Source organism: Marinitoga arctica (assembly GCF_054657315.1).
The window spans coordinates 1-57,671 of record NZ_BAAHYY010000003.1; the positions used below are offsets into that span (position 1 = coordinate 1).

Consider the following 57,671-nt stretch of genomic DNA (forward strand, 5'->3'; position numbering starts at 1 on the left):
TATATTTATTTAAAATTAAAGACTTCATAATTTAGTGAAAATGTGTTAAAATATTAATTAGTTATGGAGGTGATAATATGTTTGATAACTTTACTGATAGAGCGGCAAAAGTCTTCATCGAAGCACAAAATGAAGCTAGATTTATGGGACATCCATACGTTGGCACAGAACATCTATTATTAGGACTTTTAAAGGTTAATGGAAAATACTTATCTCAAATATTTTCATATTATAATTTAACATATGGCAAAATAAAATCTGAAATAACAAATATAGTTGGTGTTAATGCATCTCATAACATTGTAGGTTCTTCTCCTCAACCTACTCCAAGAGCAAAACGAATTATTGAGCTTGCATATGATGAATCGGAGATTCTTGGCACTTCTCAAATAGATGCTGAACATCTTTTATTAGGTATATGTAGAGAAGGTGAGGGAATTGCTGCACACGTATTAAGAAGATTAGGTATTAATCTTGTTGACATGAGAAAAAAACTTGCCGATTTAATGTTAAACAAAAGTGAATCAATGAAAGGTGATGTTTCTTCTTTCGAAGAAGAAGACGAAGAAAGGTTGAGACAAAGGCAAAATGCTCTTAAACAACTAGAAGGTTATGGTGTCGATTTAACTGAGAAAGCCGCTAAACAGGAATTAGATCCTGTTATAGGCAGGGAAGTTGAAATTAGAAGATTAATGGAAATTCTAGCCAGAAGAAAGAAGAACAATCCAGTATTAATCGGTGAAGCTGGCGTTGGGAAAAGTGCAATTGTAGAGGGTTTAGCTGAGAAAATTGTAAAAGGTGATGTGCCTGAAGTTCTAAAAAATAAATGTATTTTTTCTCTTGATTTAACCTCATTAGTTGCGGGAACTAAATATCGTGGCGAATTTGAAAAAAGAATGAAAAAATTAATGCAAATTCTAGAAAAAAATAAAGATATTATATTATTTATAGATGAATTGCATATGATAGTTGAAGCTGGTGCCGCCGAAGGTTCTTCTATGGATGCTGCAAATGTTTTAAAACCCGCTTTAGCTAGTGGGAATATAACTGTAATAGGTGCTACAACCCCTTCTGAATATAGAAAATTTATAGAGAAAGATCCTGCATTAGAAAGGCGTTTCCAGAAGATCTATGTTAATGAACCAAATTACGAAGAGGCTTTAGCTATTTTAAAAGGTATAAAATCAAAATATGAAGAGCATCATAAAGTAAAATATACAAACGATGCTTTAGAGGCAGCCGTTAATCTATCATTAAGATATATAACTGATAGATTTTTACCTGATAAAGCTGTAGATTTAATAGACGAAGCTGGTGCAAGAATAAGATTAAATGCTTTAACTTTACCAAAAAGCTTAAAAAATATGTTAAATAAAATAACAGAAATGGAAAATAAAAAAGATTATTTGATGCAACAGGATAAATATGAAGAAATAGAAGAATTAAAAGATGAAATATCTAAATTAAAGAAAAAATATACAAAAAAATATACCGAATGGAGAAAAAAAGCTGAAAAAGAAATTATAGAAATTACAGATGAACATATTTCTGAAGTTGTATCAGATTGGACTGGAGTTCCACTAAAGAAATTGGAGATGTCTGAAATGGAAAGATTGCTCAATCTCGAATCGGTATTACACGAAAGAGTTATTGGACAACATGAAGCTATAAATGCGGTCTCAAAAGCCATTAGACGTGCAAGAAGTGGGATAAAAGATCCAAAAAGACCAACCGGAGTATTTTTGTTCTTGGGTCCTACAGGTGTTGGTAAAACCGAATTGGCAAAAACCATTGCTGAATACTTATTTGGTGACGAAAAGGCTTTAGTCAGAATAGACATGTCTGAATATATGGAAAAATTCAATGTTTCTAGATTAGTTGGAGCTCCTCCGGGTTATGTAGGTTATGAAGAAGGTGGACAATTAACCGAAGCAGTTAGAAGAAGGCCTTATTCTGTTATTCTTCTTGATGAAATCGAAAAAGCACATCCAGATGTCTATAATATATTACTACAAATAATGGATGATGGAAGATTAACAGATTCCCAAGGTAGGGTTGTTGATTTTAGAAATTCTATCATAATTATGACAAGTAATTTAGGAAGTTCGGTAATTAATAGAACAAAAAGATCAATGGGTTTTGTTGATGAGGAATCTGAAGAGAAGAAATATAATGAAATAAAATTATCAGTAATGGAAGAAGTTAGAAAAGCTTTCAAACCAGAGTTTTTAAACAGATTAGATGAAACTGTTGTTTTCCATCCTCTTACAAAAGAAGATATGAAGGAAATAATAAAAATTCAATTGAAAGATTTAGAAAATAGATTGAAAGAAAAAGATTTACATTTAAAGTTCAAAGAAGAAGCTATTAACCTATTAATAGAAAAAGGGTTTGATCCGATATTTGGCGCCAGACCTTTAAAAAGATCTATTCAAAAGTACCTTGAAGACCCCCTCTCTGAAGAAATATTAAAAGGTAGATTTCAAGAAGGCGATAAAGTAATAATTGATGTAAAAAATAACAATATTCATTTCAAAAAAGGAAGAAAAAGAAATCCTAAGCAGAAGGTGCTATAATGTCAAAAAAGAAACAAAATTATTTTGTCTGTTCAGAATGTGGTTATGAAAGCACTAAATGGTTTGCAAAATGCCCTTCATGTAATGAATGGAATACCGCGGTGGAATTCACCGCGGATGTTTTTGATGATACAGTAAAGACTTCCCCTTCAGAAATATTATTTTTAACTGATAATATAAAAGAACCTGTTAAGATCAAAACTGGATTTAAAGAATTAGATGATATTTTATATGGTGGATTTGTAGAAAGTGCTGTTTACCTATTAGCAGGGGAACCTGGAATTGGAAAAAGTACTTTATTAACCCAAATTTCGTCTAATATAGGAAAAGAAAAAAATGTAATTTATGTTTCTGGAGAAGAATCAGCAGAACAAGTTTTTCAAAGATTTAAAAGACTTAATGAAAATATAAATAAAAATAAGATTGGTTTAGTATTCGAAAATTCTCTCGAAAAATTTATATCTTTAATAGAAAATCTTGAGGAAAAGCCAGACTTACTAATTATAGACTCTATTCAAACTATAAAATCTGATAAATTTTCTTCTTATGCTGGCAGTGTTTTGCAAGTAAAAGAAGCAACCCGATATCTTTCAGAATATTGTAAAAAAAATGGTATAACTTTAATTATTGTAGGACATGTTACAAAAGGCGGTATTATTGCAGGGCCAAAAATTTTAGAACATATGGTTGATGCTGTATTACAATTTGAGCTTGAAAAAACCTCCGGATTGCGCATGCTAAGAATTCTAAAAAATAGATATGGTCCAACAGATGAAATTTTGATGTTCGAGATGACTCAAACAGGACTAAAAGCTATTTCTGAATACACGCATTATTTTTTAAAAGATTATAAAAATGCTTCCGGTAATGTTTTAACTATTGTAAAAGAGGGAAGTAAATTAATTCCAATTGAAATACAGGCTTTAGTAAGTAAACCTGTATACGGTAATCCCAGAAGAGTTACCTCTGGTGCCCCTTTAGATAGATTATTAATGATAATAGCTGTATTAAGCAAACGCTTAAGATTACCTTTTGAATCAAAAGATATATTTTTAAGTACATCTGGAGGTTTTAAAATCTCTGATACTTCAAGTGATTTAGCTATAGCATATGCTTTACTGTCTTCATTATTCGATATTTCAACCTCTAATTCTATAATTGTATTAGGGGAGATAGGATTAGATGGAAACATAAGGAATATAAGGAACTTAGACAAAAGAATCGATTTTGCAAAAAAATTAGGTATAGAAAATATAGTTATTCCAAGTTCAAAAGAAAATTATGAAAAAACATTAAAAATTAAAAATCTAACGGATTTAGTAAAACGATTTTTTGGATAGAGGTGATTAAAATGAAAGATTTTTTTTCAGATATCCTTAATTTTCTCGCTCCAGGTAAAAAATTAAGAACTGGTATTGATCTAATAATTTCCGCTAACTTGGGTGCATTAATATTTTTAACCGATAATGCAGAGGGACATTTAGAAAATGGATTAATACAATTAGGATTTATTATAGATACCGATTTTGAACCAGAAAGATTATATGAATTAGCAAAAATGGATGGTGCCATTGTCTTAAATAAAGACGCAACAAAAATTTTATATGCTAATGCCCAATTAAATCCTTCAAGTAATATTCCAAGTTATCAGACAGGCATGAGACATAGAACTGCTGAAAGAATGGCTAAACAAACAAATGAAATTCTTATTGCTGTCTCCAAAAGACGAAATCAGGTATCTATTTATCAAGGGAATCATAGTAGAATTTTATATCCTGAAATTATTATATTACCAAGATTAAATCAGGAAATTGCGGTTGCTCAAAGATATAAGCAGGGATTTTTTGATTTGTTGTCAGAAATAAACATTTCTGAAATGGAAAATAGAGTTATATTATCAAATGTAGTTGAAGCAATATCTAAGGGATTTATGACATTAAAAGTTGCTGAAAAAGCTGAAAAATATTTAATGGAATTAGGAGAAGCTGCTGAGAGCTCTAGGCTTGAAATAAATGAAATTTATAGAATCACCCCCCGATATTTAGGTGCTTTAATCATGGATTATTCAAAAAATTTATTGGATTTTCAATACCCTCAAGATTCCTTAACATTATTCGATGGATTAAAAACTGAAGATTTTTTAAATATGAAAATAATTGCTAAAAAATTAGGCTATGATATTGAAACAGAAGACGACTTAGAAGAATTTTTTGTTGCACCTAGAGGATTTAGATTATTGTATTCTACACGAATACCTTCAATTATTGTAAGAAATGTTGTAGAAACATTTAAAAATTTAGATACTTTAATGAAAGCTAATATGGATGAATTAATTAATGTCCCAGGAATTGGTAAAAAAAGAGCTGAAAGAATAAATAGAGCTATAAAGAGAAAAAGTGAATTTTCTGAAAAACTTTCTTCTGAAACGGAGGATAAAGAATGAAAATTATAACGAATAATAAACACGCTACATATCAATACCATATATTAGAAAAATATGAAGCTGGCATTGAATTACTTGGATCAGAGGTAAAATCTTTAAGAGATGGTCGTGTAAACTTAAAAGATGCTTTTTGTAAAATTGAAAATGGTGAAATTTTTTTATATAATGCTCATATCAGTCAATACAAAAATGCCTCTGTTTTTAATCATGATCCAGAAAGACCTAGAAAATTATTAATGCATAAATATGAAATTTTGAAATTAGATCAAAAAGTAAAAGAAAAGGGATTAACTATTATTCCTTTGAAAATGTATTTCAATGAAAAAGGATTAATAAAAGTAGAAATCGCCCTTGTAAAAGGTAAAAAATTATATGATAAAAGAGAAGATATTGCAAAAAGAGATTTGGAAAGAAGAATTAAAAAAAGTATTAAATATGATATGTGAGGTGCATTATGATCAAAGCTATTGAAATGAAGAATGTTACTAGAAAATTTGGAAATGTTATTGCATTAGATAATATTAATTTCGAGATAGGCGAAAGCAAAATTGTAGGACTACTGGGTCCTAATGGAGCAGGAAAATCTACTTTAATGAAAATAGTATCAACTCTAATTTTACCTTCATCAGGGGAAATAAATGCTTTTGGCATTAATGTAATAAAAGAAAAAAATAAAGTTAGAAAAATTATAAGTCTAGTTTCTGATTATACTGTTTTAGAAGATGATTTAACTCCTTATGAAAATCTTATCTTATTTGGAAAAATAAGTAATGTCAGAGAAAATTTACGTACAAAAGCTTTAAATTTGCTCGAAGACTTTGGGCTTTCTCAATATAAAAACAGATTGACTAAAAATCTTTCATCAGGAAATAAACAAAAACTAAATATTGCTAGATCATTGATAAAAAATCCTAAACTTCTTTTGTTGGATGAACCTACTATTGCAATTGATGTAGAAACATCAAGATTTATTAGAGAATATATTTTGGATGAAAATTTAAAAAACAAAAAAACCATATTAATATCATCACATTATATGTGGGAAGTAGAACAAATAGCTTCTGAAATTGCTATTTTATTAGATGGGAAAATCATTGCACATGATAAAATGATAAATATTATGAAAAAATTTGAAAATGATATTTCTATTATAGAAGTTGAATTAGAAAATTCTGAATATTTGTCTTCACTTGAAAATATTAAAAATAACGAAAATATTTTTGGTTTAAAAATTTTATCTTCTACTACCGCTATAATAGAAACACCTTTAAAATCTAAACAATTTGAAGAACTTTTAAAAAAATATAATATAAAATGTTCTTACAGGAGTATGAAAATTTCATTAGAAGATGTATATTCGTATATAACAAAAGGAAGAAAAAAATGGAAAGATTAGATAAGTTTTTAGCAAATGCTAAGATAGGTTCTAGAAAAGGCGTAAAACAATTAATTAGAAAAGGATTAATTAGTGTTAATGGAAAAGTAATTAAGAAGTTTGATTTTAAGGTTAGTGAAGATGATACTATCGAATATAATGGTAAAAAAATTGAACATCATAAATATATATATATTATACTTAATAAACCAGTTGGATATTTATCTTCAACTTATGATAATAAGGACAAGTATGCTTTACAGTTAATAAACCATAAATATAAAAACGAATTACGAATTGCTGGAAGGTTAGATAAAGATGCTCATGGATTATTATTTTTAACAAATAATGGTAATTTAATTCATAAAATAATATCTCCTAAAAAGAATATATTTAAAACATATATAGTTAAAGTAAAAGGATTAATTACAAGAGATAAAATAAAAAAATTAGAAATGGGTATTCAGTTAAAAGATTTTAAAACAAAACCCGCTATTATAGATAAGATTGAAAATAACATCATAACAATTAAAATTTCTGAAGGAAAATTTCATCAAATAAAAAGAATGATGAAAGCTATTAGCTTAGAAGTGATTGATCTAAAAAGGATAGCAATAGGTAATCTTTTTCTCCCAAATACTTTAAAAGAAGGAGAATGGGTGGAAATAGATCATCCAAATATTTTCGGCAATAGTTCCCCAGAATAAATAATATCCGAGGGGAACCTTTTTTTTTCTTTCAAAAATTAATCCTATTAATGCTGAAAACATCATTATATAAAAAACATTAATTCCATAAATTAATGACAATACAAATATCAACTTTAGATCTCCATAACCTAATTTATCTTTTTTAGCATAATTAAGTAATAAGAATATTAATAAAACACCTATAAAAATATTTAATATATTCGTATCAAAAATTCCAAATATTATAACAAAAAATAATAATATATCTGAAATATAGAAAGTATTATAATCAATAAAAGCTATCAACCCTAGTAACAATATTATAATATTAATTTTTCCTAATAATATATATGCAAAAATAACTCCCGAAAAAATCGGGAGTAAAATTAATTTATTTTTTAAAAAAGCTTTTATAATTATATTTACATCTTCATTAATCCACAAGAATATCTTTTTCATCTTCTTTAAGAACATCTTCTAATATATTTTTCATACCGTAATAATACCATGGAAACTTTTCTTTAATCTCTCTAATAACTAATTTTGCTTCTTCCTTTTTCCCATTTTTCAAAAGCGGAATCGATAGTAAGATTCTAAAATGTTCATATTCATTATTTTTATTTAAAAATTTAATTATAAATTTTTCTACCTTGTCATATTTCCCATTTTGGAACATTATTTTAGCCCATATTTCAACATCACTTACATATTCTGGTTGAGACTTTGCAATTTCTTCTTTTAATTCTTCAGCTTCAATATTCCTTCCAAGTTTTTTGTATATTTCCATAAGTTCATATTTTGCTAAAATACTCTTAGGATACTTATTTAAGAACTTTTCCAATATTCTTGCAGCTTTTTTAAAATTTCCACATTGACTATAAGCATCTGCTATTAGAAAATACGTAACCGTATTTTCTGGCATTAACTCCACTTCTTTTAACCAAATTTCCGCCGCTTTTTCATATTCTCCTAAATTGAAATATGTTTCTCCTAACTCTGATAACGCTGCATAATTCCACGGATCTTGTTTTACTGCTAATTCAAGATATTTTTTTCCATCTTCTAAATTACCCTCTTCTACTAAAACTGACCCCAAAACTTCGTAAGCTGGTGTATAATTAGGATCTATTTCTATCATAAATTTTATTATTTCTTTTAATTCTTTAAAATTATGATGATCAGCATAATCTAGGATAATATCATATAACTCATTTAAAGTTGCATGGTTAAAGTCAGAAGGTCTTAATTCAAATTCATTTAAATAAGATAAAAACTCCGAAAAAATAAAAGGTTTTGTAACAAAATTAGAAATTATTCCAGGAATATGGTCAGAAAGCTTTCTTATTTTATTTGCTTCAGTCATAAGTTTCTTCTTACTCTTCAAATCTGCCATCATTAAATCCAAATCTCCTTCATACATTACATCTGCTAATATAACTGGAAAAACTGTGTTTGTATTTAATTCAATCTTTTCACCTTTTAAATTTAATATTGTCACTGTTTCCATCTCTGTCCCCCCCTTAATTTTTTAATATATTCGTAATTTTATTTTATCATTTTTAACATAGAATAATAAACGTTATAATTACTTAAATATTTTAATATCAATGAATAAGATATAAATATTTATAATTATTTAAGAAAATCTAAATATACATTAAGGATGGAAAAGTATGAAATATTTACGTTTAGCTATATTAATAATATTTATGACCATAATTTATGCTTTTTTTATAGAACCTTTTTCTATTCAAAAAAATTATTTAGAGATTAATATTCCCGAATTAAATAAAAATATAAAAATAGCCCATATTAGTGATCTTCACATATATAAATATATTTTTTTTCATAATAAAATTATAAAAAAATTAAAAGATGAAAAACCTGACTTAATACTTTATACAGGAGATTCTATAATTAAAAACACAGATAAAAATAGTCTTAACCTCTTCTTTGAAAAATTAAGCAAAATAGCGCCTGTTTATACAATTTACGGAAATTGGGACTACTATAATTTAAATATGGTAAATGATGTATATAATAAAAACAACATACATGTAATAAACGATAATACAATAAATATATATTTTAATGATTTCTCATTAAATTTAATCGGATTACCTATATACAAAAAAATTAGCTTTATTGACACATCACCAGCAAGTTATACTATTGTATTAGAGCATATCCCTGATACTATTTTTTATAATAAAGAAATCTTTGATCAAGCCAACTTAATATTAGCAGGACATACGCATGGTGGGCAAATATATATTCCATTAATTACAAAATTTTTTCTAAAAAAATATGCTTTCTATTTAAAAGGACGAAAAGATTTTTCAAAAAATAAAATAATGTATATCAATAAAGGATTAGGTTCATGGTTTAATTTAAGATTATTTTCTTCACCTGAAATCTTAATTATAAAACTATCTCATAATTAAATTTTAATATAATTGTTTATTAAAATATAAATTCATCCTTGACTAAGAAAAGAGAATATGTTATAATTTGTCAGACAAAAAATATTATAATATAGAGGTGAAGAACATGAAAAAAGGAATACACCCCGAAATGAAGCTCATTACTGTAAAATGCGCATGTGGTGCTGAACATCATCTTTATAGTACCGAAGAAAACTTCCGTGTTGATGTATGTTCAAAATGTCACCCATTTTATTTAGGTGAAACAAGTTCTCAAATTATCGATACAGAAGGTAGAGTTCAAAAATTCAAAAACAAATATGCAAAATTTCTCAACTCATAAGTGGGAGGATAACCTCCCATATTGTTATATATAAATTATTTTATGGAGGTAGTATTTGTGGCTAAAAGTATGGCATTTGGAGAAACTGTGAAAGTAACGGTGAAAGACATTAAAAAATTCGGAGCTTTTGTTACATTAGAATCAGGTGAAGAAGGTTTTATTCACATTTCAAAGATTTCAAATGACTATGTAAAAAACATCTCAGACTTTTTAAAAGTTGGTCAAGAACTCGAAGGAAAAATTATAGGAAAAACAAAAGATGGTAAAGTTGAACTTTCCTTAAAAACTGAGGATGTTCAAGAAGAAAAAAAAGACGATGAATTCGAAAAGAAGCTTACAAGATTTTTGAGAGACAGTGACAGAAAATTATCAGAGTACTCCAGAAGACTTGATAAGAAAAGAGGTGGCAAGGGGAAAAGATAATTATTTATAATCCAGGGGGATAATAGGCGGCAGTTGCCGCCTATTTTTTTTCACTTGTTGTATTACTTGAATTTTTAGAATCATTTATATAAAAACCATTTCCTTTAAAAGAGATACCTACTTTACCTATTCCTTTCTTCGCAACATTACCGCATTTTTCACATAATATTTCTGGCGTTTCACTCATTCCATGCATAACTGTAAATTCATAACCACAGCTATCACAAACATATCTATATATAGGCATGCAAACACCTCCTATCTTTTTTTCTAATAAATTTTAACAATATTATGTTTAAAAACCTTTTCATACAAATTAATTTCACAAAACGATAATCTCAAAATTATATTTGAATTTAATTTTACTTGAATTCTTGTGACTTTTAGTGTATAATATTTTTGAGAAAAAAGAACATATTATACAAAGGAGGAAGATGAAGTGTCTATTTTAACAATATTAGCTGTCATTGTTCACGTAATTCTCTCTATCGCTTTAATTTATTTTGCATTACAAAGAATGCAAAAAAATGCTGAGTTAGGTGGAGCTTTTGGTTCTGGTGCATCACATACAATGTTTGGTAGAGAAAAAGGTTTTGACCCTGCTGCAAAAATGGCATTATGGACTGGAGTTTTATTCATGATTTCTTGTTTTGTAACAGCTGCACTTCTTGCGAGGTGAATAAATAGTGGATTTTGAAAAACACTTTGAAATAATAAAAAGAAATGCTGTCGATTTAATAACCGAAGAAGATTTAAAAGAACGTTTAAAATCCAAAAAGCACTTAAGAGTAAAATTAGGCGTTGATCCTTCAAGGCCTGACCTTCATTTAGGTCATGCTGTAGTTTTAAAAAAGCTAAGAGAATTTCAAGATTTAGGTCACCAGGTGGTTTTAATCATTGGAGATTTTACTGCTAGAATTGGTGACCCTTCAGGTCGTTCTAAAACAAGACCTATGCTAACTAAGGAAGAAGTTGAACAAAATGCTGAATCATATAAAAAACAAGCTTTTAAAATTTTAGATTCTGAAAAAACTGAAATTCGTTTTAATAGTGAATGGTTAGACAAACTTACATTTTATGATGTTATAAAGCTTTCATCTAATTATACAGTTGCAAGAATGCTCGAAAGAGATGATTTTGCAAAACGTTTATCAAACAATGAACCTATTAGTGTTTCTGAATTCATGTACCCATTGGCTCAGGCTTTCGATTCAGTAATGGTGGAAGCAGATGTTGAAATAGGTGGAACTGATCAACTATTTAATTTGCTTGTTGGAAGAAAAATTCAAGAGGCATATGGTCAAGAACCACAAATTGTCTTAACTATGCCAATAATTGAAGGAACAGATGGAAATTTAAAAATGAGCAAATCTTATGATAATTATATTGCTTTTGAAGATGAACCTTTTGATATGTATGGAAAAGTAATGTCTATACCAGATACATTAATAATAAAATATATGAGATTGGCTACAGATGTTCCAGAAGAAACTATTAAAGATTATGAAGAAAAAATAAAGAATAATTCTATTAATCCTAGAGATATAAAAATGATATTAGCTTATGAAATCGTTAAATTTTTCCATAATGAAGAAAAAGCAAAATATGCACAAAATGAATTTATAAAAGTTTTTCAAAAAAAAGATATACCTGATGAAATGGAAGAAATTGTTGTAGAAAGTCCTATAACAGCTATTAATCTATTAATGAAAACCAAATCTATTTCGAGCAAGAGCGAAGCTAAAAGGCTTATAAATCAAGGGGCCGTTAAGTTGAATAGCTCCAAAATTAATGATCCTTTCCAATTATTAGAAATTAAAGATGATGAAATACTAAGAATTGGAAAAAGAAGATTTTTTAAACTAAAAACTCATTGACAAATTCTTATCTTTTTATAGTATAATATATAGTGTGTTTTAATAACAAAAAAAAATTCAAAATTTAAAAGAGGGGGTAGAGTGTATGCGTAAAACATTGTTAGTATTGGCATTAGTTCTTTTCGGAGTATTATCATTTGCATTTAAAGATGTTCCTGAGGATCATTGGGCATATGAGTATGTTATGGATTTAGCAAATAGAGGCATTCTTCCTATGGAAGATAATTTTAATCCAGATGTTGTTTTAACAAAAGCTGAAATTGCAGTATTATTATCAGACACATTAACATATGTTGAAAATGATCCAGTTTTAGCAAAAGCTGAAGATATTAAAAGAGTAGAAACTGTATTAAAAATGTTAGATAAAAAATTAGCAGATTTAAACATGGTTACAGATGAAAAATTTAATGCATTCGGAGTAAAATTAGGTGCAGTTGAATCTGCAGTAACAGCTAATCAAAATGTATTAATCAATTTAACAAAAAAAGTTACTATGTTAGAAAAGGATTTAGATGCATTAAAAAGCAACTCTTCAAGAAGCTATTTAGAATTAAAATATACTGTTCTTGATCTATCAGATAGATTAAATGTTTTACCAAAATTAAGTGATGATGTTGCTGTAAATATTGAAAACATTGATGGTTTATGGGAAGAATTAGATACAGTAAAATCTGATTTAGATTATGTAGCTGGTATGAATTCAAAAGAACATCAAGAATTAAAAGATATGCTTTCAATGAAAGCTGATATGGAGACTGTAGATAAATTATCTAAAGATTTAGAAAAAACAAGTAATAAACTTGAAGAAGTTACAAAAGTTGCTTATAGAGCATTTAATAATGCAGATATGGTTGTTGAAGATATGTTAGACCTTCAAGATCAAGTAGATGAATTATCTGATAAAATATCAACTGTTGATGGAAAAATTTCTGCTAATGAAGACGTTGCAAAGAAAGCAAATATGTTAGCAATTGCTGGAATAGCATTAGCTGGAGTTGCAATTGTTATTCCTTTTGTGATGAAATAATATATTGCGTGATTAATTAATTTAACGTTAAAAACTCTTGACTTTTATTTACAAATGTGATAAAATAATTGCAGTTTATATCAAATTAAATTAAATTATATTTAAGGAGGTTGTTTAAATGAAGAAGATTCTTGTTTTAGTCATGGCATTAGCATTTATCGTATCTGCATTTGCGGCTACAGAAGTGCCTGCAACATTATCAGTTACAAATCCTGTATTTGAAGGAACTGTAAGTTTTGAAGTAGGTTTTGATGAAAATGGATTAGATTTGAAATTGGATAATGGATTATCAATTAAAACTGCATTTAGTGCAACATATTCAGCCCCACTTGAAGGAAAAACAGATGGTATGTTAACAGTTTCTTTATCAGGAGATTTAGTTACTGGTGCTCCAAGCTTAGATAGTATTACATATGAAGACGCAATGTTAAAAGCATTGTTTAACAACGGTGGTATGTTGGATTACTCAACATATATTTTATATAACACATATGATGCTGATGGAAATGCACAATTACCTGCAATAGGTGACAGATATGCTTTAGTTACATTAAAAGATTTTGATGCAGAATTTTTATATGTTGATTTAACATCAGGTTATGATGTTAATGCAGATGCAACATCATCAGATAATCCTGTAATGTTAAATGGTGATTTATTAGCTGGTAAAAAAGATTTATCAATTTCAATGTTTGATGCTAATTTAACTGCAGCTGTATGGGCTTCTGAAGCAACAAGATTAGCAATTGCTGGTCCAGCTACAAAAACAGGGTTTGCATTTTCTGCAGAATTAGCAGGTAATGATGCTTTAGATGGATTAACAACTGATGTATTCTTTGGTTCTCATGATGGATCATCATCATATTTTGTTTCTTCAAGTTTTTCAAAAGATTATGGAACAGGAATGTTTACAGTAACACCTCATATGACATTTGATTATGCAAAGTCTGCTACATTGCCAGCATTCATTAAACCTGTTACAGATGCAACAGAAGTTACGTTTGGAGCAGATGTATTATCAGATTTTGGTGTTGCTGGAAGTTTAACCTTAACAGATACAGTTACATTACCATTACCAGGCGATATGACATATACATATGCTGTTGAATATGCAAACAAAATTCATGATTTATTCAACATTGAAAGTGTTAAAGTTTCTAAAGCTGATGGAACAGAAATTGCTTCTCCTTTAAATTTATCTGCAAAAGTTTCTGGTTCTACAACAATGGATATGGTATCAGCTGCTTATGATGTAACATTAAATTCAGTTGCTTTAGATAAAGTTTCAGATGATTATGCTGTAGATATTCATGCAAATGCAGGATATGAAGCAGATATGGTTACAGTATCATTTGATACATGGTATAAATTATATGCTGCTACAAAAGATGCTACAAATAATTTAGGTTATATGGTTTCTGTAACAGTTAAACCTGTAGATAAAGTTGCTTTAGATTTATCTGTAAAGAACTTCAGCGATACAGATACAGATGGAAATTACTTTGAAGAAACATTTAATGAACCAGCTGATTTCTTATACGTTGCTGAGTTAACATACATGCCAAATGATTCTATTACGACAGGCTTACATTTAAGCAATGCTGTATATGGTGGAAAAGACTTCTACTGGAATGCATATGTAAAAGGTTCAGTAAGTTTCTAATAATAAATAATAAATCCCGGCAAAAGCCGGGATTTATTATTTTAATATATAATAATATTTTAAGTCTAAATTTGGAAAAATTATACTGTAAATTTGAATGGTGAAGAGAATAAAGATTTTTATATCAATACTAATTGTGGAATTTTGGTTATAAGAATTAAATGTTATTGACCATGAAATGAGAAAAGGTTTTGAATTTGGAATTTTACATAAAATAGATGTAACTCCATCAAGCGATGAAGCATTTGAATATAATGAATAAAATAACTTCTCTTCATATGAAGAGAAGTTATTGATGTTAGTGTTGTGAAATAAAAAAACTCTCCTTACGGAGAGTTCTGGCGGGGACGACGGGACTCGAACCCGCGGCCACCGGTGTGACAGACCGGCATGCTAACCAACTGCACCACGTCCCCAACTGACCGAGTATATTTTACCAAAAGAAATATTACAATTCCAGTCCTAAGTGGTTTCTAAATAATGACGTGTTTTTTAGTATTTTTTTAATGAATAAATGCTTCTTTTGGTAATTTTAAAATTTTTATACAAGAAAAAACGCTAAAATTTACATTAATACTTGATTTTAAGAAAAAAATGTGGTAAAATTCCTTTGAAATGCGTTTATATCAATATATAGGGGGTGCATGTATGAACAAAAAAGAACTCGTTAGTGCATTAGCTGAAAAAGTTAATGTTACAAAAAAAGAAGCTGCTTTATTCGTTGATTCTTTCGTAGAAGTTGTATCAGAAACTTTAGGAAAAGGTGAAAGTGTTAAAATTGTTGGTTTTGGAACATTTGAAGTTGTTGAAAGAAAACCAAGAAAAGGTGTTAACCCACAAACAAAAGAAGCTATTGAAATTCCTGGTGGTAAAGTACCTAAATTTAAAGCTGGTAAAGAATTAAAGGCAAAGGTAAAATAATTGTCACTATTTAAACGGAGCCCTGCTGGCTCCGTTTATCTTTACATGTGGAGGTATGGTTATGTCTTTAATATATATTGGTCTTGGAGGTTTTTTAGGAGCCATTTCAAGATATCTTTTATCAAAATACATAAACAACTATTTTTCTTTATCTAATATTCCTTATGGTACATTGTTCGTTAATTTATTAGGTGCCTTTATTTTAAGTTTTTTAATGTCCTTAAGCATCCATAAATTAGAAATACCAAAAAACTTTATGTTATTTTTTGCTACTGGATTTATTGGTTCTTTTACAACTTTTTCCACTTTCATGTATGAAACTATAATTTTAAACGAAGAATCTTTTGGTTTTTATTCTATTTTGTATCTATTTATAAGTGTTTTTTTAGGGCTTTTACTTGCATTTTTAGGCTATACATTAGGGAGGATTGGATCATGAATTTTTTAAGAATATATTTGGGAGAAACTGATCATTGTGGACATGAGCCTGCATATAAACATATTGTAAAGTTATGTTATGAACATGGAATAAAAGGAGTAACAGTTTTAAAAGGTATTATGGGATTTGGTGAAAAACATCATGTTCATAGAGCAGATTTTTTTACTTTAAGTGAAGATTTACCTATAATTATTGAAATAGTAGATGAAGAGGATAAAATTAAATTATTAATTGAGGAAATAAAAAAATGTAATTTCGATGGACTTGCGGTATATTGGAATGTAAATGCTATTAGAATAAAAAAAGAAGCCCTTTAACTGGGCTTCTTATATTAGGTTATTATTCATATATATATTTTCTAGTGCTTCTTCTTTAAAGTTTTCTACGAGACCATCTACCTCATTTTCAGATGCTTTATTTAACATATAATCTAATTTTTTATTTAAAAAATCCTTTATGATTCTCATATTTTCCCCCTCCTTTGAATATCTATCTTTATTATATATTCAAAAGAATACGATTCGGTATCCGAACTATTATATTATATTATTAGTGTGTTTTCATTTTGATGAATCAACACATCCTTTTAATAAAAAAGACACGTTATCGATATGACTAGTTAATATTATTTTTGTCTTTAAAATAATCTATGCTTTTAATAATAATTCTCTTTATTTCCTCATGTGTATAATCATAATTCTTCTCTCCATATTCTTTTAGAACAAAAAGATTTGTTAAAAGTTCAAATTCTTCTGGATATTTTATTCTGTATAATAACTCATACGGCGTTAAATGAGAAAATGTATTAAAAAATTGCTTTCTAATATATTTATAACCAACATCTATTAAATTAGGGATTTCTTCTTCTTCATATTTATCCACAGAGAAATTGTCTATAAATTCTTTTTCTTTTTCTTGTGTTTTCATAAATTTGACTATAATAAATGTTATTAAAATTCCAAATAATATTGAAATTCCCAAATAAAACCATTTTATTTCCTCATATAATTTCACAAAAGCAGTCCTTGGTGATGAAACTATTTCTCTAAAAATATTCATTTTCTGCTCTGAAGTCATTGCATTATAATTAGAAAGCTGATCCGAAGGATTAATAGAATTTATCGCTTTATCGACCATTGGTGGTCTTCCTCTTTTCATATATACAATACCTGTTCCCATTAAAACTAAGATGGAAAAAAATATTATTATAGATACTATTACTTTTTTTCTTTCATTTTTTGTTAGATATTTCCAAGTTATATATGCTGTAATTATAGCAATAATTCCACCTATTAAGATATTAATTATTATTATTAAATCTACTATTCGATTATTTGTTTTAATCATTGTTTTTTCTTCAACATTTATTTCGCCTAAAAATTCATTTTTTTTCTTTTCAACTACAGTTTTTTTTGTTTTATATTTTTCGCCTTCTAAAACTTTATTTACTTTTGAATTTTCAATTTGTTTTTCTTTCAATAATTGAGTGTCAGGTGAAAATTTGATGTTTTTAAACGGATTATAATATGTATTAAAATTCCAGATGCTAAAAATAATAAATACTGAATATATTAAAATAACTATTTTTTTATTTTTTTGTTCTTTTAAGAGCTCAAACAAAGATATCATCAATGCTATTAAAGGAAAAACCGGGTTAATTAAATTTCTAAGCATTATTATAAAAATTAAAAACAAAAATGTAAACTTTATTACGTCTTTCGGCTGTTCCGGTAGATAATAAGATAATACTGTAATTGCTATTATATTTAAGCTATAATATAAATTTCGTGATTCCACAGCATTTAACAGGAAAAAAGTAAACATAAATATTCCAAATAAAGCAAGAAAGGCTATATAATATGGCATACCAAATTTTCTAATTCTTATATATAAAAATGAAAATAATACACCCATTAATAAAAGAACTATACCTGAATCTAAATTAAAAGGAATAAACGTCAGGAAAATTGAAATAAGATATATCATTCTCTGTTTTTTCAATGAAATCCCCCCATTAAATTGTTTTGAATACTTCTGTTAATGAGTTATTTGGAGATACAAGTCTAACTATTATATGATTTTCTTCTAATAAAATTGCTTTTTTTTCAAGATCAATAGCTTCTATTCTAAACATATCATGTTCTTTTATATCTAATTTTCCTTCATGTTCTATTCTGAAACCATAAGGCATTATTAATACTATAACTTTAGAAGCTTTTGCTCTTAACTTGATTAAATCAGGGATAATTACATCTGTCAAATGAATGGATATTATAATAACAGTATCTTCATATGTAAAGTATGGAAGATCTTTTTCTATTACTTCCTTAAGTCTATATTTTGGATCTTCTGTTCCAGTTGCTATTGAAAGAATATCATAATAATTTATCCAGTCATTTGAGGTTATTCTTTTTAATTCTTTTCCAATAACCACCAAATTAACGTCTTCATGTTTTAATTTTTGATTTCTAATTATACTTGCAGCAGCTTTTAACGCATATTCTTCATATATTTTTCTTTCACTCTTCCAAAATATATTATTTTTAGGAATTCCATCAGGAAGATTTAAATCTACAAACATATAAATTTTCCCTGTAGACGTATAAGAATATTTTTTTACCATTAATTTATCATATTTTGCAGATACCTTCCAATTAATTCTATTCATAGGTTCATTATTATATTCATCTATATTTTCAACATAAGTTACATCTTCTAAAACTCTAATATTTGATTTTTGCCCCGGAAGCAACTTTTTTAAACTTTCTTTATTAAATTCCGAATAAATAAATTCCGGTAAAACCTCTATAGTTTTTTCTACTTTTTTTGTTTTCCAGAATTCAAATCCCAATGGGGTTTTATAATTTATACTAATATATCCAATTTTCTTAATACCTCTTGTTCCAAATGAAGTTATAAATATAAGTTTTTTCTTTTCTTGAGCAGATAATTTTAATTTTTGAAATGGAGGTTTTAATCTGCTTAGTAAATTTGATGGTGATACAGTAATAATAATATCCTCATTAGAATTATTTTTTAAGTAAATTCTATATTCAAATTCTTCCTCAATAAAGCATTTTTCATATTCTAAATCATATTTTATTTCCAAATTTTCAAACACCTTTTTTTTCTGAAAAAATTCGTACCATCCAAATATAACTAAGGTTAATAGTAATATTGTATAATTACTAAAATAAAATATATTAAATAATATAGATAATATACTCATTAACACTAAGCCTTTGATTTTATATTTCATATTATCATCTACTTTATTACCTTTATTTCATCTAATATTTCATTTATTAATTTATATGCAGATACTTTTTTTATCTTAGCTTCAGCTTTTAAAATTATTCTATGAGATAAAACATATGGTGTTATTTTTTTTACATCATCTGGTATCACAAATTCTCTTCCTTCAATTGCTGCTATACTTTTTGCTAATTGCATTAATGCTATTGAACCTCTAGGACTAGCTCCAACTTTAATATCTTTATGATTTCTTGTTCTATTTACAATATCAACTATATATTTTTTAATTTCATCTCCTACCAATACATTTTTTATTTCTTCTTTTATCTTTTTTATTTCTTCAATATTAGAAACACTTTTTATTTCATAAATCGGATGCTTTTTTTCCTGAGAATTTAACATATTAACTTCATTTTCAATATCTGGGTATCCCAGACTAAGTCTGATCATGAACCTATCCAGCTGTGCTTCAGGCAACGGAAAGGTCCCTTCAAATTCAATTGGATTTTGTGTTGCGATAACAAAAAAATTATCATCCAGTTTATGTGTTATTCCATCTATAGAAACCTGATTTTCTGCCAAAGATTCCAATAATGCTGATTGAGTTCTGGGTGTAGCCCTATTAATTTCATCACCTAACAAAATATTTGTAAAAATAGGTCCTTTTTTTAAAACAAATTCATTTTTATTTTTATCATATATATATAATCCTATTAAATCATTAGGTAATAAATCAGGAGTAAATTGTACTCTTTTAAAATCTAAATCAAAAGATTTTGCTAGCGCTCTAGCTAACATTGTTTTTCCTGTACCTGGAACATCTTCAAGCAATACATGACCATTAGAAAAAAATGCAGCTAAAACAATCTTTATAGGTTCTTCCTTTCCTTTAATAACCATCCCCACGTTATTTATAATTTTTTCTGATAAATCAGCTGTAAACATAGTTCACCTCCAAAATGATTAATTAAATAAAAAATATTAATAAAAAATACAATTAAAATTATATCATAAAAAAATGCTCCCGTTCGGGAGCAAATGTGGTTAATATTATTATTTATATTAAGGGGTTGTAATATAATTATAAATTATTTTTCTTAAAATTAGCTTAGAATAATTTTTCATTCCCATTGCTTCATCCTTTCTTTTACGTTATTTAATTCTTTATAAGATAAATATACTGTCAAAAGTATTAAAAAAATAGGTAATGCAGCACCAATAAGGTGATATAAAATTTTTGAATCAAATAATATATCTATAAATCTATTTTTTAAATTGATATTTTTTATTGAACTTAAATATAAGTTTCCAGGTAGAAATATTCCAAAACCAAGTCCCATTATAATGCCTTCTAATGCAAAAACCTCTTTTCCACTTATTATATTTTTTTGAGAAAGATCTCTTTTTGGATTTTTTAAATACATACTAACTCCTAAAATTGAAGAATATACTATCATCAAAAAAACTGGTATAATTCCAATAAAAATTTGTACAGTTGATTTTTTGAACAAAAAAGATAATAAAGCTAAACCTATATATTCTCCAGAGAAAATTATTATAGGAATTAAAACTTTTGAAAATGTCAAATTTTTAAAAGATAATGGATATAATTTTGGAATAGGCCAAATTTTTCCTTCATAAGACATTGAATATATACCAAGCATCGCAGCATAAATTGATGAAATCATAACAAATACTAAACTCATTATTTCAGTTGATTCAGAGGTAAAAATAAAAATCAAAGGCAAAAATATTGGATATAAAATTAGGAAAAATGTTTGTGAATCCCTGAAAAGGAGTTTAAAATCCTTTTTAAATGTGGGGAATTTTGTGGTTTTAAAAATAATTTCAGAATTTGCTTTTTTACTTTTCTTTCTTGACGTAGATAATTCAAGATTATTTGAAATTTTGTATATAATGTATCCTAATATAAAAATAATAACATATATAGAAACTAGAGCTAAAATACTCCCATTCATCGCCAGTATTATCCATGTATGTGGCCATAAAATATTTAACATTACATTGGATAAATTCTTTAAAGAATCAACTAGTTGCTGTAGAGATGTATTTTCTAAAGATCTTGGTATTATGTTTGTTATACCAACATATAAAAATACGCTTAAAAAATACATTATCATAGTCATTCTTTTTGCTGATGTTTTAGTTAAAAATTTAGAAAATAGTACACCACCTAAATTTGAAATAACTAAAAGGAATAAAATGTAACCTATTGCTGCAACTAAAGAAAGTAAAATATTAGTTTTCGCGATAATGGCATATATGATAAAATTTGGTATCATCATTCCTAATGGTAATCCCGCCATAACTAAACTATCAATAGCACTTGAAATGTAAATAGAAGATCTTTTTAGAGGCATGGATAATAAAATTTGAGTCATATCACTTTCATATAAATTTGCTACGATTGCAGGAGAATAATTTAAAAAAAACATAAATCCCATTAATAAAAACCACATACCAAAAACAACATCCAATATAGTCCATGGAAGATCTAATCCAAATTGAGTAAAAGGTATATTTAAATCTTTAAATAAAAAATACATTATCGGTGAGAGTGTTGCGCCAAATATTATAGCAGGCACTATATAAGCCATCAAAGCATTTAAAGGGCCACTTTTTTTATATGTTCCATCTTTTTTCTTTTTAGGTCTTATTTTATTTTGATATGAGTATTTTAAAATTAACCATATTTTATTTTTCATCCAATCACCTCATAATTCCTTTATAATATCATCTAATTCTCCAGCACCTGTTAATTCAAGGAACAAGTCTTCAAGTGACTGATTTTCCCCAGCTTTTGACAATTCTTTTAATTCAGTTAGTGTACCTTCTGCTATTAATTTTCCGTTTGAAATTATACCTATTCGATCACACATTTTTTCTGCTATTTCTAAAATATGTGTTGTTAAAAATATGGTAGCACCTTCTTTGGAATATTTTTCTAATAACATTTTCAATATTTTTGCTGATTTGGCATCTAACCCTACTGTTGGCTCATCTAAAAATATAACTTTTGGTTTTCTCATTAAAACAGAAGCTACCATTAATTTTTGTTTCATACCATGTGAATAATCACCTATGAATGAATCTAGATAATCAATTTCAAATACTTCACAAATTTCATCAAGACGTTTTCTTGTTTCCGTTTTATCAACTTCATAAATATTCATTATAAACTCAATAAATTCTGATCCTTTTAAATTTTCATACATTTTGGGTTCATCTGGAACTACACCTATATTAGCTTTTATTTCAATTTCATGATTTCTCATATTCATTCCAAGAATTTCAATTTCACCATTTGTAGGTTTTAATGTTCCTGTTAACATTCTAATAGTTGTAGTCTTTCCAGCACCATTGGGTCCTAAAAAACCGTATATTTCACCACTTTTAATATCCAAATTAATATTATCTACTGCAATAAAATCTCCGAATTTTCGTACTAAATTTTTAGCTTTAATCACAAAAACACCCCCGTTAAAATTTAAATTTTTCTCTTATTTGATGTAAATAATTTCTACCTATTTTTAATTCTATTCCATTATCCAATTCTAAAATATATTCTCGTGTAAAAATTTTCTTAAAACGTTTTATATGCTCTATAGATACAATATAACTCTTATGTATTCTAATAAATTTATCTGGATTGAGAATTTTTTCTAAATTTTTTAATGTATTATCATAATAATACTCTTTATCTATAGTACATAAGAAAACATATTTATCTTCTGCTTTAAAATAATAAATTTTTTCTTCTGGTATAATAAAAATCATATCTCTATCTTTTATAGAAAATTTTTTTAAATAGTCATTGTGAATAATTTTTTCCAACAACTCTTTATTTATAACTTGTTTTCTTTTTAGCACCCTTTCAATAGATATTTTCAACCTTTTTAAATCAAATGGTTTTAATAAATAATCAACTGCATTTTCTTCAAATGCTTTTATTGCATGTTCTTGATATGCAGTTACAAAAATCACTAATGGTTCATACGAAATTTCTTTTAAAATATCAAATCCATTTTTCCCTGGTAAATTAATGTCGAGAAATAATAAATCAGGATGTTTTTTTTCTATTAATTCAACCGCTTCTTCACCTTCTCTAGCTTCTCCAATTATATTAATATAATCAAAATTATCCAAAAGTTTTTTTAACCTATTTAATGAATGTTCTTCGTCCTCAACAATAATACTATTTATTAACATACTTTCATCCCCCAATTATTATTGTTGCTTTTATTCCAGAAGGTGAATTTTGTTCAAATTTGAGTTCTGATATATCATACATTAAATCTAATCTATTTTTTATACTTACAAGACCGAATCCAAACCAAATGTCTTCAATTTTCCCTATGCCATTATCAGAAACTTCCAATATAACAAGTCCTTTTTTCTTAATAGCAGAAATAACAACTTTTCCACCATCTTTTTTTCTTGAAATTCCATGTATTATAGAGTTTTCAACAATAGGTTCTAATATTAAAGGTGGCACTTTCAAATGTTTCAAATCATTATCTATTTTAAATTCACATTTAAGTCTATCTCCTAATCTAATTTTTTCTATTTCAAGATATTCTCGTATTAAGTTAATTTCTTCTTCTAAAGGAATTAAATCTATGTCTGAGGAATATAATATTTTTCTATAAATATCTGAAAGATTTATTATTATTTTTTCCATTTGTTCAGGATTTTCCTGACCTATCTCTAACAAAGTATTCAATGTATTAAATAAAAAATGAGGATTTAGTTTTGATCTTAATGCAGATAGTTCTGCTTTTAATTTTTCGTTTTTTAACCTTTCATTTTTCTTTATCTCTTCACTAAGTTTTTTATATATTATTATAATTGATAGTATTAATAATAACAGTACAATTAGAGTTATTAAAAATAAATATTTATATGAGGGAATAATATTAAAAGCTAATAGATTTGACATAATATATTCTGAGATAACTATACCAGAAAAAAAACTAAAAATCAAAATTAAAAAATGAATTACTTTATTTAAAATTTTTATCTCTATTTTTATAAATAAACTCAAAAGCTTTTCTAGTATAAAATATATTATTCCTATTGAGTTAGTAAAAATTTCTGCAATTAATAAACTGTACCATAAATTAAAATATGGCGAAAAAATATATATTAATAAAACTATTAATATAGAAAACACTTGATTTTCAAGTAATACTTTATATAATTTATTCTTCATTATAAATCATCCTATAATACTGAGATTTTTTATATTTTCTTAATTCTTCCAACATTTTTTTGCTTCTTTTTGGATTTTTTGTTTTATAAATATTTGATAATTTATATAATATTTCACCAAAATCAAAATTATTTTTAAATTTTTCATCAGCTCTGATATAAATATATTCAAAATCATTTATAAATATATCTTTAGAAAAATCAAAACTTAGCATTTCATATACTGTTTTCCCTCTAATATAACGATAAAGAAGGTTGTCAAAATCACTTTTAACAACCTCTTTCATTTCAATCATCCCTAAATATATATAATAATATTTTAAAGGTAAAAACCATTCATACTTTGATTTTTTAATTAGAATGCTTCCATATAACAATTTATGATCTTTATTCTTTAAATCAAGAATTTCTATAATTTTATTAAAATCTTTTTTTTCAAAAGTATCAAATTTTTTTATATAATATAACATAATCTCATCATATGCAAAAGATGTTATTATAATAATCAAAAATATAAATAGAAATATCTTATATTTCATTTAGAACCCCCACATAACACCAGCCCCAAAAGAGTAATAATAATTATAATTTGGTATATCATCAGCAATTGAATACACACCTTCAATTTTCCAATTTTCGGGTGAGTAATTATATACAAATTTTCCTTGTAATACAATACTTAAAAAGTCAGAAATATATAATTGAAGATTTATCCTTGGAGATACACTAAATTCTTCCCTAGTTAATTCTACCACATACGGAACAGAATCAACATTATTTACAAAATCATCTAAAGTTTTCCCATTTTTTGAATCTTCCACCTTTTTGCTTATAACAGCATCACTTCCGCCAATTCCCAATCCAATATCCAAACCAAAAATATTAAAGATATTTACATGTCGCCCAAATATAAAATATCCTTGACTAACAGTCATTTTATAATTATCTTTTTCTACTGCACCGCCAAAACCTTCACCGCCCATAAAACTACCATTTGGCATAACTCCAAATCCCCCACCACCATGTAAAATCATATCACTAAAAGATATCTCTTTTAATGGGTTTATTTGTTTCACTTGAACTGCAGGGATGTAGTTAATAAAATAACCACCACCACCAAAATTGATTGAAAAACCATAAATAGATGTTGCTAATAATAAAACTAATAATGTTTTACTAAAAATGTTCTTTTTCATAAAAATCTCTCCTTTCTAATAATTAATTATTTTTATAGTTTTGTTTGATAACAATTCACCAGAATTTTCTTTTTTTATATAAACAGTAATATTAGTTGAAATGCCGTCTATATTTATATTTCTAGTGTCTTTCCAAATATCTAAATATTTTATATTAGCGTGAATGTTTATTCCATCTAAATTAATATCTTTAACTTTTTCTATTTCAATATCTAAATTATTTGATATACCATCTGAACTTAGGAGATTAGATTTAATATATCCTTTCAATACAACATTTGTGCCGTCAATTTTTATATTATTTCCATTAAAAAAGAAATCATTACTAAACACAATATTTGTGCCATTAATTTCTAATAATTCACTATATAGCACTCCATTAATATTAATATTTAATCCATCTATAATAACATTTTTTAATCTTTTTTTAGTACCAATAACAATTTCTAAATTTTTTTCTAATTTTGTTCCCTCTAAAAATAACGAATCATTTCTAATTTTTAATTGAATTTTTTTAGAATAAAATAATTCTGATGATTTAGGATCAAATTTAATGGAAATATTCAGCCCATTAACTTCTATATTTGATATTTTTGACAAGTCAGTTATTTTATTCGGTATCTCAGAATAATCTTCTATTGTATAATCAGAAATTTGAAAAGCCATTAATATAAAAATCACTCCAATTAATGGTAAAAAATACCAATATTCTCTCATATTATCACCTCCACCTTTATATTATTATATTATTAAATAAAATCAAAAAAATTTCTGATAATGAGTCAATTACTTATACAAAGAGTAATAATAAAAAAATGAACTGGCAAAGCCAGTTCATTTGAGTTTCAACAATCTTTTTATAAAACCTTCATTTTCTTTGTTTAAAAAAGGATTTCCTGGAAATATAATAATATTTTTATTAATTACAAAACCTCTTTCTTTATCGTTTAAAAGAATTTTCCAACATTCATTATAGAATATATTATTTAGCTTTTTATTATAAATCTTTTCATTAAGAAATGAATATTTTGAGGGTATCAATTTCTTTACATTATTATTTATTTCGTCCAAAACAATTCCAATTTTTTTTGTTTTAGAAATTTCTATAATTTTATTATATGTTTCTTCATTATTTAATTCTCTAGATGGGATTATTATAGCTAAAGAATCATTAGATATTTTATCATCTATTATATACTTATCCTTTAAAAATCCACTATCTATATTTATAGAGGATATTTTCAACTGTTCAAATAATTCAATAGCTTTTTTATACCATAATATTCCATTTATTTTTATTTGTATTTTTTCAGTATCTTTATTTGGTAATTTTATATTCATATTTACTAGTTTTTTTTCAAAAGGTTTTAATTTATAATTACTTTCAAATTTATTGTCACCAATATAAATTATTATATCAGCATTTGCATTATCTTTAGAAATATTATAGACATAAAAACTATAAGGAATTGATGTATCCTTATATAGCTTTACATTTGGTATATCAAAAATTCTAATTGGATCTTTGGGTTCATACCATATAGCAGAAGTTACTATACTTTCATCATCATATTGTTCTAATCTTGCAAATACAAAAAAATAATTAGAGTCAATAGGAATTTCAATATTTTTAGTAAAAGACGAAGAAAGATTTTTAAATGTATATTTCTTAAGCGGGGTATAAATAGATAACTCTTTTATATCTTCATTATCTGGATCTTCATAATATATTTTCAATGATATTTTTTCTGGTTTTTTTGAGTAATAAAAAATATCCCCCATTTTTGAATTATTAGTTTCTATCCATATTTTAGCATTTTTATCCTCTGTACCATATGTTTTTCTAGTTTTAAACCCATATAATATATCATTAATATTTCTACTTTTTGACCAAACTGCTGTTCTAGAATCATTTCCTGTTCCCCAATTTGCAACATGATTATCTTGACCAATAGTTGCCCCTACATGCCACCCTTTTTTTAGAGCATTTAAATAATTAGAAAACATCTCATCATTAATTGTTTCATTTTTTGCCCAACTTCCATTTCCTACTTCGATCATATTAATATATAAGTCAACTTCTGGATAATATTCAAAATCTTTAAACGTTCCAAACATAGATATCGGATGATTAAATTGTGCCAATGCTTTCTCTGAAATTAACCAATTATAAAACTCTTCTGTTGTGGTATTAATATTTCTACTAGTCCAATTTTTAGAGTTATACACATTTATATGACCACTACCTGCTGTCCATTCAAAACCAGCAATAGCAGTAAAGTAATTTGTAGTTTCTTGCATAGCCATTTCTTTCATAACTTCAAATTTATCTCTTCCATTAAATTTTGCTTCAAAATAATATGCATGATCTGTTACTGCTAAAAAGTCGATATTGGCAACATTTTTAGCATATTTATATGCATCTTTTGGTGTTGTTCCAGGTTCACCATCTGAAAATGCTGTATGCGAATGAGGATTACCAAACAAAAGAATTAAATCCTCAGGAAAAGAATAAACAAGAGTAGATACTAAAATCGCCAAAATTATAAGTATTTTTTTCGATATAAGTTTTTTCTCCATCTCATCACTCCCTAAATTTATCATTACATATATTATAACATAAAACCCCTGGGACATTTCCAGGGGTTGTTATTAAACTGATAATTTTCCAGTAGCAACTAAAATTATTACAACTATTGAAATTACCCACATTATTCCATATATTATTTTTTGGTTATTAGATATAGCTTCTCCTTTTTCTTTTTTGGCAATAGGATAAGCAAAAACACCAAAAGAATAAATTACTAATGCTGTAATAATATAAATCCACCCAACAGCATAAATTACCCATGCTGTATAAATAACAGCAATCCAACCAAAGAATTTATACAACCCGCTATTTTCTTCATTAGCTACTTTAACTCCAAAAACTGCTGAAAAAAAGTATGGTAATAAAATTGTAGTAGTAGCAATATAGAATATTGTATTATATACATTTTGCAAAGTATCAGATAACAATGATAATAAGAATATTTGCGTTATTATATTTGTAACAGTTAAAGAAAAAACTGGTGTTGCATGTTCATTTTGTTCAGCAAATCTTTTTGGAAATACATTATCTTTAACTGCAGCTATATAAGGTATTTCAGCTGTTAATAATAACCAACTTAATAAAGCACCAAAGACAGAAAACAAGAAACCAAAATCTAAGATATATTGTCCAGGCTTTCCTATTATTTTACTCAAAACAGTTCCTAGGGGTGATGTAGATTCTACCAATTCGCTAGGTGGAACAACTCCCATTGTAAATACTGAAACAGATATATATATAATTAATGTAATAATAAATCCTATAACAGTAGCTTTTCCAACATCTTTTTGTGATTTTGCTTTATTTGACAAAACTACAGCTCCTTCAATTCCTATAAATGCCCATAACATAGTTCCAAAACTATTATTAATTTGATTAAAAATTGATGAGGTTTCTCCAGTAGCTGCTAATTTTGTTGAGAAAAATATATCTTTTACTAAATCAGGATTGAATGCAAACATTGATAGAATAGCTACTAAAAATAAAGGTATTAATTTTAATATTGTTAAAATTGCATTTGTAAATCCGGCTGTTCTAATACCACTTACAATTAAAAAATGATATACCCACAATATAATACTAGAAAATATTAAAGCTATAATTTTATTTTCTTCTAATATAGGGAAATACCCACTTAATATTTTCATTATAACTGCAAAAAAAGCGATATTCCCAAGTAATGCTGACCACCAATATCCCCAAGCTGAGTTAAATCCCACAAATTCACCAAATTGTTCTTTTGCATACGAATAAATGCCACCTTCAAGTTCAGGCCTTTTATATGATAAAAATTGAAATACCATAGCTAATGCTAATACGCCAAATCCTGTAATTAACCAACCTATTAAAATTGGACCAGGATTAGCAACGCTTCCTAAATCAGCTGGTGAATTAAAAATACCTGCACCAATCATTGAACCTATAACAATCATTGTTAAAGCAAATAATCCTAGTACTTTATTATTACTCACAACTACCCCTCCTTTAAATTTTGATTATTAATCCCTATTCATAGGCATAGACATACATCTTGGACCTCCACGGCCTCTAGATAATTCGCTTGATGGTATTTCAATAACATTAATTCCATTTTCCCTTAACAAAGAATTTGTTACATAATTTCTATCATATGCTATAACTACTCCAGGTTTTATTGCTAAAACATTAGATCCATCATTCCATTGTTCTCTTTTAGCTGCAATTTCATCTTCTCCACCACATTTTAAAATTTTTACTTCTCCGTTATTTAAATATTTTTGCAAAATCCTTTCTAATGAAGTTTTTTCTTCTATAACTTCTAAATCTTTTTCTCCTTTTCTTATAACATAAACTAATAAGCTTGATTCTAATTTTGAATGAGCTAAAAATTTATCATTATCTATCATTGTAAATATTGTATCTAAATGCATATATGCTCTTTTTTTAGGAATATTAATAGCCAATATTGTATCAAAACTTTCATCAGTTTCAAAGAAAAGTTTTTTAGCTAACATTTCTACAGCTTCTGGTTCTGTTCTTTGAGATATACCTATTGCTAATACTTTATTGTTTAATACTAAAACATCTCCACCTTCTATTGCAAAAGGACTATTCATATCATAATATATCGGAGTTCCTTCAAAATCTCTATTATATTTAACCACATATTTCATAAATAGAGATTCTCTTCTTCTTGCCTTTGTCATCATTTTATTTATCACTATACCTTTACCAACAAAAGCTACAGGATCTCTTTGAAAATACAAATTTGGCAATGGCAATAAATAGAATTGTTTATTCATTCTAACTTTTGTTGAAAAATTTTCTTTTTTTAATTTAAATTCATTTATTCTTATTCCACTAACAATTTTATTTATCATATCTTTTGTATCGAAACTTAATAAATAATCCTTCAAAGCATCTAATATATATTTATTTTTTACTTCACTTAAATGCAAATATTCATCGACAAATTCCTTTTTCACTTCATCTTTACTTAAAGCTGTTGATAATAAATCAGTTATATATTCAACATGAACACCATTAGTTCTTAAAACTTCAGCAAAATAATCATGTTCTTGCTGTGCTTTTTTTAAATAAGGTATATCTTCAAATAACAACTCCTCTAATAAATCTGGTTCCATATTTTCTAATTCCAATCCAGGTCTATGTAATAATACTCTCCTCAATTGGTTAACTTCTGAATATACTTTTATACCCATAAATACTACCTCCTAAAAATTTATTTATGACTAATCCACAACAATTATACTTGATATAATAAAAAAATAAAAACTCTAAATTCCTTCAATTTCTATAAGTATGATAAATTTTTCACGGTTATATATAGATATTATTTTTATGCGTGAGTATGCATGAGTTTACTTCTATATTCTTAGTAAAATTTGTGAATTTTTTCATTGACATAATTCATTTACTAGTCATATAGTGTTTCAATTGAGTAATAACTTCTTAATAGTAAAGTAATTGACAGAAGGGGTTACATCTGGTATAATAATCCTCGGATGAGTTGCCGACGTAGCTCAATTGGCAGAGCGGCTGACTTGTAATCAGCAGGTTGGGGGTTCAAGTCCCTTCGTCGGCTCCATATTTTTTTACTTACCGGTGGTGAGGTGCCCGAGTGGCCAAAGGGGGCGGACTGTAAATCCGCTGGCGGATTGCCTTCGAAGGTTCGAATCCTTCCCTCACCACCATTTCATTAATTACAATGTGATGTGAGGTGAAATAAAATGGCAGCAAAAAGTCCTGTTTTAACTGTATCTCTTAAATGTACTGAATGTAATAGAAGAAATTATTACAAAGAAAGAAAAAGAACTTTCAAGAAAAAATTAGAATTTAAAAAATATTGTCCTCACTGTAATAAACATACATTACACGTTGAATCAAAAATATAAAAATAATTTTTCTAAAAAGGAAATCAACCCCCTAAATTAGGGGGTCATGATTAAATTTTGGGGGTGTTTTGATGTCAAAATTTTGGTTGTTTTTAAGCTCGGTTATGCAAGAAGGAAAAAAAGTTAAGTGGCCAAACAGAAAAGAAGCAACAAATTCAACATTAATTGTCTTAGCTATCTTAATATTTGTTTCATTATACTTATTTATAGCCGATTATGGATTATTAAATTTATTTTCTAAAGTTATATATCCAATAATTGGTATAAAGTCTGGTTTAGGTAACAGCGCTACTCAATGATGTTAAAGCAGGTGAATAAAAATGCGAAAAAAATGGTATATTTTGCAAACATTTTCTGGTATGGAATATAAAGTTAAAGAATTAATAGAAGAAAAGGCTAAACTCTATGATAAAGAAAAAATGATTGGAAAAATATTGATACCAGAAGAAAGTGAAATTGATTTGACAAATAAAAAAATAGAAAGAATTGTTGTTTCGGAAGAAGCAAAGATTTTTGTGAAAAACGGAGAAACTGTAAAAAAAGATGATATTTTAGCTGAAGAACTACCTGTAATTGTTAAAAATTCCGGTACAATTGTTGAAGTTAAAAATTTTAGAAAAATAATAGTTGAAACTACTGATAAAAAATTTACCAAAACATTCCTAATTCCTGAAAGTGCAAAAATAATAAGCGGTTTAAAGGTGAATTCTAAAATCCATGCTGGTATTCCTTTAGCTAAACAAGAAGGTTATGAAGCAGACTTAGATGGAATAATTATATCTATAGATAAATTAAAAAGAATTACTATTCAAAATGAAAATAATGCCAAAGATGTATATTTTGTTTTTAAAGATAATTTTGATTCTTCTGCCTTTAAAAAAGGCACTTTTGTCGAGAAAGGTCAATATTTAGGAAACAAACGAGTATATAAAGCAAAGTCTTCTGGAAAAGTTGAAATAAGAGATTTTGCTAGCAGAAAAGAAATTATTATTTTAAAAACCAAAATTTCAAGATTATTCCCTGGATATATGTTTATTGAAATGATTTTAAATAAAGAAACCCAAGAAATGGTTAAAAATATACCTTATGTAATTAATTTTATCAATATAGGAGGAACTCCTGTTCAGCTAAAAACAAAAGAGGTAAAAGCTCTATTAAGATTAACCGGCGAAGAAAGTTATGAAGTAAGGGAAAGTAAATTAAGAGCCGATTATGAAATTGGAGAGCACGTTAGAATTGTTAGTGGCCCATTTGAGTTCTTTACTGGAAAAATCACTCATATAGATTTACATAAACAAACTGTTAAAGTAACAATTAATATGTTTGGTAGAGAAACAGAGGTTGAATTAGGGTTAACAGAAATAGAAAAAATTGATTAATATAGTGGGAGGGTTACCCCGCTAATACCACAAAGGAGGGAAACATATGGCAAAGAAAATAGCAAGAATGGTTAAATTGCAATTGCCAGCAGGTAAAGCAACACCTGCCCCACCAGTTGGTCCTGCGTTAGGGCAACATGGTGTTAATTTAATGGAATTTTGTAAAAAATTCAACGCAGCAACAGCTGATAAAGCTGGTATGATTATTCCTGTAGAAATTACAGTGTTTGAAGACAGATCATTTACATTTGCCTTAAAAACCCCCCCAGCTTCTTTCTTAATTTTACAGGCAGCTGGATTAAAGAAAGGTGCAAACAATCCTGGTAGGGAAATTGTAGGCAAAATCACTTTGTCACAAGTAAAAGAAATCGCTGAAATCAAGATGCCCGATTTAAATGCTAAAACATTAGATGCCGCTGTAGAAATAATAAAAGGTACAGCAAGAAATATGGGCATTGAAGTAGTAGAAGGTTAAGGGGGTGTATGTGAATGTCTAAACACGGAAAAAGATATTTAGAAGCAAGAAAAACAATTGACAGAGAAAAATTTTATTCATTAGATGAAGCTTTAGAAGTATTACCAAAAATTGCCACAGCTAAATTTGATGAAAGTATAGAATTGCATATGATTTTAGGTATAGATCCAAGAAAAAATGATCAACAAGTAAGAGGCAATATTACATTACCTCACGGAACAGGAAAAACTGTTAGAGTATTAGTTTTTGCTAAAGGCGAAAAAGTAAAAGAAGCTTTGGATGCAGGTGCAGATTATGCAGGCTCTGATGAATATATACAAAAAATCCAAGGCGGCTGGACAGACTTTGATATAGCTATTGCTACTCCAGATATGATGAGAGAAATTGGAAGATTAGGTAAAGTATTAGGTCCTAGAGGATTAATGCCTTCGCCAAAATCCGGAACAGTTACAAATGATATTGCTGATGCTGTAAAAGCTTTCAAAGCTGGAAAAATAGAAGTAAGAAATGATAAAACTGGAAACTTACATATTGCTGTTGGAAAAAAATCTTTTGACGTTTCTAAATTAAAAGAAAATATAGTTGAAGCCTTACAACAAATTGAAAAAATGAGACCGTCTGGTGCCAAAGGTAAATTTATAAGAAAAGTTGCTTTAGCTCCAACGATGGGGCCTGGATTGAAATTAAACGTTTCTGAATTTTTAACTGAAAAGTAATAAACATTGTGTTATAATACTCACGTAAATATGTACTGAAGACAGCAGGTATTCGTAATGTGGTGCAAACCCGCCTGCCGAGGTACGCTGAAGAACAAAACAATAGATGTTTTAGTGCTTCTGCGGTCCTCGGGACCGCAGATTTTTTTAGAGGAGGTGTGAGTCGGTGTTAACAAGAGCTCAAAAAGCTGAGTTGTTAAAAGAGTTAGAAAGTGTTTTTAAAGATTCTTCAATAGTAGCTTTTGTTGATTTTAAAGGTATGTCTGTTGCACATTCAGATGCATTCAGAAAAGAATTATTTAAACATTTCGAAGATAAAGTAGTTTTCAAAGTTACAAGGAATGCTTTAATAAAAACCGCTATAAAAAATGCAGGTTTAAATTTAGAAGATTATGAAAAGTATCTTGAAGGAAATACTGCTCTTTTTTACACAAAAGAAGCGGATCCAATTGAAGCATTAAAAGTTTTAGTTGATTTCAAAAAGAAAAACAAATTAGAAGTTCCAGTAATTAAAGCTGGTATTTTAGAAGGTAAGTTATTCTCTGCAGAAGAAGCTGTAGAATTAGCAAAATTACCTTCAAAAGAACAATTGCTCGCTATGTTAGTTGGTGGCTTAAACGCTCCAATTTCTGGTTTAGTTGGTGCTTTAAGTGGTATTTTAAGAAAATTTGTTTATGCGTTAAACGCAATCAAAGAAGAAAAAGAAAAACAATAATACTTAAATATTTTCAGGAGGTGTATTAGAATGACAAGAGAAGAATTAATTCAAGCAATTAAAGAAATGACAGTAGCAGAATTAGCAGAATTAGTAAAAGCATTAGAAGACGAATTTGGAGTATCAGCAGCAGCTCCAGTTGCAGTAGCAGCAGCTCCAGTTGCAGGTGCAGCAGCTCCAGCAGAAGAAGAAAAAGATTCATTTGACGTTGTATTAAAAAGCTTTGGTGCTAAAAAAATTAATGTAATTAAAGTTGTTAGAGAAATTACAGGTTTAGGATTAAAAGAAGCTAAAGACTTAGTAGAAAAAGCTGGTTCACCAGATGCTGTTATTAAAGAAGGAGCAGCAAAAGCAGAAGCAGAAGAATTAAAGAAAAAATTAGAAGAAGCTGGCGCAGAAGTAGAATTGAAGTAATTTCTTAAAGAAAAATAAACTTTTATATGATATAATTAGTCCGCATCAGACTACAGTCTGATGCGGTATTGTTTTGCTAATAAAAAATTAGGAAGACGAGGTGATTCTTTGTGAACACCCGAGTGTTGCAGGTGGGAAAAAGAGAAAGGCATTTTTTTGGTAAGGTAAAAGAGGATTTATCGTTATTTCATGATTTATTAGAAATTCAACTCAATTCTTTTGAATGGTTTGTAAAAGAAGGAGTTAGAGAGGTTTTAAACAAATATACTCCAATCACAGTTGAATTAAAAGGAAAAAGGAAAGCTAAACTTTCTTTAGAATTTACAGAAGTTTGGACAGAGGAACCTACATTTGAAGAAATGGAGTGTAAAGAAAAAGGTTTATCTTACACTGTTCCACTAAAAGCTAAAATAAGAATAACAGACCACAGCACTGGGGAAATTATAGAACCCAGCGATTCTTTATTTTTTGGAAATATTCCAAAAATAACTGATAGAAGTACCTTTATAATTAATGGTGCAGAAAGAGTAGTTGTAAATCAACTTGTTAGATCACCAGGCGTTTATTTTGTTAGTGAAGAGCAAAAAAGTGTTAAACAAACAAGACCTTATTTTGTTGCTCATTTTTTACCAGTTAAAGGAGCTTGGTTAGAAATAATCTATAATCCAAATCCTGGAAAAGATTTCTTGCAAATTAGAATAGACCGAAAAAGAAAATTTAATTATTTCTTATTCTTAAGAGCTCTGGGATATGATTCTGATCTTTCTATTTTGGATTTGTTTCCTCAAAAGATAAATTTAAATTATGATTTAACTGATTATTTAGAAAAGAATATTACTATACTTTCTGATATAAAAGTTCCAGAAAGCTCTGAGTTGTATAAAGAAACAAAAACATATAGAGGAATTAGATTAACAGAAAAAATAGTAGAAGAATTATTAGATCAAGGTATTTCAGAAATAACTGTTGCCCATATTGTTGCACAAAATACACTAGACCTGTTTAAAAAAACTTATGAATCCGATGATTTTATCTTAACTCCTGAAGAAGCATATAAAGAATTATTTAAAAAGTTGAGACCTGGTGAAATACCTAGAGTGAACATAGCTACAGATTATATTAACAACCTCTATTTCAATCCGAATACATTTGATTTCTCATTAATTGGTAGAAAAAAGATTGTTAATAGAATGGAAGATACATATAAAAAATATTTAATTGAGGTTGAAGGTAAAAATATAGAAAAAGGCGAAGATATCGAATATCCTTACAAAGATGAAAGAATATTAACAAAACTGGATCTTATTTTAGCTTCAAGACATTTATTGGAAATGAAAGAAAATCCTGAATTACTTGATACAAGAGATCATTTAGGAAACAAACGCGTAAGATCAGTTGGGGAATTAATGCAAATAGAATTTGAACGTTCATTCTCAAAAATGCTACCAATATTAAATGAAAAACTTAGCATTATTCCTAATATTCAAAAATTGAATCCAAACACTTTAATTAATTCGAGAGCTATAATGACTACTATAAATCAATTTTTTGCAACAAGTCAATTATCTCAATTTATGGATCAAGTTAATCCATTATCTGAATTAACTCACAAAAGAAGATTATCAGCTATTGGACCTGGCGGGTTGAAAAGAGAACATGCAAAATTTGAAGTTCGTGACGTTCATCATTCTCATTATGGAAGAATGTGTCCAATAGAAACTCCTGAAGGTGCTAATATCGGTTTGATTACTTCTTTAGCTATATTAGCTAGAGTTGATGAATTCGGTTTCTTAGAAACACCTTATTATAAAGTTAAAGATGGAAAAGTACTATATGATAAAGGTGTATATTGGTTAACTGCAGATCAAGAAGAAGAAAAAATAATTGCTCCAGCTTCTGTTGATGTTGATGAAAATGGAATGCTAAAATCCGAATATGTTGAAATTAGACATGCCGGTAAAGTTACGTATGTGCATAGAGAAGATGTTGAATTTATAGCAGTTACACCAAAACAAATTGTTAGTGTTTCTACTTCTTTAATACCATTCCTTGAACACGATGATGCTAACCGTGCTTTGATGGGATCAAACATGCAAAGACAGGCTGTCCCACTGATGATTACAGAAGCTCCATATGTTGGAACAGGCGTTGAGTGGTTAGCAGCAAGAGACTCAGGATATGTTATTAAAGCTAAACACAGAGGAAGAGTTTCATATGTTGATGCTAAAACAATAATAGTTAATAGAATAGACGAAAATGGAAATGATATTTTAGATAATTATGGAAATCCTGTTCAAGATAAATATACATTATGGAAGTTTATTAGATCAAACCAAGATACTACTATAAATCAAAGACCTATTGTTGAAATGAATGAAATCGTTGAAAAAAATGCTCCAATTGCTGATGGCCCTGCTATTGACATGGGTGAATTAGCATTAGGTAAAAATGTTCTTGTTGCTTTTATGCCATGGGAAGGTTATAATTTTGAGGATGCTATACTTGTAAATGAGGAATTACTCGAAAGAGATACATTTACTTCTTTACATATTGAAGTTTATGAAACCAAAGCAATGGATACACAATTAGGTCCTGAAGAAATTACAGCTGATATTCCTAATGTAAAAAAAGAATCTTTAAGAAACCTCGATGAAAACGGAATTGTTAGAGTTGGTGCTTATGTAACTTCAGGTGATATTTTAGTTGGTAAAGTTACTCCAAGAGGAGAATCTGAAACTTCTCCTGAAGAAAAATTAATTAGATCCGTTTTTGGTGATAGAGGTAAAGATGTAAAAGACACTTCATTAACTGTTCCTCATGGTATTGAAGGTAGAGTTATTGATGTAAAAGTATTTACAAGAAAAGATATTCCAGATCTTGAAACTGGAGTAAACCAATATGTAAAAGTATATATTGCTTCAAAAAAAACATTAAATGTTGGAGATAAATTAGCTGGTAGACATGGTAATAAAGGTGTTGTTTCTAATATATTAAGGAAAGAAGATATGCCTTTCTTACCAAATGGGAAACCTATTGAAATGATACTTAGTCCTTTGGGAGTACCTTCACGTATGAACCTCGGACAAGTATTAGAAATGCATCTGGGATGGTTAGCAAAATTAACTGGAAAACATTTTGCTACACCTATTTTTGATGGTGCAAAAGAAAAAGAGATAATGAAAGCATTATATGAAGCTAGAAAAAACAATAGAATGGATGAATTAGATAAAGTACGTAAAGAATATGGTTTAGACTTAGGAGATACTCCAGAAGTAGAAAGTGGAAAAATAGTATTAAGAGATGGAAGAACTGGTGAACCGTTCGATTATCCAATTGCTATAGGATATATGTATATGCTTAGATTGGTTCACATTGCAAAAGATAAGATGCATGCTCGTTCAACAGGTCCTTATTCTTTAATTCATCAGCAACCACTCGGAGGTAAAGCTCATTTTGGTGGTCAAAGATTTGGTGAAATGGAAGTTTGGGCATTAGAAGCTTATGGTGCTGCACACACATTAACAGAAATGTTAACATATAAATCAGATGATATAAAAGGTAGAAATGAAGTTTATAAGGCAATATTAAATGGAAAAAATTTACCAGATCCTGGTATTCCTGAAAGTTTCAAAGTTTTAGTTAAAGAATTACAGGGGTTAATGTTAGATGTTCGTTTGTTTGATGAAGATGGTAATGAATTAGATGTAGATAAATTATAAAATCCCCTCAAGGAGGGTAAAGCATGGGTAAAATAACATCATCATTTAAAAGAAAAATTGCAAAAATCAAAGTGGGAATTGCTTCTCCAGAAAGAATAAGAGAGTGGTCAAGTGGAGAAGTAAAAAAACCTGAAACTATTAATCACAGAACTTTCAAACCAGAAAGAGATGGTTTGTTCTGTGAAAAGATTTTTGGCCCTGTTAAAGATTATGAATGTACTTGTGGTAGATATAAAGGCAAGAAATATGAAGGCACTGTGTGTGAAAGATGTGGTGTTAAAGTAGAATCCAAAGAGTCTAGAAGAAGAAAAATGGGGCATATAGAATTAGCTGCTCCAGTAGTACATATTTGGTTTTTAAAATCATCACCTTCTATTTTATCTATACTATTAAATATACCTGTAAAAGAACTAGAAAATATTATATATTATGGTTCAAAAAGGGTTGTAGAAAAAATATGGTTAATTACTGATCCAAAAGATTCTGACTTATTTGATTATGGTGATATGCTTCATAACACTGAATATGAAATATTCAGAGAAAAGATGGATTTTGATGTTGAGCAAGCTGTAAAGGTTTTACATGTAAAAGAAAAACCAATAGCTAAAAGAAGCGGTGTTGTAAGCATAGAAACCGAAATGACTCAAGCTAAACATGAAATTACATGGGTAAAAATAAAAGATGAAAATGGAGTAGAAGAAAAATGGCCAATTTTTGAAGGGTCAACTATTTTTGTTGAAGATGGTGATGAAGTTGAGGAAGGTACACAATTAGCTGATACATTTTTATATGAAGAAGAAATCTTAACCGCAAATGAATATTTAATATTTGAACAATTCTATCCATCAGCAATAGAAATTGAAAGAGACATTGAAAGAGATACTCCTATACTTGTAATTACAAACATTGATCCAGAAATTGAAAAAGAGATTGGTAAAGGTATTGGAAATACATTACTACAAGAAGAATATGAAGCATATAAAGAATTATATGATGATAAAATAATTGCTGATTATGGCGGAGAAGCAATTAAAAAATTACTTAGAAACTTAGATTTACATGAATTAAAAATTCAACTAGAAGCTGAATTGGCAAAATTAGATAAAAAAAGTGCAAAAGCATTAAAATTAATCAAAAGGTTAAAAGTAGTAAAAGACTTCTTAAAATCTGGTAATAATCCTGAGTGGATGATAATAGAAGCATTACCAGTTGTTCCACCAGATATTAGACCATTAATTCAGATTGATGGTGGAAGATTTGCAGCAACTGATTTAAATGATTTATACAGAAGAGTAATAAATAGAAATAATAGGCTTCTTAAATTATTTGAAATTGAAGCACCTGAAATCATTATTAGAAATGAAAAAAGAATCTTACAGCAAGCAGTTGATTCATTGATTTATAATGGTCGTGTAGGAAAAGCTATGACAGATAGAAGCGGAAGGCCATTAAGATCATTAACAGATTTAATAAAGGGTAAAAAAGGAAGATTTAGAAGGAATCTGCTTGGAAAACGTGTCGATTATTCCGGAAGGGCTGTTATTACAGTAGGTCCTGACTTAAAGATTCATGAATGTGGTCTTCCAAAGAAAATGGCAATGGAATTATTTAAACCATTTGTATTAAATAAATTATTAAAAGATTCAAATGCATCAAGTAAAAATGCTAGAAAATTAAAGAAAACTATAATTGAAAAAGAAATGCCTGAAGCTTGGGATATGCTTGAAGAAGTAATTAAAGGACATCCAGTAATGCTCAATAGAGCACCTACATTGCATAGAATTTCTATTCAAGCATTTATTCCAAAATTAATAGAAGGAAATTCAATACAATTGCATCCATTAGTATGTCCACCATTTAATGCCGACTTTGATGGAGACCAAATGGCTGTTCATGTTCCATTATCAAATATTGCACAGGCTGAGGCTAAATTCTTAATGTTATCAAGATATAACATTATCTCTCCTGCTAATGGTAAGCCAATATCTATGCCTGGTAAAGACATGATAGCTGGAGCATATTATTTAACAACAGTTGATAAAAAATATTTTGATTCAAAAGAATTACCTAAAACAATAAGAGATTTAACTGAAAATAATGGAAAAATAAAATATATATTTGCTGATGAATTTCAAGCATTGTATGTTCATGAATATGAAAAAGTGACAAGACATGAAGTAATAGTTGAAAACGGAGAATTAAAATGGTCAAAACCAACATTGAATTTACATGAACCAATGGGATTGTATTTAAATGGTGATTTAATAAAAACAACAGTTGGTAGACTAATATTCAAAGAAATATTACCTGATAAAAAAGGAAGATTTAATCCTGATTTCAATATAATATATAAAAAGAAAGAAATTAAAAAACTTATATTCGATACATTCAAATATCATGGAATTGACAGAACAGCTGATTTATTAGATGATATAAAATATTTAGGATTCCATTATGCAACTGTTTCTGGATTAACAATATCTGTTAGAGACATTGTTGAATCAAAAGAAAGATTGGAAATCATTAAAAAATCAGAAGAAACTGTAATGGAAATTGAAAAATATTTTGAAGAGGGATACTTAACAGATGATCAAAGATATAAAGAAGTTGTTAAAGTATGGGAAAAAACTATTCAAGATGTTACTGATGTAACTAGTATAGAATTTAAAAAATATCCATTTAACCCCGTATGGATGATGGTTGATTCTGGTGCAAGAGGTAATATTGACCAATTAAAACAACTTGCTGGTATGAGGGGTCTTATGGCTGATCCATCAGGTAAGGTTATTGAATTACCTATTAAATCTAACTTTAGAAATGGATTATCAGAGTTAGAATTCTTTATTTCTACACACGGAGCTAGAAAAGGATCTGCTGATACAGCTTTAAGAACATCTACAGCAGGTTATTTAACAAGAAGACTTGTTGATGTTGCACAATCAATTACAGTAACTGAACCAGATTGTGGAACTGAAAAAGGTATCGAAGCACGAGAATTAATAGCTGATGGATTAAGAATAGAAAAATTATCAGATTATTTGTTTGGTAGAGTATTAGCATCAGATGTTTTGGATCCTCAAACAGATGAAATAATAGTTAATCCTGAAACAGGGAAAAAATATGTAAGAGATGTTATGTTAGATGAAGAAGATTCTGCTTTCTTGGCAAATTACAAATCATCAATTCCAGTTGTAGAAGAAATTGAAAATGTAAATATTGATAATATAAACTTATATTTATACAATATATTAAATGAAGATATCATAGTAGATGGAGATTTATTATTCTCAAAAGGAACAGAAATTGATAAAGATATCATTAACTCTTTAAAACAACATAATATAAAAAATATTAATATAAAAGAATATAAAGCTGTGAATTTTGTATTTGTTGGTGATAACCTAAAGATAGAAGACGAGAATGGAAAAATAATAACATTAGTAAATTACCAAGAAAAAATTGATATTGATACTGCAAGAAAATTAGAAAGATATAATATAGAAAAAATTGAAGTAAGACCATCTATTTATGTAAGATCTATTTTAACATGTGAAGCCGAACACGGTGTTTGTGCAAAATGTTATGGAATGGATTTATCAAATCACAAAGTTGTGAATATTGGTGAATCTGTAGGTATAATTGCTGCTCAATCAATTGGAGAACCTGGTACACAGTTAACCATGAGAACATTCCATACTGGTGGTATTGCTACAGCTGGTGATATTACACAAGGTCTTCCAAGGGCAGAAGAGTTATTTGAAGCAAGAAAGAATTTAAAAGGGCCCGAAGCTGAATTCTCTACAGTAAAAGGAATAGTTAGAAAAATTGATAGGGATGAAAAAGGAAGACTTATATTTATTGTTGAAGATTTAAAAGGGGAATTATATACATATACAGCAGATCCAAAAGTTAAACCAACAGTTTCTGAAGGAGATAAAGTTGAACCTGGTTATAGATTAACATCAGGTAATATAAGACCAAGAAGATTACTTGAAGAATTGGGTGCAGAAGTTACGTTTGATTATTTATTAAAGGAAATCAAGAAAATTTATGCTGAACAAGGTGTTGAAATTCACGATAAACATTTTGAAATTATAATTAAACAGATGTTTAATAAGGTTGAAATAACATATGCAGGCGATACAGATTTTATGCCAAAAGATTTAATTAATATAAAAACTGTTGAAAAAATAAATAAAAAAATATATGAAGAAAATAAAAAAGTCGAAGAAAACAGAGAAGATATAATCGGTAAAAAATTAGCAGAAAAAATTTCAATAAAAACTGATGAAGGAAATGAAGTAATTGGAACTATTGGTGATGAAATAACTTCTGAATTATTAGACAAAATAATTGGAGTTGGAATAAAAGAAGTTGAAGTATTTAAAACAGAACCTCAATTATTAGAAACTGACGATGGTGAAATAAGATTAGTTGGAGAAAAGAAGGTTTATTTAATTAATCCAAAGGAACCTGCTAGATATGAAAGAAAATTATTAAGAATTACCAAATCATCACTTGAAAGAGAAGGATGGCTTGGAGCTGCATCATTCCAACAAACCGTTCAGGTCTTAACAGAAGCAGCATTAGAGGGTAAAGAAGATTACTTATTAGGATTAAAAGAAAATGTAATTGTAGGACAACCAATTCCTGCAGGTACTGGTTTAAAGCCATTCTTAGAATCAGAAATTTCAATATTTGAATTACCAACATTCCCAACCGAAGAATCTCAAGAAAGTGCAGCATCTTAAATAATCCAACCCTGGAGTGAAAAACTCCAGGGTTTTTCTTGATTGGAGAGAATTTAGATGATAAATATTATAACTTTTATAAAAAATGAATTTGTATTCTTTATATTTCTTTTTTTGCTCCTTATTTTATCTATTTTATATCCTCAAAAAATGACAAACTACATATATTTCGTTGATTGGAAAACTATAATAATACTTACTGGATTAATAATAATAACCTCTGGTATAAAAGAGAGTGGTTACCTTTTTTCCCTTGCAAAAAAATTATTACCACTTTTTAATGCAGAAAAATCCCTTGCATTATTCTTAATAATGGTTTCAATAATATTATCAACATTTCTTACAAATGATATCACTTTATTTATCGTTATTCCTTTAACTTTTAGCATAAAAAAATTAATAAAAAATGATATATCTAAATTTATAATATTCGAAACAATTGCTGTTAATATTGGCTCATCTTTAACTCCTATAGGAAATCCTCAAAATTTATTTTTATGGAATAAATGGAATATACCTTTTTATCTATTTATTTTAAAAATGTTACCTTTATTCATAATTTTTCTTTTAACTATATTATTATTTTCATTATTTCTTTTTCCAAATAAAGAAATTGTTTTTTTGGAAAACATAAATAAAAATATTATATTAAAAAAATGGCTTTTTATTATTTCAATATTTTTTCTTTTTTTATATATTATATCTATTGAAAAAAATAATCTTTACTTTGCAATAACTGTTATATTTATATTTTACTCATTATTTTATAGAGATATTTTATTAAAAACAGATTGGTTTTTAATATTATTATTTATAATAATATTAATTGATTTTCATATTATTTCATCAATACCATTTATAGATAAAATGGTGAATTTAATAAATCTTCAATCCAGAAAAAATGTTTTTCTATTCTCTTTAATTTTATCTCAAATAATTAGTAATGTACCTGCAAGTGTTTTCATATCAAAATTTTCTAATAATTGGTTAACTATAGCTTATGGTACAAACATCGGTGGAAATGGTATTGTTATCGGATCTTTAGCTAATATTATTGCATTAAGGTTATCTAAAGAAAAAAAAATTTGGATTAACTTACACAAATACTCTTTGCTTTATTTATTAATAACAACTATAATAACATTTATTTTTGTAATGTGAAAAATAAAAATAAGGAACCTAAAAAGGTTCCTTATTTTTTAACTATAGATATTCTTACCATATTTTTCTCTATTTCTATCTGTGCCTTGGTTTTTTCTGTAGTGCTTTCTGCATGATTTAACTTCTCTTTAGCTAATTCTATTGCTTTCATAGCTGTTTCAACATCTATCTCTTCAGGTCTTTCTGCTGCTGTCGTTAAGATTAACATTTCTTTACCATCCATTTCTAAAATACCACCATGAATAGCAAATAATTCTTCTCTTTCATCCTCTGTTTTTACTTTTAATGGTGAGACTTTAAGTTTAGCAACTATAGGTAATCTATCTGTTAAAACACCCATTCCACCTTCTACTGTTGTAAATTCAGCATATTTTGCTTTAATTTCAGCTTTAATTCCGCTGGGGGTTACTATTTTTAAGTCAAACATTTTACCCCCTCCTTAGACTTTAATTCCCATTTTCTTAGCCTTTTCTAATGCTTGTTCTATTGTACCAACCATATAGAAAGCTTGTTCAGGTATATGATCATATTTTCCTTCTAAAATTTCTTTAAATCCTTTTACTGTATCCTCTATTTTTACATATTGCCCATCAATACCTGAGAATTTTTCTGCTACAAAGAATGGTTGGGTTAAGAATCTTTGTATTTTTCTAGCTCTTTGTACTGTTAATTTATCTTCTTCTGATAATTCTTCAATACCAAGAATTGCTATAATATCTTGTAAATCTTTATATCTTTGCAATACTTGTTGTACTCCACGAGCAACTTGATAATGTTCGTCACCTAATACTGCTGGATCTAAAACTTTTGATGTTGAATCTAATGGATCAACTGCTGGATATAAACCTAATTCCGCTATTTGCCTTGAAAGAACTATAGTTGCTTCTAAATGTGAAAACGTTGTTGCTGGAGCTGGATCTGTAATATCATCTGCTGGAACATATACAGCTTGAACAGATGTAATAGATCCATCTTTTGTTGATGTAATTCTTTCTTGCAATTGCCCTACATCTGTAGCTAATGTTGGTTGGTAACCAACTGCTGATGGCATACGTCCTAATAACGCAGATACTTCTGAACCCGCTTGAACAAATCTAAAAATATTATCAATAAATAATAATACGTCTTTCTTTTGTACATCTCTGAAATATTCAGCCATTGTTAATGCTGTTAAAGCAATTCTAAACCTTGCTCCAGGTGGTTCATTCATTTGGCCAAAAACCAATGCTGTATTTGGTAAAACCCCTGATTCCTGCATTTCTAACCATAAATCATTACCTTCTCTTGTCCTTTCACCAACACCTGCAAACAAGGATAACCCTTTATGTTCAATTGCAATGTTTCTAATAAGCTCCATAACAAGAACAGTTTTTCCAACACCAGCACCACCAAAGAAACCTATTTTTCCTCCCTTTGGGAATGGCGCTAATAAATCTATTACTTTAATACCAGTTTCTAATATTTCTATTTCTGTTGATTGATCCTTAATTGATGGTGGTTCTCTATGAATAGGCCAATATACATTTGCTTCTACATCGCCTCTTTCATCTATAGGCTCACCTAATAGATTAAACATTCTTCCTAATGTAATTTCACCCACAGGTACTTTAATTGGTGCACCTGTGTCAATTACATCAAGGCCTCTTTTTAATCCATCCGTTGAATCAAGAGCTACACATCTAACTGTATTATCTCCAATTAACTGTTCAACTTCTAGTACTAATTTTTTATTTGTATATGGATTAATAACTTCAAGAGCATTATATACTTCTGGTAATTTCCCAGTTTCAAATTTCACATCCACAACGGGGCCTATTATACTTACTAATTTTCCAATATTTTTTTCCACTTATTACACCCCCAATATTATTCTTCCTGCAATGCTTGAGCACCGTTTACTATTTCAATTAATTCTTGTGTAATTGAAGCCTGCCTTGCTTTATTATATGCTAGAGTAAGTTTTTCAATTAAGTTCTTTGCATTATCTGTTGCATTATGCATTGCATTTTTTCTTGCATATAATTCACTAATTTTATTTTCATATAAAATTAAATATGTTTTAGATAAAAGATACAAAAATGCTGCTTCTTCAAATAATTCTTTTGAATCCGGTTCGTATTCAAATCTAGGATCCATAGAACCTTCAAAAGTAATTGGTAACAAATCTACAACTTCTGGTTTTTGAATTAATACATTTTTAAATGCGCCATATACTACTTTTACTTTACCTATATTTTTGTCCTCAACTATATCAAGTATATCGTCTAAAATATATTCTGCATCATGTTGCTTTGGAACATCATATAATTTTGTTCTTGATAATAATAATTTTCCAGTTTGTTTTAATTCTATTTCACCTTTTGAACCTATGTTATAAAATCCTATAAAATCATTAGTTTTTTTAGCTAATTCATTAGCTGTTTTAGCTAATTCTATGGGAAAAGAACCACATAACCCCATATCTGGTGTAATTACTACTATTAATGTTCCATCATTATTGGATGTATATATACTATTTTCAACAGGAGCTATCTTTTTCATTATTTTTTCAGCATAATAAGCATAATCCTTCAACGCCGTAATTTCTTTAACTATTTTATTAGCCTTTGCAGCGGCTACCATTTCCATAGCTTTTGTGATTTTCATTGTTGACTGCGTCGAAGCACGACGTTGTTTAAGAATTCTTAGTTTTCCTCGACTCATAAGATGTCACCACCTTAAGCTTGAAAAGCTGATTTAAAGTCTTCTATAGCTTTTCTAAGCTCCTTATCTAAATCATCATCAATTTTTTGTTTGGTTTTTATTGCTTCTAAAATCGATGGTCTATTAGATTTTAGGAATTGTAAAAATTCTTTTTCAAATTTATTGATACTTTGAGTTGGTATATCATCAAGGAAACCATTAACTCCTGCAAAAACAACAGCTACTTGATCTTCTACTTCCATTGGAACATATTGACCTTGTTTTAATAATTCAGAAAGTTTTTCTCCTCTGATTAATTGTTTTCTTGTAGATTCATCTAATTCTGTTGCAAATTGTGCAAATGCTTCTAATTCCCTATATTGAGCTAGATCAAGTCTCAAACTTCCAGCTACTTGTTTCATAGCTTTTATTTGAGCTGCACCTCCAACCCTAGAAACGGATAATCCAACATTTACAGCAGGTCTTTGTCCTGCATAAAATAAGGAAGGCTCTAAATAAATTTGACCATCTGTAATTGAAATAACATTTGTTGGTATATATGCTGAAACATCATTTGCTTGAGTTTCAATTATAGGTAAAGCGGTTAATGAACCTCCGCCATAATTTTCATGAAGCCTAGCTGCTCTTTCTAGTAATCTAGAATGTAAATAAAAAACATCTCCTGGATAAGCTTCACGTCCAGGTGGTCTTCTTAAAAGAAGGGATAATTCCCTATATGCTGCAGCGTGTTTTGATAAATCATCATAAACCGCCAAAGCATCTTTACCGTTAAACATAAAATATTCTCCCATTGCAGCACCTGCATAAGGAGCTAAATATAATAATGATGCAGGGTCACTAGCGCTTGCTACCACTACTGTGGTATATTCCATTGCACCATATTCTTCTAATTTAGCTACTGTTCTAGCAACAGCAGAAGCTTTTTGTCCAATAGCTACATATATACAATGAACACCTTTACCTTTTTGATTTATTATTGTGTCAATAGCAATTGCAGTTTTACCAGTTTGTCTATCCCCTATTATTAATTCCCTTTGCCCTCTTCCAATAGGAATCATTGTATCAATAGCTTTTAAACCTGTTTGTAATGGTGTATCAACAGGTTTTCTTAAAACTACACCTGGAGCCTTAAATTCTATTGGCCTTGTATGTTTTGCATTTATAGGGCCTTTACCATCTAAAGGTTCTCCTAGAGGATTTACAACTCTTCCTAATAATTCTTCACCAGCAGGAACTTCCGCAATTTTACCTGTTCTAACAACTTTATTTCCTTCTTTTATAAGTTTATAATTACCTAAAATAATAATACCTACATTATCTTCTTCAAGATTTAAAGCCATACCGCTAACAATATCGCCAGTGTCAGTATGTATTTCTACTAGTTCACTTGCCATAGCATCTTTTAAACCATATGCTCTAGCAATACCATCACCAACTTGAATTATCCATCCAATTTCTTTTATTTCACCTGATTCATATGATTTAATGCGTTCCTCAATAACTTTTTCGAGTTCATCAGGATTTATTCTCAAAACAAATCACCCCCGCTTGGAAGCGTACTCGCGTCCGATTTTTTCCAGCATACCTTTTATAGAATAATCAAATACTTTATCTTCTAATTGTAATTGTAACCCACCTATTAAATCTTTTTTTATTTCTGTATCTAATATAGCTTTTCTTCCTGTTTTCTTTAATATTATTTCTTTTAATTCCTCTATAGACTTTTCTTTTAACTCATATGGTGTTAACATTTTTACTTTGATTAATTTCTTTAATTCATTGTTTTTTTGTTCTATTAAAATATAAATCATTGGTAACATCAATTGTCTTTTCTTATAAACTAAAGCTTCAATAAATCTGTTGAAATTAGGATCTTCAATTTCTGAAGATTTTATTATATGCATAGCAATATAATCCTTAGGCAACAAAGGATTTCCTATTAAATCATAAAAAGCTTTATCATTCTGTATTTTATCGGTAATTTTTTTTATTGCAATAACATATTCATCCAATTTATCTAAATTACCTTCTTTGGACAAATATTCCAAAAATGCTTCTACATATCTAGTTGCAATAGATATTGAATTCTTCATAATTTTTCACCCTTATTAAGTGCTTCAAATGCTCTCTTTATTATATCTTCATTAACTTTTTCATCAATATTTTTCTTTAAAATCATAGAAGCAATTGCGACTGAGAGTGAAACAACCTTATTTTGTATATCCTTGAATGCTTCTTCTTTAATTTCTTGAGCTTCTTTTTCTGCTGATGCTATTATTCTAGCTTTTTCATTAGATGCTTCTTCTTTAGCTGTATGCAATATATTTTTTGCTAATTCCTCAGCTTCTTTTATTATATTTTCTTTTTTAGCTCTAATTTCCTCTAACTCTTTATTTGCCATTTGTAATTTTTCTTCAGCTTCTTTTCTCAATTTTTCTGATTGATTTAATTCACTTTCTACAATTTGTCTTCTTTTATCTGCTATTTCAAAAAATGGCTTATATAGCATAACCCATAAGAAATAGGCCAATACAGTGAAACCAACTAAATTTATTATTGATGTAAAATTAATATCTAACACTTTAACACCCCCTTTTATGGGGATTTTTACCCCGAAGTCGTTAAATTATGGTAATACTATTAACATTAATAATGCAATAACTAATGAATATAAACCTGTAGATTCTGTAACAGCCATAGCAAGTAACATACGTGTTGTTAATGTACCAGCCATTTCTGGTTGTCTTGCCATAGCATCCATAGCATGAGCACCAACGTTACCTTCTCCAACACCTGGACCTATAGCTCCAATACCCATTGCTAAACCAGCACCAACAAATTTACCTAAATAATATAAACCTGTACCTAAAGCAGCTTCACTTCCAGATTTTACTATTTCTTGTGCAACTTGTTCAACAGCCATTCTAATCTACCTCCTTATAAAATTTAATTTAAACTATAATTTTTCTTATTCTTCAAGTAATGATCCCATATAAGCTATTGCTAAAAGCGCAAACACAAACGCTTGTATAAGGCCAACGAATATTCCAAAAAATCCCCATAAAAATATAGGTAAAACAAAGTATTTTAACATATAACTAATAATTAAAACCAGTATTCCTCCGCCAAAAATATTTCCAAACAACCTTAAAGAATGTGAAACAGGCTTTGCTAATTCACCAATTAAATTTAAGGGCAATAATAATGGTGTTGGCTCGACAAACATTTTTAGCCAATTTACTATACCTTTTGCTCTTGCTGCAAAAATATGACTAATAATAAGAACCATTACAGCAAATGTTGCATTTGTGTTTAAATCTGATGTTGGAGTATACCATGTATCTGTAAATAATCCTATTTTCAAACCATCACTAACAGGTGACACATTAATTCCAGGCATACCTGATAATAAATTAGCAATTAAAATAAATAAAAATAAAGTAGTTGATATAACATATATTGGCTTTCTATATTTTTTATTTGGAACTGCATCCTCAACCAATTCCCAGAAATAACCTAACAAAGATTCTACTAAAGCTTGTTTCCTATTAGGTATAAGTTCAAATTTTACACCAGTTGCAAATATTATTAAAATAATAATGATGGCTAAAGACATAATAACTGTCATAGGATTTATAGTATTCCAAAAAGATGCATTTTCTCCAAAAGAATATGTCCATCTTAATCCTACTCCTTCTAAATTAGACGATGGAAAGAATATAAAATTTACTAATCCCAATAATACATAAATCAAAAATAATATTAATAATGTTTTCTTTTGCTTTGAATTCATACATATTCCTCCCTATTATTTTGGTGAAATAAGTGCAGCAAATTTCATATTCATAAGACCTAAAAATGTTAAAAATAAACCTTCTTCATCAAACAAACTTCCAACAAACATGATTATACCAAAAAAAGCGTATCTAATTATATAACCTTTTAAAAATTTACGTTTGGGTTTTGTAAATATTGTATTAATCTCCTCAGTTATCATTAATATTCCAACAATAGCTCCAAAACCACCTAGAAATACTAATAATGACTTAATTTTATAAAAATACAACAAACTTAAAAATTCAATTATCGAAAGAATTATTATCTTTATTATTATTTCTTTTGTTTTTCTTTTTAATTCTAAGTTCATTATCTTCTTTTTCCACCTCCTTCAACATTTCCATTATACCATTATATAATCCAGAAATAACACCTAAAAACAAAAATGCTATCTTCCATATTTCAGTTTTTGTTATGGAAGATATTGCAACGCCTATTAGATAACCCATAAATACATTTGCCAATACAGTTAAAGCAAAAAAAAGAATTAAATTTAATCTTGTAAAAATTTTGATATCTATTTTATTATTTCTCATTCTAATTTTTTAAAACAACAAAAAATTCTTCTGAAAACTTATTATCTATATTCATTGGGAATTTTAATGAAATTCCATCTTTTATAAAAATAATATTATTTCCATACATTATTGATGGAGGGGTTATGTTTATTTTATGACCCATTTTTTCTAAATTAATAGCAATAGATCCGGAAATCATATTTCCCAATTCACCTAACGCACTTAACCCCATTTCATCTAACCTTTCTATCGGCATACCCATCATCATATTTGAAACTACTGCTTTTGCTGATTCAACTGATAATCCAATATGAATATTACCATGTAAATCTCCTATAAACCCTATAGTTACAACAACTTCATAAGATCTTTCTTCACCTTTATCTACTACTGGTTTTTGAATTGCAATATCCATATTGTTAGTTGCCATTTTAAATGTACTCGAAAAAGCGTCTAAAATAGAATTTATTACTTTTACATTCATAAAAATCCTCCTTTATGTTTTTCACAAATATTATACAATAAATTTAGCATAATTACAACACTTTTATAATTCATTTTTTTATTATGTAATTTAATATTATAATAAACTCTTTTTTATTATAAATTTTTTCTGGTATAATAAAATCAGAATTTATTTTTTGAGAGGAGTGGGGATAATGAGAGTTGGTATATTGACTGGAGGGGGAGACTGTCCTGGTTTAAACGCTGTTATTAGAGGAATAGTCCATGCTGCAGGAGAAGGTTATGAAACATATGGTATTTTAAATGGTTGGAAAGGTATGTTAACTAAAGAAATAATGAAATTAGATAACGATGATGTAGAGGGAATACATATTTTAGGTGGAACTATTCTAGGAACAGCTAGAACAAATCCTTTTAAAAATGAAGAAAGTAGAGAATTACTTGAAAAAAATTTCAAAGAATTAGGATTAGACGCTTTAATAGCGATAGGAGGTGATGATACACTATCTGTCGCTGCCAAATTATCAAGTTTAGGTTACCCTGTTGTTGGAGTTCCAAAAACCATAGATAATGATGTCTCAAATACAGACTATACCTTTGGATTCCATACTGCTGTTAATGTTGGTGCTGATGCCATTGATAGATTACATTCCACTGCTAAATCTCATCAGAGAGTTATGGTTGTTGAATTAATGGGAAGAGAAGCTGGGTGGATAACTATCGAAGCCGGGATGGCTGCTGGAGCACATTTAATTTTAATCCCTGAGTTTCCAATGACAATAAACGAAATTGTAACCTATGTACATAAAAGAATGAAAGAAAAAAAATATATGATTATTGCTGTAGCAGAAGGTTTTAAACCAACAGAATTAGAACAAGTTGTCGCTGATAAATCAACTATTGACGCTTTTGGCCATATTAAACTAGGAGGTATAGCCCATTATTTAGCCGAAATCATAGAACAAAAGACTGGTTATGAAACACGATCTGTAGTATTGGGGCACTTGTTAAGAGGTGGTACTCCTACTGCATTTGATAGGATTCTAGGAACAAGATATGGTGTAGAAGCTATGAATCTTGTAAAGGAAAAAGATTTTGGAAGAATGGTTGCATTAAAAGGAAATCAAATAGTATCAATACCTTTAGAATATGGAGTTGCAACCAAAAAACTTGTGCCTTTTGAGTATTATAAACTAGCTCAGCTATTTTTTGATTAATATCAATTTTATTATTAAAATTATTTTTTATTATAGAGGTGAAAAATTCCAATGAATTATGCAGTAACTATAGGAACTTTTGATGGTGTCCATAGAGGGCATCAAGTAATAATAAAAAAAACACTAGAAATTGCTAAAAAAAATAATTTAATCCCAAAAGCTTATATAATGAAATATCCTGCAATTAAATATTTTGGCGATTTTAATGGAGTCATATTGCCTTCATACAAAAGAGAAGAAATTTTACAAAATTATGGATTTGAAACAGAAGTTTTTGAACTTCCAGATGTAATTCACATAACCCATGATGCATATTTGGACTTTCTTATAGAGAATGGTATGAAAGCTATTGTCTGTGGCAAGGATTTTACTTTTGGAAAAGAAAAAAAGGGAGATGTTCAATATTTATTATCTCAACAACATAAAAAAAACTTTTTTGTTGAAATATTAAAAGATATAAAAACATCTGAAACTAGAATTAGTTCAACTTTTATTAGAAGAGCTTTAATTGCTGGAAATGTAGATGAAGCAAATTTTTTGCTAGGAAAAAATTGGACTATTGAAGGGCCTGTATATGCAGATCGTCATGTTGGTTTTAGTTTAGGGTTTCCAACTGCAAACATTAATATAAGATACAAAGAAGAGGTATTATATCCTAAATATGGGGTTTATCTTGTAAAAGGTGGCATTAAAGGTTCTTCTCATAAATATTTCGGACTTATGAGTATTGGTTTGAGACCAACTTTTAATGAAGATATTAAAAATCCCAAAGTTGAAATTTATTTTTTAGATTATTTTGGAGATTTATATGATAAAATCATAGAAGTAGAAGTACTAAAGTTTCTTAGAGAAGAAATTAAATTTGATTCCAAACAAGCTCTTATTAATCAGATGATAAGAGATGAAGACAATGCTAGAAGAATTATTAATAATTTAACAAGGTAGGCGTAAGCCTACCTTGTTAAATTATTGTGAAAATGCATTAGCAATCCACGATCCTTGAGCTTGCATTTGGGAAACAGATTGTTCCATTGCTGAAAATTTTTGCCAATAATATGCTTCTTTCCTTTGTAATTGATCAATTAAAGACGTCATCCTTTTTGCAATATCTCTCATCTCAAGCCCTATTGTTCCTGTTGTACCTGATATTTGATCTATTGTTCCTCCAAATTTTGTTGTCTCCCATATATAATCTTTAAACTGAATTGCAATACCTTTGTTATTATCATCTTCATAAGCAAATAATTTCCATACTTCTTCTGCATTATTTTGAATTGCTTCCTTTAATTTATCTTCATTTATTTGAAGAATACCTTTCATAGTATTTTCATACGTTCCACCAGCATCTCCTGAATTTACTCCTATTTCATACAATGAACTATATTCAGCATTTACATCAGAAGTCCATGAAACTACACCATAAGCAATATCTCTTAAATTGTCAAATATATCTTGTAAATTGTCATCTCCTTTTAAAACGCCTTTTATTTTATCTTCCTCAGATAGAGTTGTTCCTTTTTCAGCATTTACTGGTTCTTCATTTAATTTATCATATATATATCCTATAACCTCATTATACTTATCAACAAAATCTTTTATTTGATCATAAGTTGCATCTGTATCTTGAGAAACCTGAACATTTATCCAAGTAGTTGATACAGATTTTAAATCTAACGTAACATTATTATACTCAACTGTATTTCCCCATGTTGTTTTTGTTAAATCTGCTGTCCCATCTCCATCTAAATCTATTTCAACTTCTGCTGCACTACCCGGGATAATAGTTCCTAAATAATTTCCGCCAGCATCAACCCACGATAAATCATCCAATAAATTAGTTTTATTACTACCAGTAGAATCCCCATCTTCTATGTTAATAGACTGGGGTCCTCCTTCTTTATTTCTTATCATAAGTTTATCTTCATTTTCATCATACCAAGCTATAACATTAGCATTTGAAGCATTTATTCTTGCTATTAAGCTACTAAGCGAATCAGTTGAACTAACAGTTATTTCAGTTCCATTTATTCTAATAATTCCTGATACAACATCTGAACTAATATCTGATAAAGTTTTAGAAGTATTAATAGCCCCCGCATGAACAGTGCTTTCAATATATCCTGCAGTAGCGCCACCTGGTACATAATCAGCACCTTCAAGATTAAATACATCTATAAAATTACTAGTATCTGAAGAGTCACCCAATAATATATTGGATACACTCCCCTCCATTCCAGCCTTTTCCTCTATTTTTAATTTTCCATTATTCAAAGAGGCTGTAAAATATGTTGAATTTGTATCAATCTGATTTATAATATCACCTATGGTATCAGTTCCATTAAAATTAATATTTACAGTTTCTAATATATTCCCGGAAGAATCCAAGGCTTTTAATGTAAATGTTCCCGCTATTGGGGTAGTTCTTCCATCTAATTGATAATATTGTGTTGTTAAATCTGGTATATTACCTAAAGTATTATTAGGAGTTAACAATGTTGAAGAGGATAAAGAATTAACTTTAACCTTAAAACTCGTATTACTTGCTGATGTTGATGCTGTTGCAGATAAAATGTTTTCATCACTAACCTGAACTGATTTAGGAATTAATTTACTTTTTAATTTAAATGTTGCAAGAAAATCCCAAAAATCACTTAATTTTGAATCAACTTCTTCCCATGCTTTTTGTTTTAATTGTAATGTTTCAAAATCATTTTGAAGTCTTTCTAATGGTTTTCTTTCAACAGACATCAATTGATCAATAATAGCTGACGTATCCAAACCACTGGCAACTCCTCCAAATTGGAAAGAACCAAGATAACTATTTTCACTCATATTACCACCTCTATTTATGAACGTTTATTTATACACGCTCATCTAAAAAAATCCCTTCTAACTTATCTAACATTTCGGCCATTTTCACAGCTGTTTCTGATGGAATTTGTCTAATAACTTTTTTTGAATCTTTATCAATTATTTTGACTACTACCATATCAGCCTCTTTGTTTACTTCAAATCTTGCTTCTCCTTTGAAAATTTCTTTTAACTTATTTAATTTCTTTTCAATTATTTTTGACAATTCACCAATATCAAGATTTTTAATTGTGTTATTTTCATCTGCCATATTTTCTTTTTTTTCATTATTAACATTTCTCTTATTATTAGATAGATCTATATCTTTGGTAAGTGAATTGATAAAACTAGAAAAATCTCCATTTATCTTGTTCATTTCTCCCATAATTACACCCCCGCAAGAATACTTTGAATATCCATCCCATTGGTCATATTTTTCTAATATAATAATCGTAGATTTTTTCTAAAAATTTAGCTTTTATTGTAATAATTTGTAACAAAATAATTAATTGTGTCCTGAATAACAAAATTTTCCACATATACACCCAATGAAACATATGGCTTATTAGAACCATGATAATCACTACCCGCTGTTACCAAAAGACCATTTTTTCTTGCTAAATCTATCAGAAAGTTCGTATATTTCGGATTACTTGAATAGTGAAAACACTCTATTCCATCCAATCCATAATCCTTTAATTCCTCTACTAAAATTTCCAATTGGGAATTTGATAATCTCAATTTTTTAGGGTGTGCAAGAACTGCAATTCCACCTGATTTTTTTATAGCTTTAATAGTTTTTTTGGGTGAAAATTTAAATCTCTCTATATAACATTTTTTCCCTCTAGTTAAATAAGATTCTATAATTTGGCTAACAGATGCCC

Annotated in this window: 59 protein-coding genes, 3 tRNA genes and 1 other annotated feature (1 of these 63 running past the window's edge); of the genes, 30 read left to right on the forward strand and 32 right to left on the reverse strand. The window is 28.2% G+C overall.

What is annotated here, in order from left to right; genetic code table 11:
- Window positions 1–77 precede the first annotated feature (77 nt).
- From ACYQ44_RS01265 to ACYQ44_RS01290, 6 genes are read left to right on the forward strand one after another with little or no spacing between them, the layout of a single operon-like run.
- Complete coding sequence (locus ACYQ44_RS01265; protein ID WP_459994664.1) at window positions 78–2,576, forward strand: ATP-dependent Clp protease ATP-binding subunit; 2,499 nt, start codon at window positions 78–80, stop codon at window positions 2,574–2,576.
- On the forward strand, window positions 2,576–3,916 hold the full coding sequence (gene radA / locus ACYQ44_RS01270) for a DNA repair protein RadA (protein WP_459994665.1): 1,341 nt from the start codon (window positions 2,576–2,578) through the stop codon (window positions 3,914–3,916). The genes ACYQ44_RS01265 and radA overlap by 1 nt, the downstream gene beginning before the upstream one ends.
- Before the next feature lie 11 nt (window positions 3,917–3,927).
- Window positions 3,928–5,019 (forward strand): DNA integrity scanning diadenylate cyclase DisA, encoded by a 1,092-nt coding sequence (gene disA, locus ACYQ44_RS01275; protein ID WP_459994666.1) that lies wholly within the window; start codon window positions 3,928–3,930, stop codon window positions 5,017–5,019.
- A complete protein-coding gene (smpB, locus tag ACYQ44_RS01280; RefSeq protein ID WP_459994667.1) occupies window positions 5,016–5,465 on the forward strand; it encodes an SsrA-binding protein SmpB in 450 nt (149 codons plus the stop codon). Before disA ends, smpB begins: the two co-directional genes overlap by 4 nt.
- Window positions 5,466–5,473: 8 nt before the next feature.
- Window positions 5,474–6,415 carry an ABC transporter ATP-binding protein gene (locus ACYQ44_RS01285; RefSeq protein ID WP_459994668.1) on the forward strand — a complete coding sequence of 314 codons (942 nt, stop codon included), beginning with the start codon at window positions 5,474–5,476 and terminating at the stop codon, window positions 6,413–6,415.
- Window positions 6,403–7,101 (forward strand): pseudouridine synthase, encoded by a 699-nt coding sequence (locus tag ACYQ44_RS01290; RefSeq protein WP_459994669.1) that lies wholly within the window; start codon window positions 6,403–6,405, stop codon window positions 7,099–7,101. The genes ACYQ44_RS01285 and ACYQ44_RS01290 overlap by 13 nt, the downstream gene beginning before the upstream one ends.
- Here the strand turns inward: ACYQ44_RS01290 and ACYQ44_RS01295 are convergent.
- Window positions 7,036–7,542: a prepilin peptidase gene (locus tag ACYQ44_RS01295; RefSeq protein ID WP_459994670.1), complete on the reverse strand. Its 507-nt coding sequence runs from the start codon at window positions 7,540–7,542 to the stop codon at window positions 7,036–7,038. The two genes, ACYQ44_RS01290 and ACYQ44_RS01295, sit on opposite strands and share 66 nt — an antisense overlap.
- On the reverse strand, window positions 7,517–8,590 hold the full coding sequence (locus ACYQ44_RS01300; protein ID WP_459994671.1) for a tetratricopeptide repeat protein: 1,074 nt from the start codon (window positions 8,588–8,590) through the stop codon (window positions 7,517–7,519). Before ACYQ44_RS01300 ends, ACYQ44_RS01295 begins: the two co-directional genes overlap by 26 nt.
- A 166-nt stretch (window positions 8,591–8,756) precedes the next feature.
- Here ACYQ44_RS01300 and ACYQ44_RS01305 point away from each other — a divergent pair, with 166 nt between their 5' ends.
- The 3 genes from ACYQ44_RS01305 (at window position 8,757) to ACYQ44_RS01315 (ending at window position 10,272) form a co-directional block, all read left to right on the forward strand.
- The gene (locus ACYQ44_RS01305) at window positions 8,757–9,527 is read left to right on the forward strand and encodes a metallophosphoesterase (protein ID WP_459994672.1); all 771 of its coding nucleotides are present in this window, start codon (window positions 8,757–8,759) and stop codon (window positions 9,525–9,527) included.
- 106 nt (window positions 9,528–9,633) lie between these two features.
- Window positions 9,634–9,849 (forward strand): 50S ribosomal protein L31, encoded by a 216-nt coding sequence (gene rpmE / locus ACYQ44_RS01310; RefSeq protein WP_459994673.1) that lies wholly within the window; start codon window positions 9,634–9,636, stop codon window positions 9,847–9,849.
- A 69-nt stretch (window positions 9,850–9,918) separates the two neighbouring features.
- Window positions 9,919–10,272, forward strand: a complete 354-nt coding sequence (locus ACYQ44_RS01315; protein ID WP_459994770.1) for a S1 RNA-binding domain-containing protein — start codon at window positions 9,919–9,921, stop codon at window positions 10,270–10,272.
- A 40-nt stretch (window positions 10,273–10,312) separates the two neighbouring features.
- On the opposite strand, the gene ACYQ44_RS01320 is transcribed toward ACYQ44_RS01315, so the two are convergent.
- Window positions 10,313–10,519, reverse strand: coding sequence for an FmdB family zinc ribbon protein (locus tag ACYQ44_RS01320; protein WP_459994674.1), 207 nt, complete (start codon window positions 10,517–10,519; stop codon window positions 10,313–10,315).
- A 192-nt stretch (window positions 10,520–10,711) separates the two neighbouring features.
- Here ACYQ44_RS01320 and secG point away from each other — a divergent pair, with 192 nt between their 5' ends.
- From secG to ACYQ44_RS01340, 4 genes are all read left to right on the forward strand, one after another.
- Complete coding sequence (secG, locus tag ACYQ44_RS01325; RefSeq protein ID WP_459994675.1) at window positions 10,712–10,951, forward strand: preprotein translocase subunit SecG; 240 nt, start codon at window positions 10,712–10,714, stop codon at window positions 10,949–10,951.
- Window positions 10,952–10,958: 7 nt separating this feature from the next.
- Window positions 10,959–12,149 (forward strand): tyrosine--tRNA ligase, encoded by a 1,191-nt coding sequence (tyrS, locus tag ACYQ44_RS01330; RefSeq protein WP_459994676.1) that lies wholly within the window; start codon window positions 10,959–10,961, stop codon window positions 12,147–12,149.
- 85 nt (window positions 12,150–12,234) lie between these two features.
- On the forward strand, window positions 12,235–13,176 hold the full coding sequence (locus ACYQ44_RS01335) for an S-layer homology domain-containing protein (RefSeq protein ID WP_459994677.1): 942 nt from the start codon (window positions 12,235–12,237) through the stop codon (window positions 13,174–13,176).
- Window positions 13,177–13,294: 118 nt separating this feature from the next.
- The gene (locus ACYQ44_RS01340) at window positions 13,295–14,839 is read left to right on the forward strand and encodes a hypothetical protein (RefSeq protein WP_459994678.1); all 1,545 of its coding nucleotides are present in this window, start codon (window positions 13,295–13,297) and stop codon (window positions 14,837–14,839) included.
- Window positions 14,840–15,178: 339 nt separating this feature from the next.
- Here the strand turns inward: ACYQ44_RS01340 and ACYQ44_RS01345 are convergent.
- Window positions 15,179–15,255: transfer RNA gene (locus ACYQ44_RS01345), tRNA-Asp, on the reverse strand.
- A gap of 232 nt (window positions 15,256–15,487) precedes the next feature.
- On the opposite strand from ACYQ44_RS01345, the gene ACYQ44_RS01350 reads away from it, so the two are divergent.
- The 3 genes from ACYQ44_RS01350 to ACYQ44_RS01360 all read left to right on the forward strand — a co-directional run bounded on the left by ACYQ44_RS01350 (window position 15,488) and on the right by ACYQ44_RS01360 (window position 16,516).
- Window positions 15,488–15,760, forward strand: a complete 273-nt coding sequence (locus tag ACYQ44_RS01350) for an HU family DNA-binding protein (RefSeq protein ID WP_459994679.1) — start codon at window positions 15,488–15,490, stop codon at window positions 15,758–15,760.
- 61 nt (window positions 15,761–15,821) lie between these two features.
- Window positions 15,822–16,199, forward strand: a complete 378-nt coding sequence (gene crcB, locus ACYQ44_RS01355) for a fluoride efflux transporter CrcB (RefSeq protein ID WP_459994680.1) — start codon at window positions 15,822–15,824, stop codon at window positions 16,197–16,199.
- Entirely contained in the window at window positions 16,196–16,516 is a 321-nt protein-coding gene (locus ACYQ44_RS01360) for a DUF190 domain-containing protein (RefSeq protein ID WP_459994681.1), read from the forward strand. Before crcB ends, ACYQ44_RS01360 begins: the two co-directional genes overlap by 4 nt.
- Before the next feature lie 9 nt (window positions 16,517–16,525).
- Here ACYQ44_RS01360 and ACYQ44_RS01365 read toward each other — a convergent pair whose 3' ends face one another.
- The 14 genes from ACYQ44_RS01365 to arcA all read right to left on the reverse strand — a co-directional run bounded on the left by ACYQ44_RS01365 (window position 16,526) and on the right by arcA (window position 31,174).
- Window positions 16,526–16,666 carry a hypothetical protein gene (locus ACYQ44_RS01365; RefSeq protein ID WP_459994682.1) on the reverse strand — a complete coding sequence of 47 codons (141 nt, stop codon included), beginning with the start codon at window positions 16,664–16,666 and terminating at the stop codon, window positions 16,526–16,528.
- Window positions 16,667–16,814: 148 nt separating this feature from the next.
- Window positions 16,815–18,200 (reverse strand): hypothetical protein, encoded by a 1,386-nt coding sequence (locus tag ACYQ44_RS01370; protein WP_459994683.1) that lies wholly within the window; start codon window positions 18,198–18,200, stop codon window positions 16,815–16,817.
- Between the two features lie 13 nt (window positions 18,201–18,213).
- Window positions 18,214–19,458 (reverse strand): DUF58 domain-containing protein, encoded by a 1,245-nt coding sequence (locus ACYQ44_RS01375; RefSeq protein WP_459994684.1) that lies wholly within the window; start codon window positions 19,456–19,458, stop codon window positions 18,214–18,216.
- A gap of 8 nt (window positions 19,459–19,466) precedes the next feature.
- Window positions 19,467–20,399 (reverse strand): AAA family ATPase, encoded by a 933-nt coding sequence (locus ACYQ44_RS01380; protein ID WP_459994685.1) that lies wholly within the window; start codon window positions 20,397–20,399, stop codon window positions 19,467–19,469.
- Between the two features lie 176 nt (window positions 20,400–20,575).
- Entirely contained in the window at window positions 20,576–22,180 is a 1,605-nt protein-coding gene (locus tag ACYQ44_RS01385) for a hypothetical protein (protein ID WP_459994686.1), read from the reverse strand.
- 9 nt (window positions 22,181–22,189) lie between these two features.
- On the reverse strand, window positions 22,190–22,942 hold the full coding sequence (locus ACYQ44_RS01390; RefSeq protein ID WP_459994687.1) for an ABC transporter ATP-binding protein: 753 nt from the start codon (window positions 22,940–22,942) through the stop codon (window positions 22,190–22,192).
- A 13-nt stretch (window positions 22,943–22,955) separates the two neighbouring features.
- Window positions 22,956–23,684, reverse strand: coding sequence for a LytR/AlgR family response regulator transcription factor (locus tag ACYQ44_RS01395; protein ID WP_459994688.1), 729 nt, complete (start codon window positions 23,682–23,684; stop codon window positions 22,956–22,958).
- 4 nt (window positions 23,685–23,688) lie between these two features.
- Window positions 23,689–24,687 (reverse strand): sensor histidine kinase, encoded by a 999-nt coding sequence (locus ACYQ44_RS01400; RefSeq protein ID WP_459994689.1) that lies wholly within the window; start codon window positions 24,685–24,687, stop codon window positions 23,689–23,691.
- Window positions 24,677–25,225 (reverse strand): hypothetical protein, encoded by a 549-nt coding sequence (locus ACYQ44_RS01405; protein WP_459994690.1) that lies wholly within the window; start codon window positions 25,223–25,225, stop codon window positions 24,677–24,679. The genes ACYQ44_RS01400 and ACYQ44_RS01405 overlap by 11 nt, the downstream gene beginning before the upstream one ends.
- A complete protein-coding gene (locus ACYQ44_RS01410; protein ID WP_459994691.1) occupies window positions 25,226–25,882 on the reverse strand; it encodes a hypothetical protein in 657 nt (218 codons plus the stop codon).
- A 15-nt stretch (window positions 25,883–25,897) separates the two neighbouring features.
- The gene (locus ACYQ44_RS01415) at window positions 25,898–26,599 is read right to left on the reverse strand and encodes a hypothetical protein (protein WP_459994692.1); all 702 of its coding nucleotides are present in this window, start codon (window positions 26,597–26,599) and stop codon (window positions 25,898–25,900) included.
- A 117-nt stretch (window positions 26,600–26,716) separates the two neighbouring features.
- Entirely contained in the window at window positions 26,717–28,462 is a 1,746-nt protein-coding gene (locus tag ACYQ44_RS01420) for a CehA/McbA family metallohydrolase (RefSeq protein WP_459994693.1), read from the reverse strand.
- Between the two features lie 72 nt (window positions 28,463–28,534).
- Window positions 28,535–29,944, reverse strand: a complete 1,410-nt coding sequence (locus ACYQ44_RS01425; protein ID WP_459994694.1) for a basic amino acid/polyamine antiporter — start codon at window positions 29,942–29,944, stop codon at window positions 28,535–28,537.
- Between the two features lie 27 nt (window positions 29,945–29,971).
- On the reverse strand, window positions 29,972–31,174 hold the full coding sequence (gene arcA / locus ACYQ44_RS01430; protein WP_459994695.1) for an arginine deiminase: 1,203 nt from the start codon (window positions 31,172–31,174) through the stop codon (window positions 29,972–29,974).
- A 310-nt stretch (window positions 31,175–31,484) separates the two neighbouring features.
- On the opposite strand from arcA, the gene ACYQ44_RS01435 reads away from it, so the two are divergent.
- The 12 genes from ACYQ44_RS01435 (at window position 31,485) to ACYQ44_RS01490 (ending at window position 45,197) form a co-directional block, all read left to right on the forward strand.
- Window positions 31,485–31,560 (forward strand) — tRNA-Thr (locus ACYQ44_RS01435).
- A gap of 19 nt (window positions 31,561–31,579) precedes the next feature.
- A tRNA-Tyr gene (locus tag ACYQ44_RS01440) sits at window positions 31,580–31,666 on the forward strand.
- Between the two features lie 36 nt (window positions 31,667–31,702).
- Window positions 31,703–31,867 carry a 50S ribosomal protein L33 gene (gene rpmG / locus ACYQ44_RS01445; RefSeq protein WP_459994696.1) on the forward strand — a complete coding sequence of 55 codons (165 nt, stop codon included), beginning with the start codon at window positions 31,703–31,705 and terminating at the stop codon, window positions 31,865–31,867.
- A gap of 71 nt (window positions 31,868–31,938) precedes the next feature.
- Window positions 31,939–32,166 carry a preprotein translocase subunit SecE gene (gene secE, locus ACYQ44_RS01450; protein ID WP_459994697.1) on the forward strand — a complete coding sequence of 76 codons (228 nt, stop codon included), beginning with the start codon at window positions 31,939–31,941 and terminating at the stop codon, window positions 32,164–32,166.
- Between the two features lie 21 nt (window positions 32,167–32,187).
- Window positions 32,188–33,246, forward strand: coding sequence for a transcription termination/antitermination NusG family protein (locus ACYQ44_RS01455; protein ID WP_459994698.1), 1,059 nt, complete (start codon window positions 32,188–32,190; stop codon window positions 33,244–33,246).
- A 46-nt stretch (window positions 33,247–33,292) separates the two neighbouring features.
- Complete coding sequence (gene rplK / locus ACYQ44_RS01460) at window positions 33,293–33,721, forward strand: 50S ribosomal protein L11 (RefSeq protein ID WP_459994699.1); 429 nt, start codon at window positions 33,293–33,295, stop codon at window positions 33,719–33,721.
- Window positions 33,722–33,735: 14 nt separating this feature from the next.
- Window positions 33,736–34,437, forward strand: coding sequence for a 50S ribosomal protein L1 (gene rplA, locus ACYQ44_RS01465; protein WP_459994700.1), 702 nt, complete (start codon window positions 33,736–33,738; stop codon window positions 34,435–34,437).
- A 17-nt stretch (window positions 34,438–34,454) separates the two neighbouring features.
- Window positions 34,455–34,594, forward strand: a sequence feature (ribosomal protein L10 leader region).
- Window positions 34,595–34,603: 9 nt separating this feature from the next.
- On the forward strand, window positions 34,604–35,152 hold the full coding sequence (gene rplJ / locus ACYQ44_RS01470) for a 50S ribosomal protein L10 (protein ID WP_459994701.1): 549 nt from the start codon (window positions 34,604–34,606) through the stop codon (window positions 35,150–35,152).
- A 30-nt stretch (window positions 35,153–35,182) separates the two neighbouring features.
- On the forward strand, window positions 35,183–35,566 hold the full coding sequence (gene rplL, locus ACYQ44_RS01475; RefSeq protein ID WP_459994702.1) for a 50S ribosomal protein L7/L12: 384 nt from the start codon (window positions 35,183–35,185) through the stop codon (window positions 35,564–35,566).
- 110 nt (window positions 35,567–35,676) lie between these two features.
- Entirely contained in the window at window positions 35,677–39,285 is a 3,609-nt protein-coding gene (gene rpoB / locus ACYQ44_RS01480; protein WP_459994703.1) for a DNA-directed RNA polymerase subunit beta, read from the forward strand.
- 23 nt (window positions 39,286–39,308) lie between these two features.
- Entirely contained in the window at window positions 39,309–44,036 is a 4,728-nt protein-coding gene (locus ACYQ44_RS01485) for a DNA-directed RNA polymerase subunit beta' (protein WP_459994704.1), read from the forward strand.
- Window positions 44,037–44,093: 57 nt separating this feature from the next.
- Window positions 44,094–45,197 carry an SLC13 family permease gene (locus ACYQ44_RS01490; protein ID WP_459994705.1) on the forward strand — a complete coding sequence of 368 codons (1,104 nt, stop codon included), beginning with the start codon at window positions 44,094–44,096 and terminating at the stop codon, window positions 45,195–45,197.
- 31 nt (window positions 45,198–45,228) lie between these two features.
- Here the strand turns inward: ACYQ44_RS01490 and atpC are convergent, their stop codons facing one another.
- From atpC to ACYQ44_RS01545, 11 genes are read right to left on the reverse strand one after another with little or no spacing between them, the layout of a single operon-like run.
- Complete coding sequence (gene atpC / locus ACYQ44_RS01495; RefSeq protein WP_459994706.1) at window positions 45,229–45,624, reverse strand: ATP synthase F1 subunit epsilon; 396 nt, start codon at window positions 45,622–45,624, stop codon at window positions 45,229–45,231.
- Between the two features lie 12 nt (window positions 45,625–45,636).
- Complete coding sequence (gene atpD, locus ACYQ44_RS01500; RefSeq protein ID WP_459994707.1) at window positions 45,637–47,046, reverse strand: F0F1 ATP synthase subunit beta; 1,410 nt, start codon at window positions 47,044–47,046, stop codon at window positions 45,637–45,639.
- 17 nt (window positions 47,047–47,063) lie between these two features.
- Entirely contained in the window at window positions 47,064–47,900 is an 837-nt protein-coding gene (atpG, locus tag ACYQ44_RS01505; protein ID WP_459994708.1) for an ATP synthase F1 subunit gamma, read from the reverse strand.
- Between the two features lie 14 nt (window positions 47,901–47,914).
- Window positions 47,915–49,432: a F0F1 ATP synthase subunit alpha gene (gene atpA, locus ACYQ44_RS01510; protein ID WP_459994709.1), complete on the reverse strand. Its 1,518-nt coding sequence runs from the start codon at window positions 49,430–49,432 to the stop codon at window positions 47,915–47,917.
- 6 nt (window positions 49,433–49,438) lie between these two features.
- A complete protein-coding gene (gene atpH / locus ACYQ44_RS01515; RefSeq protein ID WP_459994710.1) occupies window positions 49,439–49,993 on the reverse strand; it encodes an ATP synthase F1 subunit delta in 555 nt (184 codons plus the stop codon).
- Entirely contained in the window at window positions 49,990–50,481 is a 492-nt protein-coding gene (gene atpF / locus ACYQ44_RS01520) for a F0F1 ATP synthase subunit B (protein ID WP_459994711.1), read from the reverse strand. Before atpF ends, atpH begins: the two co-directional genes overlap by 4 nt.
- A 45-nt stretch (window positions 50,482–50,526) precedes the next feature.
- The gene (locus ACYQ44_RS01525; protein WP_206528126.1) at window positions 50,527–50,823 is read right to left on the reverse strand and encodes a F0F1 ATP synthase subunit C; all 297 of its coding nucleotides are present in this window, start codon (window positions 50,821–50,823) and stop codon (window positions 50,527–50,529) included.
- A gap of 45 nt (window positions 50,824–50,868) precedes the next feature.
- Window positions 50,869–51,693 (reverse strand): F0F1 ATP synthase subunit A, encoded by an 825-nt coding sequence (atpB, locus tag ACYQ44_RS01530; protein ID WP_459994712.1) that lies wholly within the window; start codon window positions 51,691–51,693, stop codon window positions 50,869–50,871.
- Window positions 51,694–51,708: 15 nt separating this feature from the next.
- A complete protein-coding gene (locus ACYQ44_RS01535; protein ID WP_459994713.1) occupies window positions 51,709–52,047 on the reverse strand; it encodes a hypothetical protein in 339 nt (112 codons plus the stop codon).
- Window positions 51,980–52,273: an AtpZ/AtpI family protein gene (locus ACYQ44_RS01540; RefSeq protein ID WP_459994714.1), complete on the reverse strand. Its 294-nt coding sequence runs from the start codon at window positions 52,271–52,273 to the stop codon at window positions 51,980–51,982. The genes ACYQ44_RS01535 and ACYQ44_RS01540 overlap by 68 nt, the downstream gene beginning before the upstream one ends.
- Before the next feature lies 1 nt (window position 52,274).
- Window positions 52,275–52,739, reverse strand: coding sequence for a chemotaxis protein CheX (locus ACYQ44_RS01545; RefSeq protein ID WP_459994715.1), 465 nt, complete (start codon window positions 52,737–52,739; stop codon window positions 52,275–52,277).
- Between the two features lie 175 nt (window positions 52,740–52,914).
- Between ACYQ44_RS01545 and ACYQ44_RS01550 the strand changes: the two genes are divergently transcribed.
- The gene (locus ACYQ44_RS01550; RefSeq protein WP_459994716.1) at window positions 52,915–53,937 is read left to right on the forward strand and encodes a 6-phosphofructokinase; all 1,023 of its coding nucleotides are present in this window, start codon (window positions 52,915–52,917) and stop codon (window positions 53,935–53,937) included.
- A gap of 51 nt (window positions 53,938–53,988) precedes the next feature.
- Window positions 53,989–54,882, forward strand: a complete 894-nt coding sequence (gene ribF, locus ACYQ44_RS01555; RefSeq protein ID WP_459994717.1) for a riboflavin biosynthesis protein RibF — start codon at window positions 53,989–53,991, stop codon at window positions 54,880–54,882.
- Window positions 54,883–54,903: 21 nt separating this feature from the next.
- Here the strand turns inward: ribF and fliD are convergent, their stop codons facing one another.
- From fliD to ACYQ44_RS01570, 3 genes are all read right to left on the reverse strand, one after another.
- Window positions 54,904–56,769: a flagellar filament capping protein FliD gene (gene fliD / locus ACYQ44_RS01560; protein ID WP_459994718.1), complete on the reverse strand. Its 1,866-nt coding sequence runs from the start codon at window positions 56,767–56,769 to the stop codon at window positions 54,904–54,906.
- A gap of 28 nt (window positions 56,770–56,797) precedes the next feature.
- Window positions 56,798–57,172, reverse strand: a complete 375-nt coding sequence (locus ACYQ44_RS01565; protein ID WP_459994719.1) for a flagellar protein FlaG — start codon at window positions 57,170–57,172, stop codon at window positions 56,798–56,800.
- A gap of 86 nt (window positions 57,173–57,258) precedes the next feature.
- On the reverse strand, window positions 57,259–57,671 hold the final stretch of the coding sequence (locus ACYQ44_RS01570) for a PHP domain-containing protein (RefSeq protein ID WP_459994720.1). It continues 427 nt past the right edge of the window; the window shows 413 of its 840 coding nt (coding positions 428–840); its start codon lies off the right edge, out of view — the gene reads right to left on this strand; its stop codon occupies window positions 57,259–57,261.

Coding starts and splice junctions, on each gene's coding strand:
- ACYQ44_RS01265 (WP_459994664.1), top strand. CDS start 78: ATGTTTGATAACTTTACTGATAGAGCGGCAAAAGTCTTCATCGAAGCA.
- radA (WP_459994665.1), top strand. CDS start 2,576: ATGTCAAAAAAGAAACAAAATTATTTTGTCTGTTCAGAATGTGGTTAT.
- disA (WP_459994666.1), top strand. CDS start 3,928: ATGAAAGATTTTTTTTCAGATATCCTTAATTTTCTCGCTCCAGGTAAA.
- smpB (WP_459994667.1), top strand. CDS start 5,016: ATGAAAATTATAACGAATAATAAACACGCTACATATCAATACCATATA.
- ACYQ44_RS01285 (WP_459994668.1), top strand. CDS start 5,474: ATGATCAAAGCTATTGAAATGAAGAATGTTACTAGAAAATTTGGAAAT.
- ACYQ44_RS01290 (WP_459994669.1), top strand. CDS start 6,403: ATGGAAAGATTAGATAAGTTTTTAGCAAATGCTAAGATAGGTTCTAGA.
- ACYQ44_RS01295 (WP_459994670.1), bottom strand. CDS start 7,542: ATGAAAAAGATATTCTTGTGGATTAATGAAGATGTAAATATAATTATA.
- ACYQ44_RS01300 (WP_459994671.1), bottom strand. CDS start 8,590: ATGGAAACAGTGACAATATTAAATTTAAAAGGTGAAAAGATTGAATTA.
- ACYQ44_RS01305 (WP_459994672.1), top strand. CDS start 8,757: ATGAAATATTTACGTTTAGCTATATTAATAATATTTATGACCATAATT.
- rpmE (WP_459994673.1), top strand. CDS start 9,634: ATGAAAAAAGGAATACACCCCGAAATGAAGCTCATTACTGTAAAATGC.
- ACYQ44_RS01315 (WP_459994770.1), top strand. CDS start 9,919: ATGGCATTTGGAGAAACTGTGAAAGTAACGGTGAAAGACATTAAAAAA.
- ACYQ44_RS01320 (WP_459994674.1), bottom strand. CDS start 10,519: ATGCCTATATATAGATATGTTTGTGATAGCTGTGGTTATGAATTTACA.
- ACYQ44_RS01335 (WP_459994677.1), top strand. CDS start 12,235: ATGCGTAAAACATTGTTAGTATTGGCATTAGTTCTTTTCGGAGTATTA.
- ACYQ44_RS01340 (WP_459994678.1), top strand. CDS start 13,295: ATGAAGAAGATTCTTGTTTTAGTCATGGCATTAGCATTTATCGTATCT.
- ACYQ44_RS01350 (WP_459994679.1), top strand. CDS start 15,488: ATGAACAAAAAAGAACTCGTTAGTGCATTAGCTGAAAAAGTTAATGTT.
- crcB (WP_459994680.1), top strand. CDS start 15,822: ATGTCTTTAATATATATTGGTCTTGGAGGTTTTTTAGGAGCCATTTCA.
- ACYQ44_RS01360 (WP_459994681.1), top strand. CDS start 16,196: ATGAATTTTTTAAGAATATATTTGGGAGAAACTGATCATTGTGGACAT.
- ACYQ44_RS01365 (WP_459994682.1), bottom strand. CDS start 16,666: ATGAGAATCATAAAGGATTTTTTAAATAAAAAATTAGATTATATGTTA.
- ACYQ44_RS01375 (WP_459994684.1), bottom strand. CDS start 19,458: ATGAAATATAAAATCAAAGGCTTAGTGTTAATGAGTATATTATCTATA.
- ACYQ44_RS01380 (WP_459994685.1), bottom strand. CDS start 20,399: ATGTTTACAGCTGATTTATCAGAAAAAATTATAAATAACGTGGGGATG.
- ACYQ44_RS01385 (WP_459994686.1), bottom strand. CDS start 22,180: ATGAAAAATAAAATATGGTTAATTTTAAAATACTCATATCAAAATAAA.
- ACYQ44_RS01395 (WP_459994688.1), bottom strand. CDS start 23,684: ATGTTAATAAATAGTATTATTGTTGAGGACGAAGAACATTCATTAAAT.
- ACYQ44_RS01400 (WP_459994689.1), bottom strand. CDS start 24,687: ATGAAGAATAAATTATATAAAGTATTACTTGAAAATCAAGTGTTTTCT.
- ACYQ44_RS01405 (WP_459994690.1), bottom strand. CDS start 25,225: ATGAAATATAAGATATTTCTATTTATATTTTTGATTATTATAATAACA.
- ACYQ44_RS01410 (WP_459994691.1), bottom strand. CDS start 25,882: ATGAAAAAGAACATTTTTAGTAAAACATTATTAGTTTTATTATTAGCA.
- ACYQ44_RS01415 (WP_459994692.1), bottom strand. CDS start 26,599: ATGAGAGAATATTGGTATTTTTTACCATTAATTGGAGTGATTTTTATA.
- ACYQ44_RS01420 (WP_459994693.1), bottom strand. CDS start 28,462: ATGGAGAAAAAACTTATATCGAAAAAAATACTTATAATTTTGGCGATT.
- arcA (WP_459994695.1), bottom strand. CDS start 31,174: ATGGGTATAAAAGTATATTCAGAAGTTAACCAATTGAGGAGAGTATTA.
- rpmG (WP_459994696.1), top strand. CDS start 31,703: ATGGCAGCAAAAAGTCCTGTTTTAACTGTATCTCTTAAATGTACTGAA.
- secE (WP_459994697.1), top strand. CDS start 31,939: ATGTCAAAATTTTGGTTGTTTTTAAGCTCGGTTATGCAAGAAGGAAAA.
- ACYQ44_RS01455 (WP_459994698.1), top strand. CDS start 32,188: ATGCGAAAAAAATGGTATATTTTGCAAACATTTTCTGGTATGGAATAT.
- rplK (WP_459994699.1), top strand. CDS start 33,293: ATGGCAAAGAAAATAGCAAGAATGGTTAAATTGCAATTGCCAGCAGGT.
- rplA (WP_459994700.1), top strand. CDS start 33,736: ATGTCTAAACACGGAAAAAGATATTTAGAAGCAAGAAAAACAATTGAC.
- rplL (WP_459994702.1), top strand. CDS start 35,183: ATGACAAGAGAAGAATTAATTCAAGCAATTAAAGAAATGACAGTAGCA.
- ACYQ44_RS01485 (WP_459994704.1), top strand. CDS start 39,309: ATGGGTAAAATAACATCATCATTTAAAAGAAAAATTGCAAAAATCAAA.
- ACYQ44_RS01490 (WP_459994705.1), top strand. CDS start 44,094: ATGATAAATATTATAACTTTTATAAAAAATGAATTTGTATTCTTTATA.
- atpC (WP_459994706.1), bottom strand. CDS start 45,624: ATGTTTGACTTAAAAATAGTAACCCCCAGCGGAATTAAAGCTGAAATT.
- atpG (WP_459994708.1), bottom strand. CDS start 47,900: ATGAGTCGAGGAAAACTAAGAATTCTTAAACAACGTCGTGCTTCGACG.
- atpH (WP_459994710.1), bottom strand. CDS start 49,993: ATGAAGAATTCAATATCTATTGCAACTAGATATGTAGAAGCATTTTTG.
- ACYQ44_RS01525 (WP_206528126.1), bottom strand. CDS start 50,823: ATGGCTGTTGAACAAGTTGCACAAGAAATAGTAAAATCTGGAAGTGAA.
- atpB (WP_459994712.1), bottom strand. CDS start 51,693: ATGAATTCAAAGCAAAAGAAAACATTATTAATATTATTTTTGATTTAT.
- ACYQ44_RS01535 (WP_459994713.1), bottom strand. CDS start 52,047: ATGAACTTAGAATTAAAAAGAAAAACAAAAGAAATAATAATAAAGATA.
- ACYQ44_RS01540 (WP_459994714.1), bottom strand. CDS start 52,273: ATGAGAAATAATAAAATAGATATCAAAATTTTTACAAGATTAAATTTA.
- ACYQ44_RS01545 (WP_459994715.1), bottom strand. CDS start 52,739: ATGAATGTAAAAGTAATAAATTCTATTTTAGACGCTTTTTCGAGTACA.
- ACYQ44_RS01550 (WP_459994716.1), top strand. CDS start 52,915: ATGAGAGTTGGTATATTGACTGGAGGGGGAGACTGTCCTGGTTTAAAC.
- ribF (WP_459994717.1), top strand. CDS start 53,989: ATGAATTATGCAGTAACTATAGGAACTTTTGATGGTGTCCATAGAGGG.
- fliD (WP_459994718.1), bottom strand. CDS start 56,769: ATGAGTGAAAATAGTTATCTTGGTTCTTTCCAATTTGGAGGAGTTGCC.
- ACYQ44_RS01565 (WP_459994719.1), bottom strand. CDS start 57,172: ATGGGAGAAATGAACAAGATAAATGGAGATTTTTCTAGTTTTATCAAT.